The 53,505-nt window shown below is 53.1% G+C and carries 66 protein-coding genes and 3 tRNA genes (2 of these 69 running past the window's edge); 30 read left to right on the forward strand and 39 right to left on the reverse strand.

What is annotated here, in order from left to right:
- The 4 genes from SynROS8604_RS06100 to SynROS8604_RS06115 all read right to left on the reverse strand — a co-directional run.
- A protein-coding gene (locus tag SynROS8604_RS06100; protein ID WP_186545519.1) for a DUF3854 domain-containing protein crosses the window boundary here: on the reverse strand, positions 1–1,155 show its 5' portion. It extends 1,122 nt beyond the left edge of the window; the window shows 1,155 of its 2,277 coding nt (coding positions 1–1,155); its start codon is at positions 1,153–1,155; its stop codon lies beyond the left edge, outside the window.
- On the reverse strand, positions 1,155–1,448 hold the full coding sequence (locus SynROS8604_RS06105; RefSeq protein WP_255445243.1) for a hypothetical protein: 294 nt from the start codon (positions 1,446–1,448) through the stop codon (positions 1,155–1,157). The genes SynROS8604_RS06100 and SynROS8604_RS06105 overlap by 1 nt, the downstream gene beginning before the upstream one ends.
- Positions 1,449–1,452: 4 nt before the next feature.
- Positions 1,453–1,797, reverse strand: coding sequence for a hypothetical protein (locus tag SynROS8604_RS06110; protein WP_186546125.1), 345 nt, complete (start codon positions 1,795–1,797; stop codon positions 1,453–1,455).
- A gap of 313 nt (positions 1,798–2,110) precedes the next feature.
- Positions 2,111–2,184 (reverse strand) — tRNA-Pro (locus tag SynROS8604_RS06115).
- Positions 2,185–2,262: 78 nt separating this feature from the next.
- Here SynROS8604_RS06115 and SynROS8604_RS06120 point away from each other — a divergent pair.
- A complete protein-coding gene (locus SynROS8604_RS06120; RefSeq protein ID WP_186545520.1) occupies positions 2,263–2,646 on the forward strand; it encodes a PAS domain S-box protein in 384 nt (127 codons plus the stop codon).
- Positions 2,636–3,823 (forward strand): cell wall metabolism sensor histidine kinase WalK, encoded by a 1,188-nt coding sequence (locus SynROS8604_RS06125; protein WP_186545521.1) that lies wholly within the window; start codon positions 2,636–2,638, stop codon positions 3,821–3,823. Before SynROS8604_RS06120 ends, SynROS8604_RS06125 begins: the two co-directional genes overlap by 11 nt.
- On the opposite strand, the gene SynROS8604_RS06130 is transcribed toward SynROS8604_RS06125, so the two are convergent.
- Both SynROS8604_RS06130 and SynROS8604_RS06135 read right to left on the reverse strand, forming a co-directional pair.
- On the reverse strand, positions 3,820–4,209 hold the full coding sequence (locus SynROS8604_RS06130; RefSeq protein ID WP_255445244.1) for a response regulator transcription factor: 390 nt from the start codon (positions 4,207–4,209) through the stop codon (positions 3,820–3,822). The two genes, SynROS8604_RS06125 and SynROS8604_RS06130, sit on opposite strands and share 4 nt — an antisense overlap.
- A 36-nt stretch (positions 4,210–4,245) precedes the next feature.
- Positions 4,246–4,317 (reverse strand) — tRNA-Lys (locus tag SynROS8604_RS06135).
- Between the two features lie 79 nt (positions 4,318–4,396).
- On the opposite strand from SynROS8604_RS06135, the gene SynROS8604_RS06140 reads away from it, so the two are divergent.
- The 7 genes from SynROS8604_RS06140 (at position 4,397) to SynROS8604_RS06170 (ending at position 9,931) form a co-directional block, all read left to right on the forward strand.
- Complete coding sequence (locus tag SynROS8604_RS06140) at positions 4,397–4,960, forward strand: gamma carbonic anhydrase family protein (RefSeq protein ID WP_186545850.1); 564 nt, start codon at positions 4,397–4,399, stop codon at positions 4,958–4,960.
- 27 nt (positions 4,961–4,987) lie between these two features.
- The gene (locus SynROS8604_RS06145) at positions 4,988–5,110 is read left to right on the forward strand and encodes a photosystem II protein Y (protein WP_006852358.1); all 123 of its coding nucleotides are present in this window, start codon (positions 4,988–4,990) and stop codon (positions 5,108–5,110) included.
- A gap of 43 nt (positions 5,111–5,153) precedes the next feature.
- Positions 5,154–6,533, forward strand: a complete 1,380-nt coding sequence (gene trmFO / locus SynROS8604_RS06150) for an FADH(2)-oxidizing methylenetetrahydrofolate--tRNA-(uracil(54)-C(5))-methyltransferase TrmFO (RefSeq protein WP_186545522.1) — start codon at positions 5,154–5,156, stop codon at positions 6,531–6,533.
- Entirely contained in the window at positions 6,514–7,467 is a 954-nt protein-coding gene (locus SynROS8604_RS06155) for a cation transporter (protein WP_186545523.1), read from the forward strand. The genes trmFO and SynROS8604_RS06155 overlap by 20 nt, the downstream gene beginning before the upstream one ends.
- 31 nt (positions 7,468–7,498) lie before the next feature.
- On the forward strand, positions 7,499–9,034 hold the full coding sequence (gene crtH / locus SynROS8604_RS06160) for a carotenoid isomerase (RefSeq protein ID WP_186545524.1): 1,536 nt from the start codon (positions 7,499–7,501) through the stop codon (positions 9,032–9,034).
- Positions 9,035–9,113: 79 nt separating this feature from the next.
- Entirely contained in the window at positions 9,114–9,395 is a 282-nt protein-coding gene (locus SynROS8604_RS06165) for a hypothetical protein (protein ID WP_186545851.1), read from the forward strand.
- A complete protein-coding gene (locus SynROS8604_RS06170; protein ID WP_186545525.1) occupies positions 9,392–9,931 on the forward strand; it encodes a hypothetical protein in 540 nt (179 codons plus the stop codon). The genes SynROS8604_RS06165 and SynROS8604_RS06170 overlap by 4 nt, the downstream gene beginning before the upstream one ends.
- A gap of 452 nt (positions 9,932–10,383) precedes the next feature.
- Here SynROS8604_RS06170 and SynROS8604_RS06175 read toward each other — a convergent pair whose 3' ends face one another.
- On the reverse strand, positions 10,384–11,106 hold the full coding sequence (locus SynROS8604_RS06175; RefSeq protein WP_370586583.1) for a response regulator transcription factor: 723 nt from the start codon (positions 11,104–11,106) through the stop codon (positions 10,384–10,386).
- A gap of 118 nt (positions 11,107–11,224) precedes the next feature.
- Here SynROS8604_RS06175 and SynROS8604_RS06180 point away from each other — a divergent pair, with 118 nt between their 5' ends.
- Entirely contained in the window at positions 11,225–11,497 is a 273-nt protein-coding gene (locus SynROS8604_RS06180; protein WP_186545526.1) for a DUF6761 family protein, read from the forward strand.
- 23 nt (positions 11,498–11,520) lie between these two features.
- Here SynROS8604_RS06180 and grxD read toward each other — a convergent pair whose 3' ends face one another.
- The 4 genes from grxD to SynROS8604_RS06200 form a co-directional block, all read right to left on the reverse strand.
- Positions 11,521–11,844, reverse strand: coding sequence for a Grx4 family monothiol glutaredoxin (grxD, locus tag SynROS8604_RS06185; protein ID WP_186545527.1), 324 nt, complete (start codon positions 11,842–11,844; stop codon positions 11,521–11,523).
- Positions 11,845–11,893: 49 nt separating this feature from the next.
- Positions 11,894–12,127 carry a BolA family protein gene (locus SynROS8604_RS06190; protein ID WP_186545528.1) on the reverse strand — a complete coding sequence of 78 codons (234 nt, stop codon included), beginning with the start codon at positions 12,125–12,127 and terminating at the stop codon, positions 11,894–11,896.
- 68 nt (positions 12,128–12,195) lie between these two features.
- Positions 12,196–12,735: a hypothetical protein gene (locus SynROS8604_RS06195; protein WP_186545529.1), complete on the reverse strand. Its 540-nt coding sequence runs from the start codon at positions 12,733–12,735 to the stop codon at positions 12,196–12,198.
- Between the two features lie 26 nt (positions 12,736–12,761).
- Positions 12,762–13,415, reverse strand: coding sequence for a 1-acyl-sn-glycerol-3-phosphate acyltransferase (locus SynROS8604_RS06200; RefSeq protein ID WP_255445245.1), 654 nt, complete (start codon positions 13,413–13,415; stop codon positions 12,762–12,764).
- Between the two features lie 178 nt (positions 13,416–13,593).
- Between SynROS8604_RS06200 and SynROS8604_RS06205 the strand changes: the two genes are divergently transcribed.
- The 5 genes from SynROS8604_RS06205 to SynROS8604_RS06225 all read left to right on the forward strand — a co-directional run bounded on the left by SynROS8604_RS06205 (position 13,594) and on the right by SynROS8604_RS06225 (position 17,347).
- Positions 13,594–14,343, forward strand: a complete 750-nt coding sequence (locus SynROS8604_RS06205; protein WP_186545530.1) for a pyridoxine 5'-phosphate synthase — start codon at positions 13,594–13,596, stop codon at positions 14,341–14,343.
- Entirely contained in the window at positions 14,340–14,660 is a 321-nt protein-coding gene (locus tag SynROS8604_RS06210; protein WP_006852372.1) for an MgPME-cyclase complex family protein, read from the forward strand. The genes SynROS8604_RS06205 and SynROS8604_RS06210 overlap by 4 nt, the downstream gene beginning before the upstream one ends.
- Positions 14,661–15,291: 631 nt before the next feature.
- Complete coding sequence (locus tag SynROS8604_RS06215) at positions 15,292–15,498, forward strand: hypothetical protein (protein ID WP_186545531.1); 207 nt, start codon at positions 15,292–15,294, stop codon at positions 15,496–15,498.
- 976 nt (positions 15,499–16,474) lie between these two features.
- On the forward strand, positions 16,475–16,870 hold the full coding sequence (locus SynROS8604_RS06220; protein WP_186545532.1) for a phosphoribosyltransferase: 396 nt from the start codon (positions 16,475–16,477) through the stop codon (positions 16,868–16,870).
- Between the two features lie 9 nt (positions 16,871–16,879).
- Positions 16,880–17,347, forward strand: coding sequence for a nucleoside 2-deoxyribosyltransferase (locus SynROS8604_RS06225; protein ID WP_186545533.1), 468 nt, complete (start codon positions 16,880–16,882; stop codon positions 17,345–17,347).
- Here SynROS8604_RS06225 and SynROS8604_RS06230 read toward each other — a convergent pair.
- From SynROS8604_RS06230 to SynROS8604_RS06250, 5 genes are all read right to left on the reverse strand, one after another.
- Positions 17,326–17,961, reverse strand: a complete 636-nt coding sequence (locus tag SynROS8604_RS06230; RefSeq protein ID WP_186545534.1) for a DUF3598 family protein — start codon at positions 17,959–17,961, stop codon at positions 17,326–17,328. The two genes, SynROS8604_RS06225 and SynROS8604_RS06230, sit on opposite strands and share 22 nt — an antisense overlap.
- Positions 17,962–18,021: 60 nt before the next feature.
- The gene (locus tag SynROS8604_RS06235; RefSeq protein ID WP_186545535.1) at positions 18,022–18,603 is read right to left on the reverse strand and encodes a glutathione S-transferase family protein; all 582 of its coding nucleotides are present in this window, start codon (positions 18,601–18,603) and stop codon (positions 18,022–18,024) included.
- Between the two features lie 77 nt (positions 18,604–18,680).
- Positions 18,681–19,682, reverse strand: coding sequence for an SDR family NAD(P)-dependent oxidoreductase (locus SynROS8604_RS06240; protein ID WP_186545536.1), 1,002 nt, complete (start codon positions 19,680–19,682; stop codon positions 18,681–18,683).
- A gap of 238 nt (positions 19,683–19,920) precedes the next feature.
- Entirely contained in the window at positions 19,921–20,160 is a 240-nt protein-coding gene (locus tag SynROS8604_RS06245; RefSeq protein WP_186545537.1) for a hypothetical protein, read from the reverse strand.
- Positions 20,161–20,175: 15 nt separating this feature from the next.
- Entirely contained in the window at positions 20,176–20,331 is a 156-nt protein-coding gene (locus tag SynROS8604_RS06250; protein WP_186545538.1) for a hypothetical protein, read from the reverse strand.
- 12 nt (positions 20,332–20,343) lie between these two features.
- Between SynROS8604_RS06250 and SynROS8604_RS06255 the strand changes: the two genes are divergently transcribed.
- The gene (locus SynROS8604_RS06255) at positions 20,344–20,694 is read left to right on the forward strand and encodes a hypothetical protein (RefSeq protein ID WP_038013588.1); all 351 of its coding nucleotides are present in this window, start codon (positions 20,344–20,346) and stop codon (positions 20,692–20,694) included.
- On the opposite strand, the gene SynROS8604_RS06260 is transcribed toward SynROS8604_RS06255, so the two are convergent.
- Positions 20,691–20,927, reverse strand: a complete 237-nt coding sequence (locus tag SynROS8604_RS06260) for a hypothetical protein (protein ID WP_255445246.1) — start codon at positions 20,925–20,927, stop codon at positions 20,691–20,693. The genes SynROS8604_RS06255 and SynROS8604_RS06260 overlap by 4 nt on opposite strands.
- 105 nt (positions 20,928–21,032) lie before the next feature.
- On the opposite strand from SynROS8604_RS06260, the gene SynROS8604_RS06265 reads away from it, so the two are divergent.
- On the forward strand, positions 21,033–21,479 hold the full coding sequence (locus SynROS8604_RS06265; protein ID WP_006852385.1) for a Fur family transcriptional regulator: 447 nt from the start codon (positions 21,033–21,035) through the stop codon (positions 21,477–21,479).
- On the opposite strand, the gene SynROS8604_RS06270 is transcribed toward SynROS8604_RS06265, so the two are convergent.
- Positions 21,480–21,953, reverse strand: coding sequence for a hypothetical protein (locus SynROS8604_RS06270; protein WP_006852386.1), 474 nt, complete (start codon positions 21,951–21,953; stop codon positions 21,480–21,482). It abuts the gene before it with no gap.
- A 94-nt stretch (positions 21,954–22,047) separates the two neighbouring features.
- On the opposite strand from SynROS8604_RS06270, the gene SynROS8604_RS06275 reads away from it, so the two are divergent.
- Positions 22,048–22,272 carry a cell division protein SepF gene (locus SynROS8604_RS06275; RefSeq protein ID WP_253909757.1) on the forward strand — a complete coding sequence of 75 codons (225 nt, stop codon included), beginning with the start codon at positions 22,048–22,050 and terminating at the stop codon, positions 22,270–22,272.
- On the opposite strand, the gene arsS is transcribed toward SynROS8604_RS06275, so the two are convergent.
- From arsS to SynROS8604_RS06290, 3 genes are all read right to left on the reverse strand, one after another.
- Positions 22,265–23,242 (reverse strand): arsenosugar biosynthesis radical SAM (seleno)protein ArsS, encoded by a 978-nt coding sequence (arsS, locus tag SynROS8604_RS06280; protein ID WP_370586569.1) that lies wholly within the window; start codon positions 23,240–23,242, stop codon positions 22,265–22,267. The genes SynROS8604_RS06275 and arsS overlap by 8 nt on opposite strands.
- 61 nt (positions 23,243–23,303) lie before the next feature.
- Positions 23,304–24,515 carry a glucosylglycerol 3-phosphatase gene (gene stpA, locus SynROS8604_RS06285; protein ID WP_186545539.1) on the reverse strand — a complete coding sequence of 404 codons (1,212 nt, stop codon included), beginning with the start codon at positions 24,513–24,515 and terminating at the stop codon, positions 23,304–23,306.
- 56 nt (positions 24,516–24,571) lie between these two features.
- Complete coding sequence (locus tag SynROS8604_RS06290) at positions 24,572–25,159, reverse strand: glutathione S-transferase family protein (RefSeq protein WP_186545540.1); 588 nt, start codon at positions 25,157–25,159, stop codon at positions 24,572–24,574.
- Between the two features lie 513 nt (positions 25,160–25,672).
- Here SynROS8604_RS06290 and SynROS8604_RS06295 point away from each other — a divergent pair.
- Positions 25,673–27,202: a hypothetical protein gene (locus SynROS8604_RS06295; protein WP_006852391.1), complete on the forward strand. Its 1,530-nt coding sequence runs from the start codon at positions 25,673–25,675 to the stop codon at positions 27,200–27,202.
- On the opposite strand, the gene SynROS8604_RS06300 is transcribed toward SynROS8604_RS06295, so the two are convergent.
- Positions 27,199–29,850, reverse strand: coding sequence for an AAA family ATPase (locus SynROS8604_RS06300; RefSeq protein WP_186545541.1), 2,652 nt, complete (start codon positions 29,848–29,850; stop codon positions 27,199–27,201). The two genes, SynROS8604_RS06295 and SynROS8604_RS06300, sit on opposite strands and share 4 nt — an antisense overlap.
- Positions 29,841–31,163 carry a DNA repair exonuclease gene (locus tag SynROS8604_RS06305; protein WP_255445248.1) on the reverse strand — a complete coding sequence of 441 codons (1,323 nt, stop codon included), beginning with the start codon at positions 31,161–31,163 and terminating at the stop codon, positions 29,841–29,843. Before SynROS8604_RS06305 ends, SynROS8604_RS06300 begins: the two co-directional genes overlap by 10 nt.
- Between SynROS8604_RS06305 and SynROS8604_RS06310 the strand changes: the two genes are divergently transcribed.
- From SynROS8604_RS06310 to SynROS8604_RS06335, 6 genes are all read left to right on the forward strand, one after another.
- Positions 31,150–32,316: a phosphotransferase enzyme family protein gene (locus SynROS8604_RS06310; RefSeq protein ID WP_255445249.1), complete on the forward strand. Its 1,167-nt coding sequence runs from the start codon at positions 31,150–31,152 to the stop codon at positions 32,314–32,316. The genes SynROS8604_RS06305 and SynROS8604_RS06310 overlap by 14 nt on opposite strands.
- A 1-nt stretch (position 32,317) precedes the next feature.
- On the forward strand, positions 32,318–32,926 hold the full coding sequence (locus tag SynROS8604_RS06315) for a DOMON-like domain-containing protein (RefSeq protein WP_186545543.1): 609 nt from the start codon (positions 32,318–32,320) through the stop codon (positions 32,924–32,926).
- A 19-nt stretch (positions 32,927–32,945) separates the two neighbouring features.
- Positions 32,946–33,938 (forward strand): lytic transglycosylase domain-containing protein, encoded by a 993-nt coding sequence (locus tag SynROS8604_RS06320; protein ID WP_186545544.1) that lies wholly within the window; start codon positions 32,946–32,948, stop codon positions 33,936–33,938.
- A gap of 64 nt (positions 33,939–34,002) precedes the next feature.
- A complete protein-coding gene (locus SynROS8604_RS06325; protein ID WP_186545545.1) occupies positions 34,003–34,707 on the forward strand; it encodes a hypothetical protein in 705 nt (234 codons plus the stop codon).
- Positions 34,708–34,731: 24 nt separating this feature from the next.
- Entirely contained in the window at positions 34,732–36,054 is a 1,323-nt protein-coding gene (locus SynROS8604_RS06330; protein WP_186545546.1) for an O-acetylhomoserine aminocarboxypropyltransferase/cysteine synthase family protein, read from the forward strand.
- 171 nt (positions 36,055–36,225) lie between these two features.
- Positions 36,226–37,119 (forward strand): homoserine O-succinyltransferase, encoded by an 894-nt coding sequence (locus tag SynROS8604_RS06335; RefSeq protein ID WP_006852399.1) that lies wholly within the window; start codon positions 36,226–36,228, stop codon positions 37,117–37,119.
- Positions 37,120–37,158: 39 nt separating this feature from the next.
- Here SynROS8604_RS06335 and SynROS8604_RS06340 read toward each other — a convergent pair whose 3' ends face one another.
- Positions 37,159–37,473: a hypothetical protein gene (locus SynROS8604_RS06340; RefSeq protein ID WP_115071792.1), complete on the reverse strand. Its 315-nt coding sequence runs from the start codon at positions 37,471–37,473 to the stop codon at positions 37,159–37,161.
- 85 nt (positions 37,474–37,558) lie between these two features.
- On the opposite strand from SynROS8604_RS06340, the gene SynROS8604_RS06345 reads away from it, so the two are divergent.
- On the forward strand, positions 37,559–38,146 hold the full coding sequence (locus SynROS8604_RS06345) for an alpha-ketoglutarate-dependent dioxygenase AlkB (RefSeq protein WP_186545547.1): 588 nt from the start codon (positions 37,559–37,561) through the stop codon (positions 38,144–38,146).
- Here the strand turns inward: SynROS8604_RS06345 and SynROS8604_RS06350 are convergent.
- Positions 38,088–38,924, reverse strand: a complete 837-nt coding sequence (locus tag SynROS8604_RS06350; RefSeq protein ID WP_370586584.1) for an AEC family transporter — start codon at positions 38,922–38,924, stop codon at positions 38,088–38,090. The two genes, SynROS8604_RS06345 and SynROS8604_RS06350, sit on opposite strands and share 59 nt — an antisense overlap.
- A gap of 210 nt (positions 38,925–39,134) precedes the next feature.
- On the opposite strand from SynROS8604_RS06350, the gene SynROS8604_RS06355 reads away from it, so the two are divergent.
- A complete protein-coding gene (locus SynROS8604_RS06355; RefSeq protein WP_186545548.1) occupies positions 39,135–39,350 on the forward strand; it encodes a hypothetical protein in 216 nt (71 codons plus the stop codon).
- On the opposite strand, the gene SynROS8604_RS06360 is transcribed toward SynROS8604_RS06355, so the two are convergent.
- Genes SynROS8604_RS06360 through SynROS8604_RS06380 form a run of 5 tightly spaced genes read right to left on the reverse strand, consistent with a single transcriptional unit; the run spans position 39,335 to position 43,608 of the window.
- Complete coding sequence (locus SynROS8604_RS06360) at positions 39,335–40,078, reverse strand: amino acid ABC transporter ATP-binding protein (RefSeq protein WP_186545549.1); 744 nt, start codon at positions 40,076–40,078, stop codon at positions 39,335–39,337. The two genes, SynROS8604_RS06355 and SynROS8604_RS06360, sit on opposite strands and share 16 nt — an antisense overlap.
- Positions 40,079–40,102: 24 nt before the next feature.
- The gene (locus SynROS8604_RS06365; protein WP_186545550.1) at positions 40,103–41,131 is read right to left on the reverse strand and encodes an amino acid ABC transporter permease; all 1,029 of its coding nucleotides are present in this window, start codon (positions 41,129–41,131) and stop codon (positions 40,103–40,105) included.
- Positions 41,131–41,634, reverse strand: coding sequence for an HdeD family acid-resistance protein (locus tag SynROS8604_RS06370; protein WP_186545551.1), 504 nt, complete (start codon positions 41,632–41,634; stop codon positions 41,131–41,133). The genes SynROS8604_RS06365 and SynROS8604_RS06370 overlap by 1 nt, the downstream gene beginning before the upstream one ends.
- A 25-nt stretch (positions 41,635–41,659) precedes the next feature.
- Positions 41,660–42,559 carry an ABC transporter permease subunit gene (locus SynROS8604_RS06375; RefSeq protein ID WP_186545552.1) on the reverse strand — a complete coding sequence of 300 codons (900 nt, stop codon included), beginning with the start codon at positions 42,557–42,559 and terminating at the stop codon, positions 41,660–41,662.
- A complete protein-coding gene (locus tag SynROS8604_RS06380; RefSeq protein WP_186545553.1) occupies positions 42,556–43,608 on the reverse strand; it encodes an amino acid ABC transporter substrate-binding protein in 1,053 nt (350 codons plus the stop codon). Before SynROS8604_RS06380 ends, SynROS8604_RS06375 begins: the two co-directional genes overlap by 4 nt.
- 98 nt (positions 43,609–43,706) lie before the next feature.
- Here SynROS8604_RS06380 and SynROS8604_RS06385 point away from each other — a divergent pair, with 98 nt between their 5' ends.
- Positions 43,707–44,042 (forward strand): hypothetical protein, encoded by a 336-nt coding sequence (locus SynROS8604_RS06385; protein ID WP_255445250.1) that lies wholly within the window; start codon positions 43,707–43,709, stop codon positions 44,040–44,042.
- Between the two features lie 19 nt (positions 44,043–44,061).
- Here SynROS8604_RS06385 and SynROS8604_RS06390 read toward each other — a convergent pair whose 3' ends face one another.
- Entirely contained in the window at positions 44,062–45,633 is a 1,572-nt protein-coding gene (locus tag SynROS8604_RS06390) for a SulP family inorganic anion transporter (protein WP_186545554.1), read from the reverse strand.
- Positions 45,634–45,669: 36 nt separating this feature from the next.
- Positions 45,670–46,938 (reverse strand): FAD-binding protein, encoded by a 1,269-nt coding sequence (locus SynROS8604_RS06395; RefSeq protein WP_255445251.1) that lies wholly within the window; start codon positions 46,936–46,938, stop codon positions 45,670–45,672.
- A 94-nt stretch (positions 46,939–47,032) separates the two neighbouring features.
- Here SynROS8604_RS06395 and SynROS8604_RS06400 point away from each other — a divergent pair, with 94 nt between their 5' ends.
- A complete protein-coding gene (locus SynROS8604_RS06400) occupies positions 47,033–48,148 on the forward strand; it encodes a sirohydrochlorin chelatase (RefSeq protein WP_186545555.1) in 1,116 nt (371 codons plus the stop codon).
- Positions 48,149–48,542: 394 nt separating this feature from the next.
- A complete protein-coding gene (locus tag SynROS8604_RS06405; protein WP_186545556.1) occupies positions 48,543–48,806 on the forward strand; it encodes a DUF2811 domain-containing protein in 264 nt (87 codons plus the stop codon).
- Here the strand turns inward: SynROS8604_RS06405 and SynROS8604_RS06410 are convergent.
- From SynROS8604_RS06410 to SynROS8604_RS06435, 7 genes are all read right to left on the reverse strand, one after another.
- Positions 48,787–50,445 carry a GMC oxidoreductase gene (locus SynROS8604_RS06410; RefSeq protein ID WP_186545557.1) on the reverse strand — a complete coding sequence of 553 codons (1,659 nt, stop codon included), beginning with the start codon at positions 50,443–50,445 and terminating at the stop codon, positions 48,787–48,789. The genes SynROS8604_RS06405 and SynROS8604_RS06410 overlap by 20 nt on opposite strands.
- A 21-nt stretch (positions 50,446–50,466) precedes the next feature.
- The gene (locus tag SynROS8604_RS15760; protein ID WP_255445252.1) at positions 50,467–50,589 is read right to left on the reverse strand and encodes a hypothetical protein; all 123 of its coding nucleotides are present in this window, start codon (positions 50,587–50,589) and stop codon (positions 50,467–50,469) included.
- A 313-nt stretch (positions 50,590–50,902) separates the two neighbouring features.
- Positions 50,903–50,979 (reverse strand) — tRNA-Met (locus SynROS8604_RS06415).
- 53 nt (positions 50,980–51,032) lie between these two features.
- Entirely contained in the window at positions 51,033–52,004 is a 972-nt protein-coding gene (locus SynROS8604_RS06420; RefSeq protein WP_186545558.1) for an asparaginase, read from the reverse strand.
- Positions 52,005–52,037: 33 nt separating this feature from the next.
- Positions 52,038–52,532: a CGLD27 family protein gene (locus tag SynROS8604_RS06425; RefSeq protein WP_115071803.1), complete on the reverse strand. Its 495-nt coding sequence runs from the start codon at positions 52,530–52,532 to the stop codon at positions 52,038–52,040.
- 11 nt (positions 52,533–52,543) lie between these two features.
- Positions 52,544–52,912, reverse strand: a complete 369-nt coding sequence (gene rsfS, locus SynROS8604_RS06430; RefSeq protein WP_115071804.1) for a ribosome silencing factor — start codon at positions 52,910–52,912, stop codon at positions 52,544–52,546.
- On the reverse strand, positions 52,905–53,505 hold the 3' portion of the coding sequence (locus SynROS8604_RS06435) for a DUF3318 domain-containing protein (protein ID WP_186545559.1). The gene runs 35 nt beyond the window's last position; the window shows 601 of its 636 coding nt (coding positions 36–636); its start codon lies off the right edge, out of view; its stop codon occupies positions 52,905–52,907. Before SynROS8604_RS06435 ends, rsfS begins: the two co-directional genes overlap by 8 nt.

Below are 53,505 nucleotides of genomic sequence, written 5' to 3' on the forward strand. Positions count from 1 at the left end.
AATCGCTTTGACGCGACGGCTGAAAGTGCCACCTTCCTCCAACTGAAGGATTAACGGGACACCTTTGGCAATTGGGAAGCCAAGGAAGTCAGAACCTGTTGCTACAGCATGAGCAATGGAATAACAGAGCAGTGATTTGCCTGTACCCGGGTCAGCACTGATAACAATGGTTTCTTCCTTTGGCAGCAGGAATGGGATGACCCAACTGCTGTCGATGTCGTCATCGCCTTCGAGGTCTTCTGCACTCCCAAGGAATCCGTTTTCAGTGGTTCCAGCGCGGCAATCATCGATGTCAGCCAGAAGCTGACTGAATGGAATCCGCAGCTTGGTTGCAAGCACCCTGCAGGTGTCATCAACGGTCTGAACATCACTTACTTCAGCTAATGCCTTCACCAGACGTTTGCGCTCAGCTGGGGTGTAGCTGCGCTTCAATTCACCATCGTGTTGCAGCAAAGGCGCTGGCAATGGCCATCCTTCGACCTCTGCAGCATCTAAGTGCTCCTGAAGAGCTTCTGCTCCATGTCTTACCAGGAAATCATCGGCGCCATTCTTGGCACCGTTTGGCTCGCTAGGGAGCGTGCAGCGGTGTGGTTTTGCTCCACGCTTACGGGTCCAATTGCCAATATCTGTGGCGGCATCATCAACACTGATGTTGTCTTCAATGTCGGAGTCAAAAAGGATGATGACCTTGCGACCACGCATCGGAATCGTCTTTAGTTCAGGCAAAAGATGGGTGTCATTGTCTGGATCCCAATTGCCCTTTTCGTCACGGCAATCTTTGGTGTTCCAAGTGCCTGTCAGACCGACAAAGCAGAACCCTGTTGGGATGTGCTCGAAGCAACTATCAACCTTGACTGGACCCTCAATAAATACCAGCGGGGTGTTGATGTTGTCGAGGTAACCCTCTGGCATCAACGGGCTGAAATAAGGTCGCGAACCACTTCCTTTTGGCGCTTTGAATTTGGGCTTACCTGTAGGGAACAAACGTCTGACGATGTAATCATCGCCGTTGCTGTCTATGTATGGCTTGCCCTCAGGGTCGAGGTAGCGAATACCAAGATGGCAGCCATCACTGAAATAATTGTTTTCAGGCAGCTCTGTTTTGACTCCTCTTTTTCTCAGGTATTCGACGTGATCTTTTCGGAGCTTTGGCATCACCCTTGTCCCCCATCAACTAGTTGATCAAGGGTTGTCTCCTCGTAGATCTCGATGGCTTGTTGGAGATGCTTTAGTTCTGCGGCTCTACGTTCGTCTTCTTTGCGCACCGCTTCAACAGTCCGTCGACGCTGCATCTCCCGAATTGCAGGGATGCAATAGAGGACAGGTCCACCGATGGATCCTGTTGCATAAACCCAATGCGTTCCAGGATCGAGACTGCGCTCACGGCGCATATTTCTAAGGGTGCTGGGCTTTAAAGCCAAAATCTTTGCGGCTTCAGGCTCATGCACCCATTCAGGAATGTAGTTCCCTGCTCTTAATCGGTCCCCAGATTCGCTCGAAATAGGCGCAGATTTCTGGAGAGTCTTCTGGCTTAGATGCGTTGATGACATCTTGAGCCTCCTGCCTTAATTCGGCAGAGGGCCATCCTTCAGTTTCAAGAATTTCTATTTGAAGTGCTCGAAGAAACCCGTTGATCTTGTAATTCAACAGATCCCCTTTTTTGCTTTCGCCTTTCATGTCTTCAAGACGGCAACCGACAGCGGTTTGTCTTCTGACAAACCTACGAGCCGCTACTGGATCAACATCCTTGGGGATGTTCAAACGTGATGCGCGCCGACATGCAATCGGCTTGCTCATGTAGGACTCCAGGGAGCCTTCAATCGGGCGTGGCTCAATCAGCACTTCAAAAGATTTGGTCTGATGGATGACGCGAGTGACGAAAACGGCGGTCCAGGGGCACTGATGCGGCTATTTCTGTCGGGCTCAATGAGCTTGTTATCAGTATGGCGAGGGTGCCCGTAGGTAGGGCGTAACGCTCGGAAAGTCGTGTGCAAAACCAGTCCCTCACTCAATGCTTTGCACACATTTTGCACACACCACCCTGCAGGCAATAAAAAGCCGCCTTGGGTGGGCGGCTCAGATATCAGTGCTGGACTGACTTGTTTTGCAGTCGGGGTGACAGGATTCGAACCTGCGACATCCTGCTCCCAAAGCAGGCGCGCTACCAAACTGCGCTACACCCCGTAGCTTCTCCACTTTAAAGGAATGGGTCCTCCTGATTGCAGGGATGAGTGTCTAAGCTGACAAAAAGCTTTTCCGGGTATGTCACAGTCCTGGACGCCAGGTGCTGTCGATGCGTTGAGGCAGCAACACAATCTCCCTTTCGTCCGAACGGATGAGCAGGGGCAGGTGGTTGAGTTCAACGACCGCTTTCGTCTGATTTACGGCTGGGACGATGGCTTAGTTGGTCAAACCATTGGGATGATTCTGCCAGCGTCCTTTCGTGAGCTCCATCACGCTGGATTCTCTCGTTTTAAGCTCACAGAGATATCAAAGCTTGTTAATCACCCTCTTGAGTTGGCGACGATTTGTCGTGATGGAGCTGAAATTCGTAGTGAACATTTCATTGTTGCTGAGCGTAGTGATGATGGTGGATGGAGTTTTGCAGCAACGCTGAGGCCCCTGGAAGGACCCCATGCTTGCTGAAAACAGCTCTTCTGGGTCAGCAGATTCTGGATCTCTGATCCAGCAGATGAGTCAGTCGCTCGGACTGCTGAGAGTTGCCTTTGATTCCACGGGTGAAGCGATGTTGATCGTGGATGAATCCTCTGCAGTGCGCTGGGCTAATCAGCAAGCTGCAGATCTCTGGGGAGGAGGAATCACATTGCAGATGGTTGGACGGCCTCTTTCCGCTTTGCTGCAGTTCCACCATCTTGATCGAAGCCCCATTGGGGATCAAGAGCCAACTCACCCTTTACAAAAAGCCGTTTCAGCTGAAGGTCGTAATTCTTATCTAATACAAGCACTTTCTGAGCCTGGTCTCGATCAGTCGCAACTAATTACTCGCTTGGTGAGTTGGCGTCAGATTATTCAGATGAACCAGAGCTTTGTTTTGTTGATTTTTCGTGATCTTGAGCCCTTAGAGAAAGCTTTGGCAAGACAACGGCAATTTATCGATAAGCTTGCTCATGAGTTAAGAACTCCGCTTGCGATTATTACCGGAAATTTGCGTCGGATGAAGCGTAAAGAGCATCTGTCTGGGAAAAATCTCCAATCCTTATCCGATGCCACCGCAGAGACACATCGTATGGCAAGTCTTGTTGATAATCTTTTGTTGCTTTCGGAGTTAGATGCTGACTGCCGCCGTTGGACGTTGCAAATAGATGATTTGCGAATTTACGTTGATCAATGGGCTGCTAAGCTGAATCCTGAATCAAGAGAATGTCTACAGACGATTGTTGCTAATGAAAATGATGAATATCAGGTTCAGCTTGACCAAGATGCTTTTCATCTGATTCTCGATAACCTTCTCGATAACAGCCGTCGGTTTTGTCGTTCTCGGCTGTTGATCCAGATACGCTTAATCAAGAATCCATCACACGTTGAGCTGCAATTTATAGACAATGGACCTGGGATGCAAAATGATGACAATTACGATGCCGCCTTTGAGAGGTTCGTCCGTATTGAGGAGCATCGAAAGGCTGATATGACCGATGGAGGTGGACTTGGACTCCCATTGGTGAAAAGTTTGATGGAAGGAATGGGTGGGTCAGCAAGTTGTATGTCGTTTCAAGAATTCACAGGCTCGATCAGTCAGGGTCTCGTTGTGACATTGCGATTCCCATGCCCTAGGTCGTCTGTTGGAGTAAAGAGCTTTCTTTAAAGATAACGCGCGAGTAATTCAGGCAAAAGTTCGAATAAGTCTGGTTTAAGAATAAAGTCACTAGCACCTAGGGCCTTGGCTTCGCTGCGTTTATTGTCTTCATTGAAAGCAGTGACGACTAGAACCGGCACAGCATTGGAGCGGTCCCGTAACTGTTGCAGGCAGGTCATTCCATTCATGTTTGGCATCATCCAGTCGAGCAAAATCAAGTCAATTTGACGTTGATCCAATAGCTCCAACAAGGCTTCTCCGTCTGAACAAACCACAGGATCAACGCCCTCATCGATTAATTCGTCTCGAATTAATTCACGTAACCGCGGATCATCATCAACAATGGCGACGCATTTCATCGTTTCTCGATAAGAGGTGCCTGCGCCTGAAACCACTAAAAAGGAATGGAGAAAGGTGTAGCTTTGAACTAATGGGTCGCCTGAGATTCGAACTCAGGACCAATCGGTTAAAAGCCGAGTGCTCTACCGCTGAGCTAGCGACCCGCCGCATGGGCATGCCATTCAGGCACCTGTGGAGGTTATCACTTAACGATCCACCTGCAAGATGCTTGTCCCCCCGTTGATGACCGAGTTGGGAATGAACAACCCATGGCCCCAACCCAGCATCGCTTCGGATGCCTGGATTGCACCTGGAGCGGTGCTGATGGCCGATGTGACTGTGAGTTCAGGAGCAAGCATTTGGCCAACCGCCGTTGTCCGTGGAGACATGGCAGCCATTCATATCGGTGCTCGTAGCAATGTTCAGGAGGGAGCTGTTCTGCATGGCGATCCGAATTTTCCTGTTCAAATTGCCGAAAACGTGACGATTGGACATCGAGCCGTTGTTCATGGCGCCTTGCTGGAGGCTGGTTGTTTGATTGGTATCGGTGCCGTTGTCCTCAATGGCGTCACCGTTGGGCGTGGGGCTCTTGTTGCAGCCGGGTCTGTGGTCACGAAAGATGTTCCAGCCCAAACCTTTGTGGCGGGTGTGCCTGCCAAGGTGAAACGTGAGCTGAGTCAGGAGGAGATCGAAGATCAGTGGCACCACGCAGATCACTACGCCGAACTGGCTGCGCAGTGGTCTCAATTGCTGCAAAACCAAACGGACTGCCCACTGTTGATCCCGGCTTCTCCCGACTGTCCTTAAACTCCAAAAGCTTTTCTAAATGGACTCATGGACCTTCGGCTTGTGCTCGTGGCTTCTCCGATCCTTCTGGCACTTGCCTGGGCTGGGTTCAACATTGGTCGTGCTGCCGTTGGTCAGCTCCAGCTGATGATCAAACGAAGCCGCGCTTGATGGTGATCGATAGGGTTGAGTTGAGTTCTCGATCCCATCGTCCTTGAGCGAACAGTCTTCGGTTGTTGTGATTGGTGCTGGCCTTGCTGGTACGGAAGCTGCTTGGCAGGTCGCAAAAGCAGGCGTTCCCGTCACGCTCTGGGAGATGCGCCCTTACAAGCGCTCTCCTGCTCATCACAGCTCTGAGTTTGCAGAGCTTGTTTGCAGCAACAGCTTCGGCGCTCTTAGCAGTGATCGTGCAGCAGGGTTGTTGCAGGAAGAATTAAGACGTCTTGGATCCTTGGTTATCCAAACGGCAGACCATCATTCCGTCCCCGCCGGCGGTGCTCTTGCTGTTGATCGTGGTCGCTACAGCGCAGCACTCACCTCTGCTTTAGACGCCCATTCTTTGGTCACGATTCGTCGAGAAGAGCAGTTAGCGCTGCCGGATCCTGATCAGATCACCGTTCTGGCCACAGGTCCGCTTACGAGTGAGGCACTGGCTGATGATCTACGTGCTTTCACGGGCCGAGATGATTGCCATTTTTTCGATGCGGCGAGTCCGATCGTTGAAGGGGAAAGCATCGATATGACCAAGGCCTTTCGTGCCAGTCGTTACGACAAGGGCGATGCCGATTACATCAATTGTCCGATGGATCGAGACCAGTTTTTGGCGTTTCGAACGGCTCTTTTGGAGGCCGAACAAGCCGAACTCAAGGACTTTGATCAGAGCAGTGCCACTTTTTTTGAGGGCTGTTTGCCCATTGAAGAGTTGGCCCGTCGTGGCGAGGACACGATGCGGTACGGACCTCTCAAGCCAATCGGGTTATGGGATCCGCGCTGGGGGGATGTGAATGACCGGGATGTACGCCGTGCCAAACGGGCCTATGCCGTTGTGCAATTGCGACAGGAAGACAAGGACGGCCGACTCTGGAATCTGGTGGGCTTCCAGACCAATCTCAAGTGGGGGGAACAGAAACGTGTGCTGCGTCTCATTCCAGGCCTGGAGCAGGCCGATTTCGTGCGTTTTGGCGTGATGCATCGCAACACCTTTTTGGAGGCACCAGAACTGTTGGATCCGACCCTCCAGTTCCGACGCAGACTTCATCTGCTAGCCGCTGGCCAAATCACGGGAACTGAGGGGTATGCAGCTGCTGTTGCAGGAGGCTGGTTGGCTGGCACCAATGCAGCACGGCTGGTTCAGGGTCAAGAACCGATTCAGTTGCCGCACACCACGATGATCGGAGCACTCACCCATTTCATCAGTGAGGCACCATCGGGCAAATTCCAGCCCATGCCCCCAAATTTCGGCTTGATGCCTGAGCTTCAGGAGCGCATCAGAGATAAGCGCGCCCGTTATGGCGCTTACCGCGATAGAGCCTTGGCGGATCTTCAAAGCACCATCGAAGAGAGCCAGGTTGCCCATGCCGCTTGCCCCGCTTAAAGCGCGTCAAATTGAACGGCGCTCACTGCGCATCGGGGTTTATGCCAGCGCCTGTATGGCGGTCGCTGGTGTTTGCGTTCATGTGCTTTCAGGGTCGTATGCCCTTCTCCTCGATGGGCTTTATTCCGCGGTGATGGTGGGCTCAGGTCTTGTCGCTTCGAGGATTAGCCGCAATGTGGTTCGTCCCCCGGACAGGGCCTATCCCTATGGCTACGACGGTCAAGAAGCGTTGTACGTCCTCTTCCGCTCACTGGTCCTAATTGGTGTCCTCAGCTTTGCGGCCATGAGTGGTCTGAGCACCTTGATTGATTACGCCAGCGGCCGTGCCATTGCCGTGGTCACGCTCGGGCCCGTGGCGCTTTACTCCACCTCGATGGTGGCGATTTGCTGGGGTTTGGCATGGCGCCATCACCACGATTGGATTCGCTCCGGTCGTCAGTCTCAATTGCTGTTGATGGAAGCGAAGGCCGCGAAAATGGATGCCTTAATCAGCGGGCTGACGGGCATTGCATTGCTGGGCTCACCGCTGCTCAAGGGAACCCCCCTGGCCGCCATCAGCCCGATCACCGATTCGCTGTTGGTGTTGGTGGTCAGCTTGGTCATCCTGAAAGACCCTTTGCAGTCCTTTTTGAATGCGCTCGGACAGGCTGCTGGTGCATCGGCAGAAACGGAGGTTGTTCGCAGCACTCGACTCGCTTTGGAAGATTTGCTGGCCGGGTTGTCGTGTTGGCTGCTCGACCTCACCGTGATGCAGGTGGGGCGTACAGCCTTTGTGGTGGTGTATCTCAACCCAAATCAACCGATGGATGGTGCAGCCATCGATCTGATCCGAGAACGAATCGAGGAGCGCTGCCGGGAGCTTTTAGCCATGCCGGTGAGATCAGAGGTGATTTTGACCGCCACTCCTCCCTTCTCCACGACCGGCGCCTCCTAGGGTCTGGATCAAAGGATGAATCGTCGCTCCGATGCCTGACTGGGATGTAATCGTCATCGGATCCGGGATCGGTGGCCTGGTCACAGCATCACAACTGGCTGCGAAGGGGGCGAAGACGTTGGTCCTCGAGCGCTATCTGATTCCAGGCGGGTCTGGTGGGAGCTTTCGCAGAGAGGGATACACCTTTGATGTTGGTGCGTCGATGATTTTTGGATTTGGAGAGAAGGGGCACACCAACCTGCTCACGAGAGCGTTGGCGGACGTCGGCCAACACTGCGCGACGGTTCCTGACGCTGTGCAGCTGGAATACCATCTTCCAGATGGCCTCACGATGGCCGTAGACAGGGACTACGACGATTTCATCACGCGAATGAGTGCCCGCTTCCCCCATGAAGCCAAGGGGATTCGCGCTTTTTACGAGACCTGCTGGCAGGTGTTTCGTTGTTTAGATGCGATGCCATTGCTGTCTTTGGAGGATCCTGCCTATCTCGCCAAAGTTTTTTTTAAGGCCCCATTGGCTTGTCTTGGTCTGGCGCGGTGGCTTCCTTTCAATGTTGGAGATGTGGCGAAAAAGCACATCAAGGATGAGGATCTCTTGCGTCTGATCGATATGGAATGTTTCTGCTGGTCGGTGATGCCAGCAGATCGCACACCCATGATCAATGCCGGCATGGTGTTCTCCGATCGTCATGCTGGCGGCATTAATTATCCGAAAGGGGGTGTCGGTGTCATCGCCGAAAAACTCGTGGCTGGTTTGGAAGCCAATGGCGGCGAAATTCGCTACAAACATCGCGTCACCAACGTTCTGATTGTGCAGGGTGAGGCTGTTGGCGTTCGGCTTGCTGATGGTGAGGAGCTAAGAGCAAGACGGATCGTGAGCAACGCCACGCGCTGGGACACCTTCGCTGGAGAAGGATCAGCACAGTCAACGCTGGTTGGTCCGGAGCACACCCCAGCCGCTGAAACCACTTGGCGCAAGCGCTACCAGCCCTCTTCATCATTCCTTTCCCTCCATCTCGGCATCGACGCTTCAGTGGTTCCCCCTGGTTTTCACTGTCACCACCTCTTGCTTGAAGACTGGGCTGAGATGGAATCCGAGCAAGGTGTGGTGTTCGTTTCGATGCCATCGCTTCTGGATCCTTCGTTGGCTCCAGCTGGACGAGACATCCTGCACACCTTTACCCAGAGCGATATGCGCCATTGGAAAGGTTTGTCCCCAAGCGCTTATGCCGAGAAGAAACAGCAGGATGCCGATCGCTTGATCGATCGTCTGGAAGCTCTTATCCCCGGCTTGAAGAGCGCCATTGAATTCAAGGAAATTGGCACACCCCGGACGCATCGTCGCTTTCTTGGCCGCATGGGTGGGAGCTATGGGCCGGTTCCTGCGACCCGACTTCCTGGCTTGTTGCCGATGCCGTTTAACCGCACCGGCCTGAAAAACCTGTATTGCGTTGGTGATTCCTGCTTCCCTGGCCAGGGGCTCAATGCCGTGGCTTTTAGTGGCTATGCCTGCAGCCACCGAATCGGCGCGGATCTTGGCCTGAATCCTTGGTCCCTTCCCGCTTAAATCGGCAGCAGGATCACGCGTTCACCACGCTAACGATGGTTGTCAGTGCCTAAGGTTTGCTCCTTTGGCAACGCCCATCGTGGAGTCCACTCCTCCCAGCGCCGCTGAATTGGCCCGCTATCTCGAGAGTCGAGGGGACCTCAGTAAGCCCTGGATGCTGCAGATGTTGCGCATGGCCAAGCTCAAAGAAGCTCGCTGCAGCATGAGCCACGAGGACTACATGAGCAGTCTCAAAGAGGCCCACTCCGATCTGATGCGTTTGGGTGAGTTCTGGAAAGGTCGCGAGGCTGAAGTGTTTGGCGGGACCTATCGGCCCAATGACGTGATTGAGCCATTACCAGGATCTCCGGAGGATCGATGAACAACAACCATTGTTTTCAGCTCTCGCCGTTAATTCGCGGGACATTAATCACCGTCTATTTAGCCTTGGTGCTTCCTTTGCCGGCCTTGGCCCCGGAATCCCTGAGGTTATGGCTTCTTGCCGCTGTCCCACTGGGATTGCTCGCTGTTTTGGCGATGCTGAGTGAACAAGTCACCGTTACAAATTCTGGAATCACGGTTGGACACCCTGCCTGGTGCAGCTGGTTGCTGCGTCGTGGCTGGAGCCTCAACTGGAGCGAAATGAAAGCCCTCGTTCCTGTGGGTACCAGTCAAGGGGGGAAGGTGTTTTACATCACAACCCATGATCAAAGCCAACGGCTGCTTCCACAGCGCCTTGAACACTTTGATCGTTTTCTGGACTTAATCCAAGCTCGGAGCACCTTGCGAACCAAGGGGGTTGGCAGGTTGACGCCTCCTTGGACCTATCAACTGCTTGCAGTGTTGGCCGCTTTGATGCTTCTTGGTGAAGGATCTGTAGCGTTTGCTGTCCAGCAGGGCTTGATTCTTATCCCTTGATAACTCGAATCACTCAAAACATATGATGACGTGAAGGCTGGAAATTCGAACCAGGATAATCCTTGAATCGGTAAAGACTAAGTGGTTAATTAAGTAAATTTAGCTTTAACAATTTTATCGGCACTGATAGCAGATTGTAGAGATCATGGCCAAATTCAAGACGACAAGACTGCTCGCAATCACAAAGCTAGTCATGGATTTCGAGCAGGGCGAGACCTGACAGGACACTGATCAATTGCTGCTGGTTAAGGCGCGCAGAAAGCAGTTGACATCAACGCTGCTGGAATCAAAGACACTGCCGATGATGTTTTGGTCGCAAACCGTTTAGCGGCAGAGGTCAACGCTGTTCTTATTCGCCATCGTTTGTTCGATCCCGTTGGGACAAATGGAATGGGTCTTCCTTACCAAATGCCCCCCTTTCGTTTCAGCAAAAGCCATGCAATGACTGCTCTTTAGTCCCTGATGTTTTCAAGACTGAATCGGTAGCCCTGCTGGCGAACGGTGGTGATACCACCGCCGTCTCCCAACCCTGCTTGTTCCAGTTTGCGACGCAGGGTGAGCACCTGAGTGTCAACAGATCGCGGACCTCCACTAAAGGGAGGCCACGCCATTCGCAGCAATTCCTGACGACTCCGCACCATGCCGGGAGGCATCAACAAAGCGCAGAGCAAGGCGAATTCCCGTGGGCTGAGTTCCACAGGCTTCTCGCGCAGGGTGACCTGGCGAAGAAGGAGATGAACTTCTAACGGCCCCACACTGACGCGCTCTTGAAGACCGCTATGGCCCCGCTTAAGCAGCGTGCGGCAGCGTGCCGCTAATTCCTCAAGACCGAAGGGCTTGCGGAGCACATCGTCAGCACCGTCGTCGAGGAGACCAACGACCGGCTCAGCGCCGGTACGAGCGGTTAAGACGATGACGGGCGACCGCAATTGTTGGGCCAAGCGCAAAGCCGAACTTTGCTCGAGGAGCTCAGCACAAACCAATAAATCAGGAGATTGGTCCTGGCAAAGCTCCTGAGCTTCAGCAGGGGAGGAAACCGCTGCCGTCAGATGACCGTCTTGACGCAAACGCTGAACCAGAACAGTTCTCAGCGTGGGGTGAGGCTCAACAACCAGAACCCGGAACGGTTCTCGAGGCTGACCTGCAGTCGGCACGAATTGTGAAGTGGAGACCAAGTCAGGACTGTTGTCCAGAAGGTCCCGGGATGAGGAGGTCACACAGCACGGAAAACCGCGCTTACGCTAGTACCATTCCATTGATTGCTGGTCGCAGAGGCTGCAGCTCACACTAAAGATGACATCCCTTCAGCATCCGGAAGCCATTCGACACTTCCAGTCGCTGTGTGATGCCTGTCAGGAACTGACTACCAGGTACCACACCCCATCTGAGCTGAGACTGTATGCCGATGGGTATTTGCACGCACTGAGGCGCAGTAGCGCCTTGGAAACCCCCGAAATGGCTCGCCTCGAGTCGCTGGTTGAGCGATGGATCATGGATCCATCCAGCTTTATTGGCCCCGATGGGGACGTCAGTACGTTGTACAGCCATCCCCATCGCGATTGGTAAGGCTCCGATCCAATCGCACAGATTTAGCTGGCGAGCTCGATCTCCAATTTTTCCTTCAGCTCGCCAGAGTTATACATTTCGATCAGGATGTCCGATCCACCCATGAATTCCCCTTTCACATAGACCTGGGGAATCGTGGGCCATTCTGAGTAATCTTTGATGCCCTGACGGATTTCCATGTCCGACAACACATCGAAGGTTTCAAAATTCATGCCTAGGGCATTGAGGATCTGAACCACATTGTTTGAAAAGCCGCATTGAGGCATTAATTTCGTGCCCTTCATGAACACAAAAATTGGGCTGGACTGGATCAGCGCCTGAATGCGCTCTTTGGTTTGGGAATCCATAGATCAAAGTTTGAGTAAGAAGATAAAGACTTAACGAACGAGCGAATACTTAGCCAGGAGTTGAAGTGATAAGCGCCAATGCGTGAATCGCCTCACTGGCAAAATCTTCACGCAAGGCCCCGTAGACCAATTGGTGCTGTTTGATTCGGGTGAGACCCTCGAATTTTGCAGACACCACTTTCACTTGAAGATGATCTCCACCCCCTGTGAGGTCTTCCACTGAGACCTGAGCATCGGGAAGAGTTCGGCGAATTGCCGAACTCACCGCCTCTGACTGAACCATGCAACGCCGGATTGAACTGAGCTGATGCTGGCAGATCAACGTCGTGAATGACTTCTCTGGATCACTTCTTATTTCGCTGCTTTTGCTCCTGCGAAGGGGGTCTCTACAAATCCCAGCTCAAGCAAGCTTTGATAGGCCTTTTGACCTTCGTTGCTGGTAGGAGTCATCAGACGAACGACCTCAACCAGAACTGGTACAGCAACTTCGGGCTGATTTTGCCGCCTGAACAAAGCGGCTAAGCGCAGATTGGCCTGGGCCAGAAGGGATAGAGCTTCGCGTCCTTTGGAATCCATCTCCCTGGGGATGCGTGCATCCAGACCTCTGAACGCACCACTGAGATCTCTGTAGAAAGCCAGCAGTTGCTTTGCAGCAGTCCGAGCATTGTCATAATCGGTCTTAGCTTTGCCAAGATTTCCTGATGCGACCGCTGCATCGCCCCGGTTGAGAAGGGTGCGGACAGCAGCAACATTGAAGCCAGCACCGCTGGACGCCAGAACTTTGCTCACAGAGGAGTTGGTTCCATCTGAAGACTGAGCCAACACCTGCACGGGAGCTGCAGCCAAACCAGCCAAAAGGGCTAAGGCGGTGATGGTGAGACGGGAACGCATGAACTGAGCAGGACAGTGGGCGGACTTTAGTGGCTTCTTAGCGGTCGGCCCACTGCCTGTCGGGCCGCTTGTTCAGCCGTATGCATCCGATCTGCTAATTGTTGACTCATGTGAGCTGCAGCTTCTCGACCCGTTCCCTCGGCTAGGAGGGGGGCTTCAAAGCAGATTGCAGCACTACTAAAAGGGGAGGGACTGGCCTCGCTGTAGGCGATCCCTACGGGAACCACGCTGACGGGAATCCCATTCGTTTTGGAAAGTTGGGCAAGACGAACCAGCCCCTGGCGCAACCGAATCGGTTCGTCGGTGCGGTTGATTTTCCCCTCGGGAAACACCACCACCTGCTGGCTAGACGCCAAGAGATCGATTGCGTAGCGAAGCGTCGTCAGTGTGGGACGTCCTTGGTCCACGGGAAAGCAGCCCAGCCGATAAAGAAACCAGCCCTGAAGGCCAATCATTTCACTGCGCGTCACCATGAAGCGGCAATCACGGCCGGTGATGCGTCGACCTGTCGCCATGGGCAAGATCAGAGCATCCCAGCGAGCTCGATGGGTCGGAGCCAAAAGCACAGGACCCTCCTTAGGCAAATGATGGGCTCCGAGCACATGACGCTCTCGGAAATACCAAGGCAAAGCCAAGTCTTGCGTGAACAACATCGCAAGCGATGACCAAAACGGATTCATCGCTGAACCCAAAACTTCTCCTCTATTTTTCTGAGCTCTGCCCACGGCTACATACCGTTGTCCTACAGCATTGAAATGTAGGCGGATCATGTCTTCCCATCGCTCAAGCTTGGGCAGTTAGAGCGGCGTCTCGTTCGGAGACCACCCGCACATAAAATGAATCCTTTGAACGAGGGTTGTGGCCAGTCTCGGGGTCAACATTGATCACATTGCCAATGTCAGGCAAGCCAGGCGCACGGTCGAACCCGATCCTGTGCCGATGGCCTTAATGGCTGAATTGGGTGGTGCTGATGGGATCACGATTCACCTCAGGGAAGATCGCCGTCATATCCAAGATCGTGACTTAACGCTCTTACGGCAAACCGTTCGGACCCGCTTGAATTTGGAAATGGCGGCCACTTCAGAAATGGTGGAGATTGCGCTGCGTGAACAACCAGACATGGTCACGTTGGTTCCCGAACGGCGAGAAGAAGTCACAACAGAGGGTGGCCTAGACGTTCGAAGTCAGTGCAAAAGCTTGTCCTCCGTGATCGATACGCTCCAAAGCAATGACATTCCTGTCAGTTTGTTCGTAGATCCAGATCGAAACCAGCTGGAGGCTTGTCAGCAAACCGGTGCCCGTTGGGTTGAACTTCACACCGGACGCTATGCGCAGGCCAGCTGGAGGGAACAACCCATGACCATGGCGCGTCTGATCGAGGCAACGGAACAGGCTCGGTCGATGGGATTGAGGGTGAATGCAGGCCATGGATTGACGTATCAAAACGTGGAGCCCATTGCTGCAATTCCAGGAATGGAGGAGCTCAACATCGGTCACACCATCGTGGCTAGGGCTCTTTCTGTGGGCTTACAAGAAGCAGTAAGAGAGATGAAGTGTCTGGTTCAGAATCCCAGACGTGACCCCTTGTTCGGAAGCAGTTGCTCATGACCACCCATCATTTTGTTGCAGCCAGTGCTCGCTTTTTGACAGAAGAGGAACCTCTGGAAGAAGTGCTTAAAGAAAGACGCAGGCATTACGGCGAACAGGGCAAAACCATTGATTTTTGGCTGGTTCGCAATCCAAGTTTTCTCAATACTCCTGAATTATCTGAAATCAAAGCCAAGGTTCCCCAACCTTCCGCAGCAGTGGTTTCTACAGATGCAACCTTCATCACATTTATGAAGTTGAGGCTGGAATATGTGATCGAGGGACAATTCGAAGCACCAACTGATTCCATTCCAGATCCTCTTGCTGAAGCGAACTGACCAAATAGAATTTAACCCCACCTCTGACGGTGATGACTGGGGGCAATGAGTGGCGATCCTTATCAAGTTAAATAAAATGTGCGATCGTTAGACCTCTAATGATTGATATTGGCTAGGCAAGCTTCTTGCTAAAAATCGAGCTCGCGATTTTGTTTAATGATGGAAAGAGTCTGATTCGCGATTGTTGCGTTAGGGATTGCTTCGGTTTAGCCATATAAATGTGCACGATTGGGATCAGTTTCCTTCGCTGAGCTGGTGCAAAAGTGTTTTAATAAAATTAGAAAAGTTTAATTTTTGAGATCTCTGCTTCCGTCATGGTGATTCGACTTCCCTTGCTCGCCGCAATGTCTGCTTTCGTGTTGGCTCTCGGCTTGGCAGCAGCATCCAATGCTCAGCAGGAACTCTTGAGGAGGCAGGTCTGTTGTGAGGGCTGTTCAATGAAAGCCGAGGTTTGTAAGCCAAAGGCGTAAGCGGTGTTTTCGGCTCAAAGATTTTGCTCTTATCGTTGACATCCCTATTGGCTTGTTTGTAATCCTGCTGAGGGAACGATCGGTTTTGATCGTATGATTGGCTAATCAAAGCATCGAGGCGGGCGGTGCTTTGATCATGAAGAGTATTTAGTCAGTCGCTCATGGAGTTTAGTCGAGTCCAAATTATTCAAGCGTTGTGCAATGAATATCTTCATTTGTTTAAAGATGCCTATGATCCGAGGTTTGATCTCTCATTTAAAGAGTATCAATTGTTGATGGAGCAAAAAACTCTTGAAGAATTAATCAAAGAAACCTCCACAGATAAGGAGTTTTACACCCTGGATGACTTTATGAAGCGGTATGGTTAAGCCGTTCATGTTGTTGGTCTGGTTTTTTCTGGTGCGAAGTTGATCACGACGTCAATCAAGGCTTGGCCTGGATGCAGTGAGTGCTCGCTCCTTAACTGCCACAACAGATTCGGGTCCTGTTGATTCTCTTTGATCTTGATGACAGCACAGAGGCTGGCGCCCTGCTTGAAAGCAGTTATGAATTACTTGGTAGCAGCATTCACTGATGCAAATCAGTATCGCCTCAGCACAGCCTATTGGAACCGTGATTTGCGAAGGAGAGCATAAGCCTTTCAAAGCATCGGCGTGCCCTATTCGAGCGCTTGACTATGACGAATCACAGATGAGAGATGACGACGTCATCCGACATCAACAGCGTTCAGAAGTGGAATATGACTGCTAATGATTCATGGCTGATACAGTGTTGATTGGCTGTTATCTTTCACAGAGAATTTAATAAATGCAAATCAAATGCAAGTTGGATGCAAGTTAAATGCAAGTAGTGAGATCGTCTTCATCGCATCAAGGGTTGGTGAAGTTGTGAGTCGCCTTATGACGTCAGATTGGCATGATGTGCTGAAGAATGAGGCATCTCTCTAGTCGTTATCTCTCTGATCTCTTTTCATCCAAGGCCTTGATCGTGGACCACAGCATCTGGCGCAGATAGGATTCGTAGCAATTCAAGCTCTTCTTTGTAACACATTGGTTTGAGCTCATCTCAAGATAGATGTCCAAGCAATTCAATGATGCCTATTTTGCCCCAGCTCACGATGAAGGTAGAGCGTCAAGAACTTGTCAAAAAGATGGCAAAGCCTTTTATAGAAGAGCCCAATTATCTCCAAACCAAGCACTCGTTTACCTGTTTTGTTTCTCGGATGTCAGCGCCAACAGTTCTGCATTGTCTTGCTTTGATGGATGAGTAACTGCTTCTTTTGTTGGCTTTTGAATACTAGTTTACAAGGATCACCTATAGAATGGGGTTGCGATCTGAAATGAAATGCAGCAACTTTCTTGGATCCAATTTGATTTAGCTGTTGAGACAATCTCTGAACGCTATGGTTCTCGTTCTTTTGCAGGCGTTTACGGTGTTCCTCGAGGTGGTGTTTGTCTTGCAGTGGCTTTGAGTCACGCGTTCTCCCTTCCTTGGCTGCCAGAACCAAAGGACGGTTGCTTAGTTGTGGACGATGTGTATGAAACTGGGCAGACCTTGAGAGCCATCCGCGAACAGGTTGACGCGACTTTTGTTGTTTGGATGAGCAAGTGCGCTCCAGAATGGTGGGATGCTGCTACAACGATCTCAGCTGATGAATGGTTGGTTTTTCCTTGGGAAAATGTTGACCTTGCAGTAGAAGATGAAGGTCTCTATCGCGCCTCAAGATCCATGCATCCCTGAAACTTTTTCATGACATCGAAAACCATTTATCTTGCTTCTCCTTACGGGTTTTCCGCCCAGTGCAAGCGCCTTCTGATTCCTGAGTTTGTGGAGGCTCTAGCCCATCTTGGTCTTACGGTTTGGGAGCCTTTTGAGCGCAATGCCAATCTCGACACCAGCGGGCCTGGATGGGCCTATCGCGTGGCCCAGCAATGCATGCAGGATGTCCGTGACGCTGACGGGGTCTTTGCGATCGTGAATGGAACTCCACCAGATGAGGGGGTGATGGTGGAGGTTGGAGCTGCTTATGCACTCAACAAACCTGTTTTCCTGTTCCGTGACGACTTTCGCCGTTGCACCGATTCTGATCAGTACCCTCTCAACTTGATGCTCTTTGCCGGGTTACCTGAATCGGACTGGCAGGAGATGGTGTACGACTCAATGGATTCAATTAAAAATCGTGATCGCTCCCTGGCTCAATGGGCGCAACTGGGCTGATCAATCCAACTGCCCGATAAAGGGGAAAGGGCACCTTCTGCGTTGTACTGACGCAGAATTTGATGCGTGATTCCGTTTTGATCACACCAGCGGATACCACAGCCCGTGATGTCTCCTTGTTGGCGATCTCTTGGATCAATGAATAACTCCACTCCTGGCTCCGGTTGCCAAATCTGTAACGATCCAAAGGATGTTGATTGGCACTGCAGTGGTTGTGACGGGTTTTGTTGTTCTGTGTCTTCTTTGGCTTCTACGACATAAATGATCCGTTCGAGTCCGCTCACCCCATGGCGAACGATCATGCGTCGGCGTTGTTGTTGATTGACAACGCAGAGCTCCGCAACCCAGTTCCATGGTGTGATGAAATTGGGACCTGTTGACCAGTGTCCAGTCTGTGTGACTTGCATCGATGGAGGAATCGATCCGAAATTCATCGATTGCTGCCGGCCATTCTCTTTGTAGGTCAAACACGTCTGAATAAAGCCTTCGGCTTCTTTGACCTCAAGGGAAGTGGAGAAGCGCTCTTGTTCTCTTCCTGTGTGATCCATTCTGATAAAGCATCCCTGCCAATGGCCACTGTTGTGCAGGAGCAAGGTTTCACGAAGATCATGCATCGGTTGGTCAGATTGGTTTCAGTCGTTTGGCGAGCTTGGATGTGCTGCTTTAAGTATTGATTAGCCGATCCCCATAATCTTTTTATAGGAAGGACGTTCGCGCGTGGATTGAATTAATGCTTCGACTGAAGGATAGGCACTGAGATCCTCACTTGGGAAGAATAATTTGATATATGCCAAATAAGATGAGATTGCGCAATCAGCGGCACCCCATTTGTTGTTGACAAAATATCCTTTTGCAATTTCTGAATTTAGTTGCGTCAAAAGTCTTGGCAGGGTTTTTGCTTTTTGGTCTGGAACAAAAATCGCAAACGCTAATGTTGAGTTGGCAAAATGTGTCCATTGGCTAATTAATGATCGATCGTATGGCCTTTTTACCTCGTTGCCATGATGCTCAGCTAAATGCAATAAAATGGCTCCTGATTCAAATAAGACAAGAGGTTGTCCGTTGGCATCGACAACGGAATCATCCTTCATAGCTGGAAGTTTCCCGAAGGGATTAATCGATAGAAAATCTTCTTTTAGATGTTGTCCTTCAGCCAGCGAGAGTTCTACAAGCTCATAGGCAATGCCCATTTCTTCCATGTACCAACGGGGCATGGAGGCGCGGGTTTGGGGCCCGCCATAAAGGATGATTGTCATCTCTAATAAATCTTCGCTTGTCTTGAGATGCTAATAGATGCTTGCTCTTGATGTGATCCCAAAAAGAGGTCTTGGATCTAATGGGTCTCGCCGAGTTTCTGATTGATCAAGTGTTCGCTGAGTGTCCATAGTTCCTCTCCAAGCTTCTCATTGTTTCCCTCATTGCTTATCTCCGTTTCTTTGAAAACATGTTTTCCAGGTCTTATTAGTTGATTGCTGATGTATTGAAAACCGTTCTTTTCATAGATAGATCTATCGGCTAGTCCTGCAAGGAGTGATCCTGCTTTTTGCACGGTTTCTGTTAGCCGAAGTAAGTCTCTTGCAACGAACGTAAAGACAGCCAGGCCGATTGGATTTTGCTGACGACTTGTTCGAAAAAAGCCACCGCTTCCTTGAGGAATGACGAGCCCAGGGCTCCATGCAAGCACTGGGATCTCTTGCCCACTTTGTTTGAGTTTGATCGTAATATGTTTTGCCATGAGGATATTGCAGAGCTTACTATCTTTATAGGCTTTGTCGGCATCAAAATTATTTTGGCCGTTGAGCATTGCCATGCTTTTCTGATCTTTTAATCCAGCAAGTGTTCCTAGTGTGGCTGGTAGGCCAACGCGCCCTCCTCCACTGATTGGGTTGTGCACTTCAGAGCTGGTGATCACGAGCCGAGGTTTCTTGCTTTTGATAAGCAATGGCAGCAGGCGCATGGCGATCAGTTGATGGGCCAGATGATTAACGCAGAACGTTTCTTCGATTCCTTGTTCAGTCAATCGTGGCTCTTTGATTCCTACATTTTGTAATCCAGCATTCAGAATGAGGGTGTCGATCGGTTCATTTTTTTGAAGGATTGTGCTGCAACCAGTTTCAATGCTTTTGAGATCTGTGAGGTTCATGGCTATTCCTTCTGCTTTTATGTGCTCCTCGCTCTCTGCCGACAGGGTTCTGACCGTTTTTTGACAGCGCTCTGCTGTGCGGCAGAGCAGTGTGAGGCGATGCCCTCTCTGCGTTAATTGTTTGCTTGCTTCGAGTCCGATGCCAGAACTTCCTCCTGTGATCAGAATTCGTTGCGCAGTCTGGTCTTGCATTCAGGGCTGGAATGGTGATTGATAAGAGAAGAGTGAGGGCTTTTGTTCTATAGACTTCCTTGCCCTTGCTGTGATGCTTTATTGATCACTACGTGTTGCTTTCTGAAATGGTTAATTGTGTCTAACAATGTTTTAAGCAAGCTATCGATGCTGCTAGCGACTGTGAAATAAGTGCAATATAAAGAAACGCTTGGTTGGTTTTTTGAGTGGGTTGCGTGATGGTCTCTTCTTAAGGATCTCACTGTTGTGGAATGCGCTCCCACCAGGATGGCTTGAGAAATGTGTCTTCATCGTTTGCTTCTACCAGGTCGCCGTTATTGAATTGATCAAAGTCATGGGGGTGAATGTCAAATCCCCTCTCTGTGGCAACACTGCATTGATCATCGACATCTGCGCACTGACTTGATGCACAGAGAGCTTTCAACGTTGCATCGGCTTTGATGGCGTTGGCAAGGTCGATCACGGCCTGAGCGGACATGGGCTTTGTGTGTCTTCACTCCTTATAAGCGCTGATTCTTCCTTTTGGGGCTAGTTGTTGCTTGCCGGAGCCTTCTGCGGAAGAGGTTGCGGATGAGGTGCTGATGGTTCCAAGCGTTTCGTTGTGTTGATGACGTTCGGCTTGCATCGTTGCTAAGCCGAAGTCAGTCATGGTTTGGAAGCGATGAAAGGACTGCGCTTTGCACTCTGCGTCCTGCCATTTCTGAGTGGTGGTGCCGTCTTCGCTGACTCCATGTCTTCCACGACTGTTCAGTTGCAAGTGGGTCAGTCGATCCGTGCGGCAGATGCTTCGTTGTTGGCATCAGGCTGGTTGCCACAACCCGATCAATCCATTGAGGGGCCTAGGCGAGATCCCTCCGGATCAGCCCTTCCTGCTCTTTCCGCCTGTTCTGGGACAGGTGTTGGCTTTTGTCGTTACGACTATGCCAAGGACCGACAGCGACTTTCGGTGGTAACGGTCCCCGCAGCGTCCTCCGATTTGTCTGGGTTGGTTCAGCGTTGGTGGATTGATTAGCCAATCATGTTGGTGAGCCTGAGCGTTCCCCGCAGATCAAAGACGCAGAAGACAACACCGATCACGATCAAATCCCAGGCCCGATGACGGATCGCCCAGGGCGCAAGGAAGACTTCAGCAATGCCGTGCAGGGCCGTGCCAAGCGCCACGTACTCGAGCACGAGTAATCCATGTGCCAGAAGGAACAGCCCGCTGGCTACAAAGCGCATCAACACTCGCCAGGAGGTAGACACAGCAATTGGAAAACAGAGTTAAACCTTACCGGTCTTTTTCCCAGCCATGTTTTCCTCTCGCATTAATCGGTACTGTTGAGAAGAGTTGTTCCGGTGCAGACGCCAATGGCCTCGTTGCCAGTTCCGGTTGAAGGACCTCTAGAGCGTGGTTTGCATCAGGACGGCAGGCGCTTAACTCCCCAGCGTCGACTAATTCTCGATCTGTTTGAACAAATCGGTGGCGGTACTCACCTCAGTGCCGAGGATGTCCACCGTTTGCTGGTGGATTCAAAGGCCCGGGTCTCATTGGCGACGATTTACCGCACCTTGAGACTGTTGGTTGAGATGGGCTTTCTGCAAGAGCTTGAACTGAGTGATGGCGGTCGTCGTTTCGAGCTCTCCAGCGGCGATCATGGCGATCATCATCATTTGATTTGCGTTCGTTGCGGCCGCACCGAAGAATTTGAAAGCATCCCGGTTCTTGAGGCTGGCCGTGATGCAGCCAAGCGATTCAACTTTGAACTGATCGAATCGAGTTTGAACGTGCGAGCCGTTTGCCCTAATTGCCTTTAATCATTGATCGTTGCTTGGATGCTCTGAACAGGGCATCCAGAAGTCACCCATCGCGTGCACCCCTTGGCATCCTTGTGCAGCGGCCTGGGCTTCGGCTTCGGCCCGGGTGGGGTAGGCCATGAACCTCGGGTCATCGCCCTCTTGATGTTGGTTTGGCTGTCCATGCTGGTGAGCGCTGTGATCAGTCGAGTTTTTGCCTAAGGGCACGAGCCCCATGCTCATCGGTCCTGCGGTCCAAACGCCCATGGTGTTCACTCCGATCGCCAACAGACCCATTCCCACCACCGAGAGGTTGATCACACCCATCGCGACAACTCCGATCGAGACGACCCCCATCGGAACAACCCCGATACAAATCACCCCCATGGGCACAACTCCGATGGAGACCGTCCCCAGCGGAGCAATTCCGATTGCGAATTTCTTTGGCGTCGTGCCGCAGTGTCCTCCTTTGGTCTTTGGGTCTGGATCAATCATTGATTAATTATTACTGCTCTTGTGGCGAGCAGAAGCTTCCGTCAATCTGGTGAGTATGGACCTTTCTGGCGTTTCAGGCTTTCACGAAATTATCGTGCTCCAACCCCGAGGATTCGAAGAGGGGTTGGACGCGGTCATGGCTGTACGCGAGCAACGCACTGTTCTGCTCAACCTTTCAGAGATGGAGCCGAAACTGGCGCAGCGCACCGCTGACTTCGTTTCTGGTGGCGTCTATGCCCTGCAGGGGCAGGAGCGTCGTGTGGGAGAGCGGGTGTTGTTATTTGCACCAGCTTCTGTTGATATTGATCAGCTCAGCTAAGGGCTCCACCACAGCTGGAGCCTCCTCCAGCTGTGCATCCGAAACAGTGAGCTCCAACAGCTATCGGTTGGTTGTTGACGCTTCCAAATTGATTCAGAAGTTCATTAAGGGTCCTTGGTCCAGAACGCACGGGGATGCCTAATTGTTGATTGAAATCGCAGTCGAACAAATGTCCAGTCCAGTCGACACTGATCAAATGTCTGCACATCACTGCGCTGAGGTTGTTGTCGCGATGGGCTTGATGCAGCAAGGCGTAATAATCCTCAAGCTCACCATGGGCCTTTAACGTTTGGGCAAATCTTTGAATTGGCATGTTTGTGATGGTTAATAATCTGCTGAAATGAATGCCATGATTTCCCAAGAGTTTTTCGCGATATATGCGTTCTAATTCTCCTTGTGCTGGTGGTAATTGTGCCCCTGAAGGATTGAAGACTAAATCCAGTTCAAGGTTGCTATTAGGCATTCCATAACCCAGTGCATTCAGGCTTTGTAGGCCAGCAATACTGCGCTGAAAAACACCAGCCCCTCGTTGGGTGTCTACTCTCCCCTCTTCAAAACATGGGAGAGAAGCAACCACTTTGACTCCTGCATCGGCCAAAAATGCAGCTAAATCTTCTTGGCCAGGTTCTTGCAGGATCGTGAGATTGCAGCGATCAATCACTTGAACACCAAGGTCCCGAGCTTCTTGGACCAGTGATCGGAATTGGGGATGCAGTTCTGGAGCACCTCCCGTTAGGTCGAGGCAGTTGAGTTTGAGCGTTTGGAGAACCTTGGGAATGAGCTTGATGTGCTCCTCTTCCATCATTTCCGTTCGCCACGGTCCCGCATTGACATGACAATGGCTGCAGCTCTGATTGCAGCGGTAGCCCAGATTCACTTGAATTGTCTCCAGCTCTCCACGGTTGAGTGCAGGGAACGGCTTCGCCCTTCGCTTGGGATCTTGCTCAGTGAGAGGGGAGATGGATGTCAAGGTGAGGGGATGAGGGGACCGAGGTGTTGGTTGTGGAGAAGGCTGCAGCGCTGCTGATGAGTTATTCAGCATCAGTGCATGAATGAGGCAATGTTTTAAACCAATCGACGTACTCATTGGGACCTCCCTTGACGAGGCAGTCAAAACGGAGTGGGTCGTCAGGATCGCTGATCCCTGACAGCTGGCTGTTGCTCAAATTCGGGCGATCGACTTCTCCATGACTGCTGTCCACAAGAACAACACGGGCTGGCCGGTCATAACTTGCACCGAGTTGTTGAAGAAGGGTTAAAAAGCCTCTGTCGCTTCCTCCTCGCAACCAACCATTACCCAGTGGACAGGGCGTGGATGTCACGGTGTCACCGACGCCAACCAGCATCGGAATGGCATCGCGTTTGATGTGCTGATGACAAAGATCCAGCAGGGCTTGATGATCGTGGGGCGCGTTGCGCACATTGAACCTCTCACCAAGTGGTGCAGTCCCGGTTTTTTGTGCGATGTGCCGATTGATGAGCACGAGCAATCCCACTTCTTTGATGGCTCCCTTCAGCATGAATTGGATGTCAGTGGTTCCAACATCGCCAGGTACTGCCGGTTTGATTCGTTCCTCACCAGAGGCATCAAGTCCCAGGTTTGGAGCGACGTGTAGAAAAAATGACTTGGGTAGTCCAGCCTCTGCAGCGGCTGACATCAGGGCATCCATCAAATCGGACAACATCAATTGCAGCTGTTTTTGGCGATCCACGTCTCCTTGGATCCTGCTGAACAGACTGTTCAGATTGATGGTTGGTGAGACTTGCGTATCAAGAATGGCGAGCTTGAGTTCTTCCTCGAGTGCTTGGCCCTGTAAATCAGGCAGGACTTGACTCAGTTTGAAGCGCAATAGATCTTCCATCCTTTGAGGCACGGATTCCAGGAAGCTCATTTCCTCATCGCTGACCCCGGGGTGGCAAACCATGCCAAATCGGTCTTGAAATTGAACGCCTCCCGCGGCCAGCCCTGGCAGGTAGAGCCCCTCCTGTTGGGCCTTCTGGTTGTCGCCTAGGGCTTTTTCAACGAGTCGGTTTACACCTCGCCTCCCCTCATGTTCACCGTTCGTCAGCACGCTGAACTTGTTTTGCATCGCTGCCGCCGCTTGCACGTAATCAGCGCGAAGGCTGCGGGTGAGCGGATCTTTGACAAGGGGCATGCAAACTCCGTCGAGGTCTTGCACGATCAGCAAGTCTGTCTCCGCACTCATTTCGTCACGGAGTGCATCAAGGCTTAGTGGTGCCATTGTTTGAGCGATGTCCTTAGGAGTTTTGAAGCGGTTCGAGAGCGCGATGGGGTGTTTTAGCGCAGATTTCCCATGGCTTTGCGATAAGCGGGACGACGCTCAACATGTTTGATTGTTGTTCGAATTGATGGATAGGGAGTTAGATCGACCTGGGGAAACATTAGAGGTAAATAAGCTAGATAAGCCTGAATAGCGCAATCCGCTGCTCCCCAGATGTTCCCTACAAGGGGTTGACCTGTTTCTAATTGGCAATCCAACTCTTTCATGAGACGCGGAAATTCTTTCTCTCGATGCCTTGGAACAAGCATGGCAATTGATAGGGTTGAGTTGGCAAACTGTAACCACTGGCTTGTAAGAGCTTTGTGTTCAATTGTTTGGATGTCTTCGCTATATTGCTCTGCCAAGTGCAAAAGGATTGCTCCGCTTTCAAAGAGGGTGAGGGGTTCTCTATTTGGCATTGAAATACTTGAATCGATCAGTGTTGGAAGTTTTCCGAATGGGTTGATTGCGAGGAATTCTGTGTTGTAGTTCTCGCCCTTCTGATGATCCAGTTCGATTAATTGATAGGAGATGTCTTTTTCCTCCATGTACCAACGTGGCAGACTTGCCCTCGTTTTTGGGCCTCCGTAAAGCGTCAACACCATGGAATCTTCCTCAGATTTCTAAAGCTTTTGGTGATGCTTCACCCAGGGGTTTCCAGTGTTATCATAATGGCTGATTGATTGTAAATACCAATATCAAAGGGGATCCAGCGCTCCTGTCGCTTTGATCAAAAGTCGTGAGATGGCTGTGGTTTGTTGTTGCGGAATCAGACTCTTATCTTTGTTGCTTGGCTGAAGACCAGCGTGATGCATCTGTATTAAATCGAACACTATTTAATCTTTGTGCTGGTTATGGCGAAGGGCTGCCTTGTTTGTTTGACCTCATTCTTTAGGCAGTTTTAATCTTTGCTTGGTTTCTGGGCCTTTGGTATTGAACAGCAAGAGCGCGAGATGGCTGTAGCTGCCTTGCTAGCGGGGGTTTTGAGGCGTGATTGTTTGAGCGCAGCTCCCTTTGTTCATGCCGCGAAGCATGCCCGCAGCCTGGTGCTTCCTCATCGGGAACATCGAGCTCAGCTATGCCTTCTTTAGTGTTGGGGTGTGCAAAGCGATGGGTTGATGGAGACGGTGCTGGATAGCAACTCATTTTTTTCGCCGTCTCTTGATCGGGACGCCATCCACCGCCGCATTCTGGAGCTGGAGAAAGGCAAGGTTGGCCTCTACAGCGTGGGGCTCTATCCCGCCTCCCTGGCCTACAACTGCGCCATGCAGAAAAACAGTGAGGGGCATCTATTGCTGGCCCCTCGCCCAGGTCGTGACTTGCTTGGCGCGTTTCCCGACGATGTGATTCAAGGCATGGACGAAGTCCATGTGGCAACGATTGAGGCGATGGCCACCCACGAGCTTGCTGGCAAGCGTGTGACCAACTCCTTAGCCGACCTTCTGATGCGCTGTGAGTTGGTGATCCTGAGTGCGAACAGCAACCACGTCGAGGAAGATCTGAGAGAGGCTTGTCGGCTGCGCTCGGAGCTCAACAGGGAACAAGTGGTGATTGCTTGTCTTGCTGGCTCGTTTGGTCATGATCAAATCGCCAATGAGTCTTATGTGCTCTGCGAAAAAGAGCCCAACTTGGCTTTTTTCTCTGGCTTTCATCGGCATGGAGCCTTACGAAATCCCCTGGATAGTTTTACGGCCAATTTCTGTCATCCCAATGCCCTAACGGCTCTTTTGGGCGCACGTTTGCTTGATTGTCTTTCGCCGAATATTCAGGTTTCTCCGGGGGTTCACAACGTGGAGGGCCAGTACATCAAGGCAGCTAAAAACATGGCATCTGTGTTTGCAGGCTTTGGTTACTCGTTTCACAAACAGAATCCAGGCGTTTTGCCGACGTTGCTCACGCTTCTTTTGGATCAATGTTTGGATCAGGCCGCCACGGTGTCAATGGCACGCCGCGATCGTCAACGGCTTTACAACCGCCAGCCATTTTCACTGACTGAACTCGGTTATGGCGTGCCGAGAATTGAAGCGGCCCTGGTGCGTGAAGGGGACATGGAGAAGGTTCGTGACCATACCTTTGCGCAACTCACGGCGATGGTTGCTGATGTTCGCGGCAGCATGATGATGCCCGTTTCAGGGAAGCCAACGAGGAATTTTCAGGTTGGGCAGGTGCTTTCTGATCACATGCGCCTTGAGCAGCGTTGTCCGGAAAGCATGGAGGAGTTGGAAGGTTGGTGTGAAGCTGCCGGCTTACGCAAGGGCGGCCTAGAGGGGTTGAAGGCTTTGCGTTATTGGCCACAAATTGCGCGCAAATATTCCATTCCTGTTCACGATGCATCCATGATCAATTTGCTCTATATGGCTATTTATGGGCGACAAGCGACCAAGGATGTTGCTTTTTCAGTCATGACTGATAGCCGGCAATTATCTACCTATTGTCAAGAATCTGTTCGACCATCCCATAGCCGCCGTTATGCCGAGGCTTTGCAGAATCTGGACCTGCCTGAGGCCATGGATCTGATCGTTAATGCGGTGATTGCAGATAATGCAAGGCGCCTGATTCGAGGCGATTCAGGGTTCGAGGATATGGAAGTTGATGATGATCCTCCGGCCTATCTTCGAGCGATGAATGTGATTGAAAATGCGCTTTAATCAATCATGATGACGTTGTCCGCCACGGATTTGTAGGGATCAGGATCACAGCTCAGAACAATCACCTGGAGGCCCCTTGAAACGGCTTCTTGCAACATCTTCAAAACGCCCTGCAAGCGCTGAGCATCCGTGTTAGTGAAGCCGTCGTCGAAGAGCAGGGGAAGACAGCCCCCATGCCGCTCTTTGAGGGTGTCGGCAATCGCGATGCGTAGGGCTGCATTCAATTGTTCTTTCATCCCGCCGCTTAATTGCTGAAAGGCAAAGAGCGTTCCCTCCCGTTGTAGGCCTAGTTGTTGCAAGCCATCTTGTGGGTCATACCCAAGCGAACAGCCGTCTTTTGGGTTGCCCAGCAGGGGTTGAAGGACCTGATTGATGTTCTGTTTAAGCGGATTGGAATAGCGCTGAGAGAGATCACTGCGCGCTTGTTGAAAGAGTTGAAGTAGATGGCTACGGGCGCGGACCAAGAGGGCTTCCTGCTGTTCAGCTTGCATGGCTAAGTCGAGCTTTGCTGAGGCTTCTGCCACTGCGGAGTGGAGATCACTCTGTCCAAGAGAGTCGCATCGTTCCAGGAGTGCACCACGCTGGCTCCCCAGCTCATGACGTTGCTCTGTGAGCTGATGCTCTAGGCGATCAAGCGTTTCTAATTCCGCTTTTGGATCGCAGATCTCTTGCCCTGGGATGGGTCGTTGAAGGTCCTGAATATGAGCTTTCAATGCCTGTTGTTGATTGATCAATGTTTGGATCAATTCTGCGAGTTGTTCCTGCGATCCCACCTCTTGTTCAAGTGTTTGATGTTGCTTTAAACGTTGCTCCTGCTCTGCTTTGAGTCGTTCTTGCTGGAGACGCTTCTGCTGCCATTGTTTCTGTTCGGCATTGTGCTGAACTTCCAGTTGCCGCATTTGTTGTTGATGAGTGTTGCTTTCGTCTTTCAACTCTCGGTAGTGAATCCGGCACGTTTCTAGGTCTTTTTCATCATCTGAACTGGGTTTCAGACCGTTGGCTGGAAGACCTTGATTGAGGGCATCCAACTGGAGACGTAACTCCTCGAGATTGGGGACTTTGTGTCCTGGAGGAGGAGCCAGTTGTGTTAATTGGGCTTTTAAGAGTGCTTGCTGTTGGAGAAGGTGGTTGCGTTGTTCGTTGCGTTGTTGAGCCTCCTCAACGGAGCTTGCGTTCCAACGCTTTAAGCCAGCTTGCAAGGCACTTTGTAGGGTCTTTTGTGTGTTTTCGAGTGAGGCGAGTCCTGTTCCTTCGCCTGGGCTGATCTTTAGACGGACGTGCTCTCCAACGCCAATGCGGAAGACCCCTGCTTGTTCGCATGATTCACCTTCCTTCAGATCTGATCCCTCAATGGAAATGGTCTGATCTGCCGATTCCACCAAAACTTTGGAGGCCATGCTCTCGATGCGAATCGCGATGGCCCGAAGCTCCTCTTGGGTTTTGTGCAGTTGCTGCAGGTCTTGGGCGGTCCCGGCATCGATCTTGTTGAGCGCCGCGTTGAGTTGCTGTTGCTGTTCGGTTAAGCGTTGGCGTTCCTGATCCTGCTGATGGACACTCTCAAGGCGCCGTTGCAGGTCATCGCGGTCCTTTCGTTGTCTCAGCAAGAGCCCCTGTTCTTCCAGGGTTTGTTTTTTTTGTTCGAGTTCTGCGGTCCGCTTCTGTGCCGCTTTGATTTGGTTGCTGGCCGCGTTGCAGGTCGTCTCTAAATCTTTGAGTTCACGCTCCAAGCTGGCCAGGCTGCGCTCACAGGCAGTGCTGTCAGCCGCAAGCTGGCGCAAGCTGGCGCAGCTTTTTTCGAGTTGCTGCTGCTGCAGGGTGAGTGGCTTCAATTGTTGAAGCGCTTCCTGCCACTGAAGCAATCGCTGGCGCTGTCGTCGGAGTTCAGGCAATTGCTCGCGTTCCAGGGCGCGCAGCTTGGTTTCAACCCGATCGAGCTCATCACAGGACAGCTCAAACCCCTGCAGTTGTTCCAGGCTTGAAGCGTGATGCTCCTTGGCGGCTTTAAGAGCTTCTTGCCGCTTCCACAGTTCGCTTTGCTGACGAACGCCTCGGCTGCTCAAGCTTTCGGAGACCAGGCGTTCGAGTTGGGTGTGAACGCGTTGATCCAAGGGTGATTGCAGTGATTGCTCGGCTTGTTGTTCCAAGCATTCGATCAAGCTGTTGAGGTCGTAGTGCTCATGGCCGAGGCTCAGCAAGTCGCGACCCGATTCACCCTGCTTGACCCAAAGATGGGCCCAGCGGCTGGGCAATGTTTTGTTCACCTGCCTGCTGTTGAGGATCTCGTCAACGCCGAGCAAGTGGGCTAGCTGATCCTCAGCGGCTGATCCAATCAGAGCCGCCTGCCCTTTGGCTGCCAATTGGGTGGTGCCACTGGGTCCGCTGAAGCGTTTGAGCAGGGTCCAGTGTTGTTGGCTGGCTTCAAATTCCAGCTTGATTTGGGGGTGGCCGGCATGGAGCTGGGAACGCAGATCCTGCGCTGCCGTCCCACTGGCGGCCGCACGCACAAACAGGGTTCGATGCAGTGCCTCTACCAGGGAACTTTTGCCGCTTTCATTGGCTCCGCCAATGACCGTTAACCCTGGAGCAAAATCAAGAACCAGTTCTTGATGGCGGCGAACGCTGGTGAACTCACTGCGAATCAGCCGCATGAAGCCTCCTGATCCTCTGCTTCTTCCAGCACAATCCTCTGCAATTCGAGCAGCGCTTGTTCGAGCATGGCCCGATCTGCTGCGTTGTGCTCAGCGCCGGGGGCGGTAGCGCTGTTGTCATCCAATTCAGCTGCAAGCTCTGTTGTGATGCCCCTGATCAAGGGCGCATCGTCGCGTTGCAGAAATCTTTGAAATTCTCCTGGTTCCGGCCTGCGCTTGGGCATCCCGCGAATTCTGAGGTGGAGAAGTTGTTGATCTAAATCTTGCAAATCCTGTTGCAACTGTTGGTGCTCTTGAAAAGAAAGTTGGCCGCTGAGCTCAATCCTCACAAGATCTTTCCCAACCTTGCGCCCTACAGAGGACGCGATTGTTTTTTTGAGGCCTTGAAGATCAGCCCCACTGTTCAGCGTGGCGTCGATCCTGTGCCATGACATGGCCCCTGTTGCCATCGGAGTGACCTCTGGGGTCCGTTGTCGGTGCACGTCCACCAGAAGGGCTTGCGAGCGTTGGTCGTGAGAACTTGTGGGGAAACGATCGGGTTCAGGGGTGCCGGAATACCAAGCGCGTGGGTTCATTTGGGTCAGGGCATGCCAATCCCCTAGAGCGATGTAGTCCACCTCCTCTTCAGGCCATCGATCGAGATGCAATTGGTTGACCTGTCCCTCTGCACCAAAGCCCTGAACGGAACCATGGGCGAGTACGACCCTGGGCTGATCGTGGGGCAACGCACTCCAGTTCAGGGATTCCAGCCAATCTGCGGGGCTGCGACTGTCTCTTTGGCGCAGCAACGGGCAAGGCAGTATCACCATGCCTGCCATGACCTGAGGCTCTTTTTGCAGGAGAAGCTGCAAGTTCGGGCAACGCTCCCGCATTTGACGTTGCACATCTCGGCGCTGCCAGATGCCACCAGCACCTCCATGGTCATGGTTTCCAGGAATGACCAGCACAGGACAGCTGATCGAAGCGATGGCTTCCATCACCTCCATCACAATGCCTGGCGCCACCGTGCTCGAGTCGAATAGATCACCGGCTACCAGGACGGCATCAAGGTTGTGTTCGCTTGCTGTTGAAGCGATACGGGATACGGCATTGATCCGTTCTTGCTGAAGTCGGGCTCGTTTTTGAGGATCCTCAATCCAGTGATACGGCTTGCCGATTTGCCAGTCAGCCGTGTGAAGAAAACGTGGCACCGTTGCTGAGTGGGTGTTCTGACCCCATGCTGCCGCTTCCCGGCTCTTTTTCCGCACACTCAGCGCTGGCGGATCAGCAGATACACGGCATTGTTTCGTCTTGAGTCTCATGCGATTCGTCATGGCCGATGCCACCACCAGGCTTTACCCATCGCTTGACGCGATTGCAGGACTGTTTCATCCGCCCGAGCAAATCACCTCGATTGACACGCTTGGCTCTGGAAACGTGAACGACACCTTTTTGGTGTCCCTGGCAGCGGATGCGGATTGTCGGGCCTTTGTCATGCAGCGTCTGAACACAAGCGTGTTCGAAAAGCCCGAGCTGGTCATGCGCAATTTGCTTGCCTTGGGCACGCATGTGCAACAACGTTTGGCGACCGATCCCCCTGAATTGGCTGGACGGCGTTGGGAGATTCCAAAGGTTCTCCCCACACGCCATCGCAAAGGCCATTGGGTTGAGCACAACGGTGAGTTTTGGCGCTCGATTTCCTACATCGGAGCGGCCACCACGAGTGATGTGATCCGCGATGCTGGCCATGCCCGAGAGGTGGGGTATGGATTGGGAATGTTCCATCACCTGATCAGTGATTTACCCACTGGCGACTTGGCAGACACCCTTGAAGGCTTCCATATCACTCCCAGCTATCTCAACCATTTCGACACTGTTTGCCGAGATCAAACCCAGTGGATTGAGAAGCAGTTATCTCTCGATCCGCGCCTGAAAAGTGCGCTTGATTTCGTGGAACGTCGTCGCGACTGCGTGGATGTGTTGGAGGCGGCTTGTGCACGCGGTGAGCTGCAACGACGCCCGATTCATGGAGATCCCAAGATCAACAATGTGATGCTCGATGAGCGCAGTGGTCGCGCGGTGGGATTAATCGATCTGGATACGGTCAAGCCCGGATTGGTGCACTACGACATCGGCGATTGTTTGCGTTCTTGCTGTAACCCTCTTGGCGAAGAGACCTTGCAGGTTGAGATGGTGAGGTTCGATCTCAACCTCTGTCGGGCGATTCTTGAGGGCTACCTCACGATGGGCCGTTCTTTTCTTTCCGACCAGGATTTTCGCTATCTACCAGACTGCATTCGTTTGATTCCGTTTGAGCTTGGGTTGCGCTTTTTAACCGACTATCTGGATGGCGATCGTTACTTCCGAACAGATCGGCCTTCTCACAATTTGGATCGAGCCTTGGTGCAATTCGCGCTGACCCAATCGATCGAAGTCCAGGGGGATGACCTTCAGCTCATGATTCGCGAACTTTCAGGAGCGTGCTGAAATGTCGCGCCATCCCGTGATGGTTCGGCAGGTTTGCCCGCTCCTTCCGCAAGAACCCCAAGAATCACCCAATCTTTTGCTCAGTGCTGAGTTTGTTTGGCGTGAAGGAGGCGTTCTTGAACTCAGCTACAACCTTCGTCCTTCCCAGCGTGATAGCGATTTGCTCGCGCTTGCGTTGCCTTGCTTAGAGCCAACATCAGGTCCAGCGACAGGTTCAGTTACAGGTTCATTGCAGGGGGATCGCCGCGATGAGCTTTGGAAGCACAGTTGCTTTGAGGCGTTCATCGGGTTGCCCGACTCTCAGCAGTATTGGGAATTAAACGTATCGCCGTTGGGTCACTGGAATCTGTACAGCTTTGAGCGCTATCGACAGAGTGGCTCTGGCTTGGTTGAGGCCTTGCCACCAGCCGTCACCGTCCGACAAACGCGACGGGACTTTCGTTGTGATGTGGTCTTGGATTTACGTCCTTGGTGGCCGATTGAGGGCATGCCTGAACTGGGCTTGACGATGGTCCTCGAGGAAACCAATGGCCGTCTCAGCTATTGGGCGCTCTCCCATCCAGGGGAGGCTGCAGACTTTCATGACCGTCGCAGCTTTTTGACCTGTTGATGGATCGTCGAAGCTTTTGATGATGACTTCAGTCCGCCGCCTCCTGATCTCTCTTTCCCTCGTGGCGATTCCCCTGGCCTGGGGCTGTGGCTCCCCTGCCCTCCAGGACCCCAAAAATCAAGAGCAGGGAGTCTCGGAACAGGTTGAACCAACGGAGCTCGCTCTTCCAGCTCTCCCTACAAGCCCAGATCTTCCCCGCGCTCCTTCAGGAGCGCACTATCCGCTGTTTCCGGCGAACCCTGATCAGCTCGCTCAATTGTTGTCAGAGATTGAGCTGGCCATACGCAATCCCGACGTCTCCTCAGAGGCCATACCCCCTCTGGCTCATCAGCAACAGGTGCTCTATCGGGTGTTGTCGCATCGCCCTGCTCTCGCCAATCAGGTGAGATCCAAGCTCGATGAGCGCTGGCGCTGGGTGTTTGATCAGCACATCGCAGCTCGGCGCTCGTTTCTCGCCATGCATCGTGGCCCTGCTTCCTCCACGCTTCCGGCCTGGCGGATTCAGACTCCGGCTCCTCCAGATCAATTGCTCAAGGCTTACCGCAGTGCTTCAGCGTCCACAGGGATCGACTGGGAGATTCTGGCTGCTGTGAATTTGGTCGAAACGGGGATGGGTCGCATTGATGGCATTTCCGTCGCCAATGCTCAAGGTCCCATGCAATTTCTACCGACAACCTGGACGGAACCTGGAATTGGCAGGGGTGGTGACATTCGCGATCCATGGGATGCCATCCATGCGGCGGCACGCTATTTGGTGCGCCGTGGTGGTCTTCAGGACATCCGAAAAGGGCTCTGGGGATACAACAACAGTGATCATTACGGCAGGGCTGTGGTCCATTACGCCGACCTGTTGAAACGGGATCCTCTCGCCTATCGCGGTTTGTATCACTGGCAAATTCACTACGCCTCGTCGGTGGGTGATCTCTGGCTTCATGAGGGGTACAACCAGCAACAGCCCACAAACGTCTTGGAGTATTTGCGTCAAAACCCGCACAGTCGTCCTGCAGGTTGAGGCTTAGAAACTGGCTTGATCGCCTTTGACCTCTACGATTCCGATCAGATGAAGGCTGAGCTCTTTGGCGAAGGAACTGACGCATCGAGCCGATGAGCTCAAGACCCTTGGCTGGTCCACGGACGAAGTGGCCCGATACGCCGAGCTATGGGACTATCGCCAGCGTTGGGGAGCGATGAACCTCGAACGTGAGGATCGTTTGTTCCTGCGTAAGGCTGAAGCCGCACTCCCAGCGATTGTTTCGGGCAAGGCTGCAGCGAAAAAGGCGATCAACGAAAAGTCCTATTACCGCTGGCTCTGTTTCCATCTAGAGGCGATGGATACGGCTGAAGCCGGGTATGCCTTACCCGAAGGATCCCGTGGTGCTTGGCCGATCTTGCTGGAGGAGGAGAGACGTTTGCTCGATTACTACCTGCCAGTTCTTGGGCTTCCCGACACGATTAAGGCCAAAGCATTTGATGCGGTCCGGGAAGAACTCGCGGCCCAGGCTGGTCCTCTCGCCGCTGCAGATGGTCAGACCAAGAATTACGACTTCATGGCTGCCTTAAAGGAACTCAAGGCGCAAGAGAACAGCAAGTGGCGTCATTTGCGCGAGCAGGAGGGTGACCAGCCCTATCCAGTGCTCAGTGCTGAAGCAGCAAGCTCCTTCCGATCAGAAGTGCGCAGTCGCTTTGGCCCTCTGATGCGTGACACGCTTCCATCCCTTGCTGAGACTGAAAAACCGGCACCTGACGACAATTGGAACCCTGCAATGGAAGTTGCGAGCTAGAACGAAGTTATCCGTATTTCGGCCTTGACATCACAACGTTTCGAGACCCTTCAGTTGCATGCTGGTCAGGTCCCTGACCCCACGACAAACTCTCGGGCGGTCCCGATCTACCAGACCAGCTCCTACGTGTTCAACAACGCTGAGCACGGCGCCAACTTGTTTGGGTTGAAGGAATTCGGGAACATCTACACCCGGTTGATGAATCCCACGACGGATGTCTTTGAAAAGCGCGTTGCTGCTTTGGAAGGTGGGGTGGCGGCTGTCGCCACCGCCTCGGGGCAGTCAGCTCAGTTTTTGGCGATCACAAACTGCATGCAGGCAGGAGACAACTTTGTTTCCACGTCCTTTCTGTACGGCGGCACCTACAACCAATTCAAGGTGCAATTTCCGCGCCTAGGAATCCAGGTCAAGTTTGCTGATGGCGACGATGTCGCCAGCTTTGCGGCGCAGATTGATGACAACACCAAGGCGATCTATGTGGAAGCGATGGGCAACCCCCGCTTCAACATTCCCGACTTCGCTGGCCTCTCTGCACTCGCGAAGGAACGGGGCATTCCTCTGATTGTCGACAACACCCTCGGAGCGGCGGGAGCCTTGATTCGACCGATTGAGCATGGCGCTGATGTGGTGGTGGAGAGTGCGACGAAATGGATTGGTGGTCACGGCACCAGCCTTGGTGGAGTGATTGTGGATGCCGGCACCTTCAACTGGGGCAATGGCAAGTTCCCGTTGATGAGTCAGCCGAGCGCCGCGTATCACGGCCTTGTGCACTGGGATGCCTTTGGTTTCGGGAGTGACATCTGCAAAATGCTGGGGTTACCCGATGAACGCAACATCGCCTTTGCGCTCAGAGCAAGGGTGGAATGTCTCCGCGATTGGGGACCGGCCATCAGTCCCTTCAACAGCTTTTTGTTGCTGCAAGGCCTTGAAACCCTGAGCTTGCGCGTGGAGAGACATGCGCAAAATGCGATGGCTCTTGCGTCCTGGTTGCAGGAGCATTCCAGTGTTGCTCATGTGAGCTATCCCGGATTGTCCAACGACCCTTATCACGCAAGTGCCAAGCGCTATCTCACCAACCGTGGGATGGGCTGCATGCTGATGTTCTCCTTAAAGGGTGGCTACGACGATGCGGTGCGTTTCATCGACAGTCTCAAGTTGGCCAGCCATCTCGCCAATGTGGGCGACTCCAAGACGCTGGTGATTCACCCAGCCTCCACGACCCATCAGCAGCTCAGTGCTGATGAACAAGCTTCAGCTGGTGTGACTCCCACCATGGTGCGCGTGTCTGTCGGTTTGGAACATATCGATGACATCAAGGCTGATTTTGAGCAGGCGCTGGCGAGCTGAGTAGGGAGAGGTGGTCGGTCACTTGGAGCCCAAGGCCCAGGTGATCGATTCTCCGTGCAGTCATGGAGATGGGCTGTGGCTACCTTGAAAAGACCACACCATGCATAGAAAGGCCGCTCGTCATTGAATACATGATGGATCAAACTCAGTCAGTGGAAGGGATCTGAGCTGATGGCACTCATACTTCCTAGGAACTATCACAAGATCACCGCTGTTGAACGGAACCGGATCTCTTGGATTGAACCTGAACAAGCCGAGCGTCAGGACATCCGGCCCCTGCGCATTGGCATTCTCAACATCATGCCCCTAGGGAAGCAGTACGAATTCAACCTTTTGCATCCTCTGGGCCTTTCGGTTCTTCAGATTGAACCGATTTGGATTCGTCTTCAATCGCATGCCTACCGAAGTTGGGACCAGGCCCATCTCAACCAGCATTATGTGAGTTGGGAGGAGGCTCAGTCCCAGCGCCCATTGGATGGATTAATCATTACCGGTGCTCCAGTGGAACACCTGGCATTTGAGGACGTCACCTATTGGCCAGAATTGGTTGAGCTGATTAAGGAAGCTCGTCACTCTTGTGCCAGCACTCTGGGCCTCTGTTGGGCTGGGTTTGCTCTGGCCTATCTCGCTGGAGTGAACAAGGTGACGTTCGATCGGAAATTGTTTGGGGTGTTTCCGATGCGCAGTCTTGTGCCTGGTCATCCGCTCATGGGAACGCAGGATGATCAATTTCTCTGTCCCCAAAGCCGTCATGCGGGTTTGCCGGATGCGGCGATGGAATCGGCGCAACGCCAGGGGCGACTGAGGCTTTTAGCCCATGGAGAGAAGGTGGGGTACACCATTTTTGAGACGCCAGATCAGCGTCAGCTCATGCATCTTGGCCATCCCGAATACAACGTCGGGAGGCTGCAAGGGGAAATGGAGCGCGATCGCGCCCGTGGTGATGTTCCACCGCCTGAAAACTTTGACGCGGATCACCCGAGAACGCTCTGGCGTTCCCATCGCAATTTGCTCTTCCAGCAGTGGTTGTGGTTCTGCTACCACCGTGTGAGTCTGCAGTCCTAACCAGAACGGCGCCCCCTCTAGCAGGAGAGGGCGTGCCCGCTAGGAGGACAGGGCTCCCTTTTTTGCGGCTGTTTTGATTGGAGCTGGGGTTTCGGTCGGCCGCTGAGCAGCATCGCGATTGAGCTCCCGCTCCAAGGCGGCAATCCGTCTTTCTCTGAGGCAGTGCCGACAGCCCCCTGTGGTTTGCAGATGTTTCTCAGGCGTGATGTTGATCAGTTGCACCGGATGGTCGTTGCAACGAATTTTGACCGGACTCTTGTAGCTGCGGTATTTGATCTCTGAATAATCAAAGTGTTCACCGAAGCGCTCATGCGCCCGTTTGAGAAACTCCGATTCCGTGATACGAGCTGCCATGGAAAGAATGTATGGGTAGTTCGCTCGAAGTTTTCGTCTCTGTTATGGCTCGTTACTGGTTTGTTGTTGGCAAGACCCTCGATCGATGAGCTGGAACCATCGTGTTGGCTGGCTTGAACCGCAGGCTTCGGCTTACTGGTTTGGACTGTGTCAGGAACAGATCGTCTGGGAGCAGCCCCAAGTTCGGGTTTACGGCAAGGTCCATCCTGTGCCGCGATTGGCGGCTTTCCTTGCGGACGCTTCAGTGTCGTATCGCTATAGCGGTGTGACGCATCGAGGCCAGGGATGGCCCGACTGGTTTACGCCTTTGCTTGAGAAGGTGAATGAGAGTTGTTCGGCTCCATTCAATGGATGCCTGTTCAATCTCTATCGGGATGGAGACGACCGCATGGGTTGGCATGCTGATGATGAACCGGAGATTGATGCCAACTATCCAATCGCCTCCCTTTCGTTTGGTGCCACCAGGGCTTTTCAGTTTCGTCATCGCCAGAGCCAGTGCCGAGAGGAACTAGCGCTTGCGGACGGGGATCTGCTGGTGATGGAGCCTGAGTGTCAACGCTTGTGGATGCATGGCCTTCCGGTTCGCAGGAGGGTCCGCACGGCACGGTTGAACCTCACGTTCCGAGTCTTTCTGCCATCGTCTTCAGCAGCCAAGCCCAAATCGGAATTGTGATCCCTGCGATCAGGGTGCTGCGCCAAATGAGCTGTGCTGCTGCCGTGCTGTCTGCCTGTTCGGTTTCTGCGATCAGAAGCACGGAAATGGCCGTTGGGGCTGCAGCCTGCAAGACAAGGGCCTGACGCGCGATAGAGCTGATGGGAAGGATCAAGCTGAGTCCAAACAGAAAGGCAGGAAAGAGCAAAAGCTTGCAGACCAGCGCAGCATTCAACAGGTTGGCGGGAGGGCGCTGTGTTTGCTCAGGGTCTCTCTGCTCAGGATGCGTTGCTGCTGACCTCTCCTCTGCAAGGCCTGCGAGTCGCATGCCCACAACGATCAAGGCCAGCACGATGACCACCCTTGAAGGCATCCAGAGTGCGGTCGTAATCGTTGCTTGCCATGGCGTTGCCATCACAACCAAGGCTCCCAGGAGTCCTCGTGATGCTGGACTCGAACTGAGGTGGTTGACTAACTCACGCCAACGGTAAAGATGAGCTTCCGGCCTGGCTCCTGCGAGCCAGATGGGTCCGAGCCCCCAACAAAGCAGGGTTGCGCCCAAGTCGTAGCCGATGCTGATCGATAGGGCCTCCGGGGGGAGTAAGGCCAGGGCGACCGGAATCCCGAAATAAGCCGTGTTGCCGACGCAACTTCCCAGTTGAAGCGTGGGTGATAGTCGCTGATTGCCGCCTTCACGCCAACTGTTCAGCATCAGCAGCATGACCATGATGGCGGCCGCGGCGATGGCGGCCGTGCTCACCAGGGAGCTATTCAATCCACCCTTCAAGAGCAAGCCCATCAGGCTGATGGGAACGCCGTAGCGCACGAGTGGCGTCGCTAGCGGTTTGATCCACCCCGGTTTGAAGCGTCCAAGCAGATATCCACTCAGAAGGCCTGGAATGAGTTCAACCAGGAGGCGATCAATCGCGGTGTCTGCCAGATCTCGGTAAAGACTAGGAACATTCGCGATGATGTGCCAAAGTCTCAGCTGTCCTACGACCGGTGCTCAGTGGCTGTTTCGGCTCCTTTCTGTTCCATCCCCCAGAGAGTTGTTCGGCTCAGTGAGGCCTTGCAAGCTCAACGTGAGCGCTTGCAAGAGCGTTTGGCTGAGCAAATCAACAGCCTCCCCGTTGACAATGAAAGCTGGCTGCAGACCGAAAGGGAGCTTGTGGCAGCTGAGCGGGCTCTGCACCAGTTGGATGGCCGTTGTCAGTTGGTCATTTGATTGAGAAAGCGCCTGCTGCGCTCTTCTTTGGCATGACTAAAAAATGTCTTGGCGTCGGAAAGTTCAACCACTTTTCCCGCGTCCATAAACAGCACCCGGTCAGCGACCTCACGGGCAAATCCCAGCTCATGGGTGACGACCACCATGGTCATTCCTGCTGAGGCCAGCGTGCGCATGGCATCGAGAACTTCTTTGACGCGTTCTGGATCGAGAGCACTGGTGGGTTCGTCAAAGAGCATCACCTCTGGATCCATCGCCAAAGCTCTGGCGATGGCGACCCGTTGTTGCTGCCCGCCACTGAGCTGGGCGGGGCGTTTCATGGCCTGATCAGCAATCCCCATTTGGCTCAACAGCGCCATGGCCCTAAGTTCCGCCTCTTTTTTATACGTCTTTTTGACACGGATTGGCGCCAAGGTGATGTTATCGAGGATGGAGAGATGGGGAAACAAATTGAACTGTTGAAACACCATTCCAACCCGGCGCCGGATTCGTTTGATCTGTCGTTCGTCATGGTTGGAATCCAGCTGAATGCCTACGATTTCCAGCTGACCTTCATCAATGCTTTCCAACCCATTGAACGTGCGGATCAAGGTGCTTTTTCCTGAACCAGAGGGCCCCATGACCACAAGAACTTCACCAAGGTTGACGCTGAGATTGACCTCATCAAGGGCTCGATGATCGTCGGAATAGGACTTGCTGACGGACTGCGCTTGGATGGCAATGGACATGGTGTTTTGGAAGTACGAGCGGTCTTAGGAGCCAGTCGATAAGAGGCCTTGACGTTCAATTCGCTTTGCCAAAAGGGCCATCCCTGAACAGAGCAGCCAATAGACACCGGCGAGCCAGACATAAACCTCAAGATGACGGCCGATGTATTCAGGGTTTGCAAGCAAGCTTCTGCTAATTCCTAGTAGCTCGATCAATCCAAGAATGGCCATTAAGCTGGTGTTTTGCAGCAACCCGATCGCTTGGTTGGTTAAGGCCGGAACAGCAATTTTCAGTGCCTGGGGAAGAATGATCAGTCTCATCGTGAGGGACGTATTGAGACCGAGGGCCGCGGCCGCTTCCCCTTGGGTGGGCGGGATGGACTGCAGTCCTCCGCGCACATCCTCAGCGACATAGGCCGCGGCAAACAGTGCAAACGCCATCACCGCTCTCAAGACTCGGTTGATTTCGATTTCAACCGGGAGGAAGAGCGGTAGAAGCAATTGCCCAAAGAACAACACCGCAATGAGAGGGACGGCACGCATGAGGTCGATGTAGAGGCGGCAGAGCATCGCCACCAAACCCAAATGGGATGTTCTGCCGATCGCAAGCGCGACACCCATGGGCAGGGCTAACGCCCCACTCGCTGTTGTCAGCAGCAATGTGAGTGTGAGCCCGCCCCAGGCGCGAGATGGCACGGCTTGAAGGTTGGCGGTTCCGGCCAGCAGGACAACTCCGGTGGGCACCATCAGGATCCATGCCCATGGCAAGAGAGGCTGGAGGCGTTTCAGAGCTGGAGGTAAGCGATCACTGCCCAGCGTGGTGATCGTCAAGATCAGAATGAGGACCATCCATAGCAAAGGCCGCCAGCGTTGATCAGCGGGATAGCTGCCAAAGGCATACAGCGGAATGTTGTGAGTCACAACCCGCCAATCAGCCCCAGTGATCAGCCAGGATCCGGTTGACCAGAGAGCCCAAGCAATCAACCCGAGGATGAAAAGGCTGAATGCGGCCTCAATCGGTTTTTGGCGCCAACGTTGATAACGCCGCTGCCGAGGCTTGAATCGGCTCGCCATTAGCTGGCGGCTGATGGAGCATCTGTGGGCTTGAGCAAGTTCAAGGCTGACAGGAAAAGAGAGACTCCAAAGATGGTCCCCAAAGCCCACAGGCTGTCAGAAGGCCATTCGATCACCAGCAGCAATCCGAGGACGGCCGTCACGATTCCATCCACCACCACAAGCCCGCGTGCGGGTGCATTCGTACTGGCACCTGTTGCCAATTCCATCACCCCTTCCACAAGCAAGAGGACACCTGCAAACAGCGTGAGACTGATTTCACTGTCGATTGGGTCGATCAGAATGAAGACAGCACCGCCGATATAAAGCAGGCCTGACAAACCTTTAAAGAGTTTCCCTTGATTGTTTGGAATATCTCCAATCCGAAGTAGTTGATTCAGCCCAGCCACGAACACAATTCCCCCTAATCCAATGGTGAGAAGGGTTGCTGATGCAAAGGGCAGCAAAATGGCTGCGATGGACGCCACAATTAAAAGGGCTGCGGCGATACGGCGAGTATTCATAAAAGCGGACTGCTGCAGGTTCAGTTTAATGATGGTGCTGGCCCTTTAAAACAGCTCGGTTCAGCAGCTGCATGCCCCCATTGATCAGCAAGTTCAGGAGCAGAAAACTCAGTAAAAGCAGCAAAAATCCCTCGATTGCGCGTCCTGTTTGGGTGATGGTTGTGTCACTCACCGCATAGAGATCGGCGTAGCCAACGGCAATCGCCAAGGTACTGTTTTTAGCCAGATTCAAATATTGACTGCTCAGGGCAGGAAGGATTGCAGGAAGGGCCTGGGGAAGGACGATGCGGCGTAAGCCCAGGCCCTCCGTCATACCAAGACTGCGGAAGGCCTCCCACTGACCTCGTGGCACGGAATCGAGACCACCGCGAACCACCTCCGCAATCGACGCTCCCGTAAACACGCTGAGTCCGAGCAGGACGGCTGCAAACTCCACACTGAGCGTGACTCCGAGCAAGCTGATCCCCTGATTCGACAGGTGAATGACTGCTCCAAGGGGGGCCCATGGCTCGGAAGGAAGTCCCAGGAAGGCAACGAAGTACCAGAACAGAAGCTGCAAGAGAAGAGGGATCTGACGAATCAATCCCACATAGAGAGCTGCTAACTGTCTCAACAAGGGATTGAGACTGCGGCGAGCAGCACCGGTGGTGACCCCAAGCAGGGTGGCCAACACAATCCCTGCAACGATCACGCGCAAGCTGTTCAACCATCCCATCAACAGGGCCCAGGCTGTGCTTTCTGAAGGTTGATAAGGAAGCGGGTGCTCACTGAGCGCGAACCCTGCGGGTCGCCACAACCAATCAAAACTGAGCCCTAGGCCCGTTCTTATCAAATTGACGGCGAGGTTGTTAATCAGAATCCCCATCACCGTGAGGAGCCCAAGCACGATGATGACCTGCCACCACCAGCGTTTCGAACGATTCATTGGAACGGGGGTGAGGTCAGCACACCTCCATTGCTGTGCAAATGATTGAGGCCTCTAGGGATCGGCACGGCGCTTTTAGGGCCGAGATGTCGATCATAGATTTCACCGTAATTTCCTACTGCTTGGATCACTTTGACAATGAAATCGTTGTTTAAACCTAGCTTTTGACCTAAATCACCTTCTATGCCAAGAAAGCGCCTCAGTTGAGTGAGTTCAGGTCGGCGTTTGGCTTCTTCAACTTTGTCTCCAATATTTTGTTGGTTAATGCCTAATTCTTCCGCGGCGATCAATGCATAGATCACCCAGCGCATGGCGTCGGTGAGTCGCTGATCACCACCTGCTGCCAGTGGAGCGAGGGGCTCTTTGCTCAAGACTTCAGGGAGAATGACGTGTTGCTCGGGGTTGTTAAAGCCGGATCGGGCCGCAGCGAGCTGAGAGCGATCGGAGGTCATGGCGCTGCAGCGACCTTGGAGGTAGCCGGCGATCACTTGATTGAGATCCTGATACTTGACCGGTTTGTAGTCGATCCCTCTGGCCTGAAAGGCATCGTTGAGGTTTTGCTCGGTTGTCGTGCCTGAGCCCACGCAGATGGTTTTGCCCTTGAGGTTGCTGAGCTTGGTGATTCCACTGTTGCGCTTGACCAAGAGCCCCTGCCCGTCGTGGAACACAACGGGAGCGAAGCTGACGCCGTTTCCTCCCGCAGCATCTCTGCTGAGGTTGAACGTGGTGTTGCGCGATAGCAGATCAATTTCTCCAGTTCGGAGCGCAGTGAATCGTTCGGGAGCGGTCAGAGACCTGTACTGCACCTGATCTGGGCTTCCAGTAAAGGCCGCAGCAAAGGCTCGGCAGATGTCTACATCCAGTCCTGCAAAGGATCCATCCCTTTGTAGAAAACTAAAACCGGGAATTTTGCCGCTGACTCCACAGCGAAGTTCTGTTCTCCGTTTGATCAGATCAAGTCTTGAAGCACCGCCTTCTCCGAGAGTGGCGCATCCATTCAAAACAAATAGGAGAGAAACCAGCGGCAGTGCAAGAAGACGGACTCTCATCTGATTGTCTCTGGTAGGGATCAAGTGTGTCAGAGCTCGTTCATCAAGGGGAACGATCTTGTCAATCCAAAGAACTGGTTTAGTTTTCACACGTGTTCGTGAACAGCTCGATGATGCGAACCTTTGTGGGATCGGCCCTGTTTTCGGCACTGATTTTATTTGGCATGGTTCCTCCAGTGATGGCCTGGAAGGAAACTGATCAACAGGCTTATTACAATAAGATGTCCCTCTTAAAAGTAATGCTTGAGGGGGCTCGAATCAGGGCTGTTGAAACGAATGATTTGCAAACCCTTTGTCTGATCATGAGCATCGGTAACGATGTGACCGTTCGCTATGTCGAATTGAATCCGAATGATGTTGAGATCAGGAATCGTCTCGAAGGCATGCGCAATGACTTGACGGCTTGTTTGGCACTCCTCTACAACAAGAAATAGTGCTCAAGCTGATTCACGCTCAACCATGACTGCCCTCAGGTTGACTTCCAATCTTTTCAAACAGATTCAAACTCTCTTTGTTTAACCCCTCCACATTCACGACCGATCCGCCAAGTCTGAGCTTGCGAATGAGTTGGTTGAGTGCTCCAACGCCGCTTTGATCCCAAATATGTGCCTGGCTCATGTCAATGGTGATTCTGGCTGGATGATCGTGTACGTCAAATCCTTGTAGGAAATAAATCTTGCTTACAAAGAACAATTGTCCACTGACTACATAGCGACTTTCGTCTTCAGTGATTTTGATCGCTTCAACGCGAATCACTTTTGCGACTTTGCGGCTGAATAAAATGCCTGCAAGGGCCACGCCTGCCAATACACCTAGAGCAAGGTTGTGGGGCGTGGTGAGCATGGTGACCGCGAACGTCATCAGCATCACGGCCGTGTCACTTTTGGGGATATTGCGAATATTGCGCAGCCCAGCCACGTCGGCTGTGCTCACGGCGATTCCAATCATGACTGCGACCAGCGCGGCCATGGGGATCTGCTTCAGCCAAGTGCTGGCAAGCAAAATCATCGCTAAGAGGCTGATCCCCGACGACAGGGTGGAGAGACGTGTACGTCCACCGTTGTCGATGTTCATGACGGACTGGCCGACCAAAGCGCAGCCAGCCATTCCGCCGAACAAGGAGGACACGATGTTTGCAATTCCCTGGCCTTTTGCTTCCGTATTTTTATTTGAATTAGAGTCAGTTCTCTCGTCAAGAATGTCTTGGGTTAGGAATGTTTCCATGAGGCCAACCAGCGAAATTGAAAGTGCTGTTGGCAAGACAATCCCAAACGTTTCAAGACTGAAAGGAACCCGTTGATTGCTTACATCGCCAAAGGGAAGGTTAAAAATAGGAAGGCCATTCGGAAGCTCTCCAAGGTTCATGACCTTGGGAATGTCCAGATTCAGCCCCATGCTGATGGCTGTAATTACAATGATCGCTACTAGTTGGGAAGGCAGCACGCGTGTGATGCGGGGTAGGCCATAAATAATGACAAGACCAAGCAAAACGAGGGCCCAGACAACGGGAATTTGACTTCCACTGAGGGCCTGCATGGCATGGTCATGGCCGGCTTCTCCAAAGTGAAGGTTGATTCCCAATTGAGGAAGTTGAGCCTGAAAGATCAATAAAGCAAGAGCATTCACAAATCCGCTTAAGACACCCAGAGGCACGAATCGCATCTGATAAGCCAGGCGTAAATATCCCCAGAGAATTTGGAAGACTCCGGTGAGAATTCCTGCCGCCATCAAATAGGCCAGGCCCAGGCCTTCCCCCCGCGCATTTCCTGTCGCGACCAATCCGGTCATCAACAGGGCTGTCGATCCCGTGGCGGAGGTAATCATCGCCGTTCGTCCACCGACGAAGGCAATTGTTATGGAGAGGCAAAAGGCTCCAAACAATCCAACTCTGGGATCCACGCCTGCGATCCCAGAGAAGGCGATCGCTTCTGGAATCATGGCGAAGGCCACGACCAGGCCTGAGAGAACATCCCGTCTCGGATTGCTGAACCAGTTCTGAAGTCCCATTGCGGGAGAGGAAGCCATGGGCGTCAGTGCCACTTTCTATTCAGGGACCGTATCTCAGAGAGGTGGCAGCAACCCGTGGGGATCGTGATGTGTTTTCAATTGATTGAGGCCTGGAAGCCAGTCTTGAAACGCGTCATGGAGTTCCGCCTTGTGGCACGACAGGTGGGGATGGATCTGAGCGAGGTGAGCACCTGGGCAGTAGTCAGAGACAAGGTTGTTGGTCTGCCATAACCACTCCAGTGCTCGGTCTCGCCCCTTGGTATCACCTGCGGACCAAGCGGCTGTACACCATGGTTTCCAGATCGCATCGCGATGAAGGAAGGAGGTGCGTGAAACGGGAACCTGAGAACTCTTCCCACCAAGTTGTTGGGCACTGATTTGGCATCCGGGGTGAGGACGCCTGCGCATGAGTTGCTCCAGTTCTGCCATGAGTGCCGGCCAGCGTTGGCCCCAGGCTGGCCCGAGCTTGCTGACGATTTCGGTGTGGATGCGCCCTTGGAGGTCCGTGGATCTCGCCAACGATCCAAAGGGGGGCTGGGCGTGTTGGCCGGGCACCATCGTCATGCTGGATTCGGGGCAGTGGCCAAGCCGTGTTTTCAGCGACTCCACCGCTTTTATCGCGGCAGCGTCGTTCGCAAAGCAAACAATGAACAGCTCAATTCTTTCGTTCCAGGTCCACTGCAAGCTGGCGCTGTGGTTCCACTGTTCTGCCACCTCCATCGCAATGGAAAGCTGCTGAGCGCTGCCAATGCTCCGCCAAATGACGAGCGGTGTGAGCTCCTGCGTACGCAACCGGATCGCCGTGACAATGGCTAGGAATGGAGCGGCACCGAGCAGGCCTCTCCATTGCTGCTGCTCTTCATGGGGACTCACCGGGGCTGACAGCTCGAAGCAGTCGCCGTTTCCCCAAACGCCTCGCAGCCCCACGATGTGATCCATGGCTAGGCCCTGGGATCGGCTTAGGGGACTGATGCCACCCGTTAAAACAAAGCCGCATCCTGGAACGGTGGAGAGGCCAACGGGGATCGAGCGCCCCCTGGTTTGCAGACCTTCTAAAACCTCGGCCATAGACAGTCCTGCCCCAATCTCCACCTCATCGCCTGCTTCGCTGATCACCATCTGGCGATGGCGCGCTCTTAAGTCCAGAGTCCAGAGTCCATCGGCAGCACAGCGACTGCTTGTGCCCCCTGAACAAACCATCAACGGGCTTGGCTGGATCCCTTGGCGAATCAGATTGGAAAGCGTGATTGCATCAGACGAGATCCACCCTGCTGGGTGTGAATCGTTGGCCAATGGATTCCAAAGCGCAGCATGCTTGGTCACGTTTTGGCTCCCATGCGAACCGGTGGTCGAGGCAAGACCAACAAGCGCGATTCAACAATGCCGAGGATAGTGTCGTGGGAGTGGAACGAACCGAGTGAGTTCAGATCCGAGTGCGCCGCAACCATCGCCTTACGGCGTTTTAATATGTGGTCATGGCAGTAGGAATCGCTTAGCGGTTGAGGAATTTGAACGTCTCGCGCTCGGTCTTCGCCGGCGCCTGAGCCCGATTCCTGTTGAACATGGGTTTTTGGAATTTGCCAATCCAATCCTTGGGGATGGTTTGGATCGCTTAAGAGAGCAAGGGGTGGAGCGGGTTTTGGCCATTCCGGCCATGTTGTTTGCAGCAGGCCACGCCAAAAACGACATCCCGTCTGTGCTGAACACCTACAGCGCTGAAACGGGTTTGGAGATCGATTACGGCAGAGAACTGGGTGTTGATCGATTGATGATTGCAGCCGCAGGCGCTCGGATCCAAGAAGCCTTGGACGCTAATCCAAGCGTTCCTTTGTCCGAAACCATGTTGGTGGTTGTTGGACGCGGGTCATCGGATCCCGATGCCAATTCCAATGTCGCCAAGGTTGCGCGGATGCTTGTGGAAGGTTTTGGCTTCGGCTGGGGAGAAACCGTCTATTCAGGCGTGACGTTCCCGCTGGTGGAGCCAGGTCTGCGACATGTGGTGCGCCTTGGGTTTAAGCGCATCATCGTCTTCCCCTATTTCCTGTTTTCTGGTGTTCTTGTGACCAGGATTCGCCAGCACAGTGAACGCGTCGCCAACGATCATCCCGAGGTGGAATTTCTGCATGCCTCCTACCTCGGAGACCATTCAAGGGTCCAAGACACGTTTGTGGAGCGGGTGGATGAGGTGCTCGGTGGTGAAACAGCGATGAATTGCTCGCTCTGTAAATACAGAGCACAGGTGCTCGGCTTTGAGACAGAGGTGGGCCTAGCCCAGGCCAGCCACCATCACCATGTGGAGGGCCTGACCGATGGCTGCGATCTATGCGAGCGCGAGTGCACCGGTGCCTGTCAGCCCGATGGTGTGCCTATTCCGCTGGGGGGTGGGCATCCGTCTCCCACGCATGGAGACCACATACATGCTCACGACCACGACCATGGACATCACCCCTATCCGCATGCGGAACATCCCTTAGGCCCGAGCACCCTTCGTGCTCGCCGTGTGGATTCAAAGACAGATGCCCCTGAATCATGAAGAACGCACTTTGTCACTCGCTTTCTCAAGGAATCTGTCCCGCGTAAGTCCAAAGAGACTTGCCCATATAAGCGAGGCTGATCAATCAAAGATCAAGCTGATTACTCCTTCTTTTTCCACAGAATCGGCCTCGTTTTCCACGGTCTTTGTGCGGGATCCAGGCTCATTGCTGAGAGTCTGTGGTTTTCCAAACTTGGCTTCAATTGAACTTGACAGCTTCTGCAGTGTCAGTACTCGGTTCAAAATTATCACGGCTTGGTCTTCGAGATCCACTGGGGCGCAATGAATCTCGCCTGGGTTTTTCTCTCATCCCCTCAATGTCTTCGTCTTTGACGCTTGCCCCCTTCATGTGTATTCCTTAGGAACGAGCCCTACCAAGGATTGCCCCCATTTCATGGATCGATATCACCTTGAACATTGCGAAACCACCGTCGCTGAATCAATCAACGACCTAGGAATTTCATCGGTGAGCATGGAAGCTGAAATCCCCGAGGTTCTTTATCGCGGAATGAAGGATTTCATTGGACTAAATCCTCGCTGGGATCAATATCGTCTGCTTAGTTCAGCAATTGCTCAATTTTTAGTACAAAATGGTTGTACAGATCGAGCTGTTACAGAGCGCTACCTCGATGATCTGTTTACGCGCTCTGAGGTCTGAGCACCTGCAAACAAGCTCTCCTCGTAAGGGCCATCATCGTCAACGTTGGACTTTGCCACGCTGAAGAGGGCCAACAGGAGCCGTCAACGACCAATACGTTTGGACAGCGCCAGAGGCGATTCCAGGCATCCACAACGCTGTTGTTCTCATCGCTGCCCATCGGAGCTCCACCCAGCTCATGCACGTAGTATCCAGGCGGAGGAGCGCCTGCCTTCATGGCCTCCATGTTGCTGACAACAGGTTCGATAAGCGGCATCTTGACAAGATTGGTAAGCGGTTGAATCTCTCCTCCCCCAAGAGCAATGGCCTCAGCCATCATTTTGTGCATGTGAGCCACCATCGCTGTTTCGTTTGCTCCCCATCGGCAGCTGATATGCGGGATGGGAACGCCCCAGCGATCGACTGATTCCGACAAGGTGACCCGGTTTTGAGCAGACGGGAGCACTTCCCCGTGACCAATCAGAAAACCCAAGCGACATTCGGGATTCCTTTTTAACCACCAAGGCGGATCAAAGCGATTGATTGCGCCCCAAAGTCCATACCCTCTTGAAAATGGGAGAAGCCCGTCGCGTTGTGGTGGAAGACTCCCAAAGGGAAGGAAAAAACTTCCAGCCCCCGACAATTGGCTGGTGGGGTCTTGGTCTTGGAGAGGTTGACGCCCACTCCTGCTTGGAACGGCAAAGAAGCGGCAGGTTGAGACGTGATCCATCAAGTGACGCCCCAGGCTGGCTGAGGGATCCTGAAAGCCTCCTTCTGGTGCTGAGCCCTCTGAGAGCAATAGAAATCGCAGCGAGGCAATGGTGGAAGCGCAGAGAACCACCAAAGCTGCCTCCAAAGCCATGCGCTCACCGTTGCGTTGATCGATCACAACGACTCCGCGGGCACGACTTTGATCGCCGTTCATCAGTAGGCGTTCTGCCAGGTGCCCTGACAGCACTTCCACGCGTCCAGTGGAGAGGGCTGCGCTGAGACTGCTTCCCGGACTGCTTGATGGGGGCCATGGACACTCTGCGGACGGTTGATGTGCTGAAAACCCACGGGAGTGAATCATCTTGATGTCAGTCGAGTCTTGGAGGTCCCTCGCCAGCTGTTCTTCCTCTGGGGTGAAGCTCAGGGGAGCGGTGGTGCAACCATCTGGGAGCTGCGCTAGTCCATCTCTGTTGCCATGAACAGCAAATTGCCGTTCCAAAGCGGAATAATGCGGATCAAGGTCTTGATGGGAAATCGGCCAGGAGGACCCGTGGCCATCACGCTCTGCAGCTTTAAATTCCAGGTCTGAGAGTCGAAGGGTGATTCCACCCCAGGTCAAACTTCTGCCTCCAACCTGGCGTCCTTGAGTCCAGAGAAAAGGTTGATCGTTTGGTGTGGAATACGGATAGCGCTGCTCATCGGCATAGAGCAGTGGATTGTGTTTCCAGTAGCCGGGGTGCTGGGCCTGAAGCCGATGCTTTCCGCTGAGAAGGCCGCGAACCCGTCTCATGCTGTTGCTGGGTTCGCTCCCCAAGGCCTCTTGAGCGCTGAGGTCGGGTCCTGTTTCCACCACCAGGACACGGACCCCTGCTTCAGCGAGCGTTTGGGCGGCTACGCCTCCGGTTGCACCTGAACCGATCACGATGGCTTCGAAGGGTTTCAGCGGCACAGCTCAAGCGATGACCTGTTCTTAGTGTCCCTCTTCGCCAGCGGATTCGATCAGCTGAGTGACCTGGCAGAGACTGAGTGCCTTGATCAGTCGTTGGGATGGGGATGTCTTGATCCAATCATTGAAGTTCCACTCAGACTTCATTCCTGATATTAATTGCTTTTTGAAGTAAGAATCGATCTATTAAGCCTTGCTTTGGACAGTCTTGATGTTTCGTTGATCGGCTTAATGCGGTATGAGTTTTTAGGATAAAGTTTTTGACATATTTGTTTTATTAGAAGTGAGGTTTTGTGTTGCGCGCGCCCATTCGAGGGTGACTCTCTACTTGTCAATCAATGGTTTAAGTGTGAGAACACGTTGCTGGGTCTGAAGTCCAAGAATGAATGATTCTTCGAACATGGATGGGATTGACGTGTCAAGCATTAAAAAACCCCTCATAAAGAGGGGCCTTTGGAATTGGTGGCGGGGGGGAGATTTGAACTCCCGACCTTCGGGTTATGAGCCCGACGAGCTACCAGACTGCTCTACCCCGCGTTGACCCCAAAACTATACAACTTGGGGTTCGCAGCCCTAGCGATTGTGAGCGTTCACGCGCGGAGTTCTCCTTTCACTTCGAGCCGCAGGCCTGGGCCGATGATCAACATCTTGTCCTCTAGTTCGTCCAGGCTCCCCTGAGTGATCCAATCAAGTTGTCGCAGGAGATGCAGCGCGACCGCCTGTTTGGCACGACGAGAGCCATCTTCCACCTTGATCGCAACTCCCAGGCCATCTCCCGTTCTGCTCAAGCACTGAACGCCTTCGGCGCCCCCCTTGCTAATCACCTGCTGATGTGAGCGGGACATGAGCTCTGTGTCGAAGCGACCCTCTCCGGCCACAAGCTTGGGGTGGGCGAGCATCGCTCTGCTGATTTGCTCTAGCTCTGCATGGGTTGAAGCGCCGAGATGGGCATAGAGCAAGGCGATCTGGGACAGCTGTAGGAGCAGGGTGGGCGCACCACAGTCATCGCGCTCAGCCACGAGTTCCTGCGGCGGGAGTCCAAGGATTTCCCCCACGCGCCGATTGATTTCTTGCTGCAGTGGATGATCACCTTGGAGATAGCTCTCGAGGGGCCACCCCATTTTTCGTGATGTGGCAAGGAATGCCGCATGTTTTCCAGAGCAATTATGCTCCAGTGGACTGTGACCCCAAGTTGGAATTGGACAGTGGAGAGCGTCCGGCTCTAGTTGGGCGTTCCAAAGCAGTCGGAACGCTTCCCTGGCATGTTCAGCAGTCCCGGCATGGGAGGAACAACTGATCGCCAAGCCGCGATCGCCAAAGTCATAGCTTCCGGAGGCGCCACTGCTGAGGGCAGGCAAGGCCTGGAAGGGCTTGAGTGCTGATCTCACGAAGGTTTCGTGATCAGCCCGTCCGGCCTTCATCAGGATTCTGCCTTTTGCATCACAGACGACGGCATGGACGCGATGGATGGATTCCACCGAGGAACCTCGTTTCAGCACGACCTCAAAAGCAGGACAGCTGGAGTTTCTGGACGATCTGCCGTAGCCAGAAGAAAGGGTCATAGAGGAGATCTCAGCAAGAAAATGTCAGCGAAATTAGAGCGCCGTACAGAGGCTGGCTCCACCAAGAATCAGCCCTGTGGTTGTGGCCATGGCTCTGCCTAGCCGTCCAAGGATGGGGCGAACTTCATGTTGGGCAAGCAGCAGATCACGTTCGCGCCATGACAAGGGTTTTTCCCAAACTTGTCCGTCATACCAACCGGATTCTTCGTATTCCACGCGTTCAGAAAGAAGACGCTTGTGGACATAGCTCCAACCCAGCCATTGGCGCACCAATAACAACATCGGTAAAACCAGCCCCGAAACAGCACCTGCCAGCACGAGGCGAACCGGATCGTGTCTCAAGCTCCAACTACCGCTCGCGATCAACACGGTGAGAGGAACGATCAGAAGCCAACTCAAAACCAAAGCTTTGTCTAGATCGATTTGTCGATGACGCGGCCAGGCAAAAAACCATGATTGGCTGAGCTGGGAAAACTCTTCCTGGGGACGTTGGTCCGGGGGAACAGGGCAGGAGATTGTCGCGGCCATATGAACAGGTGTCAGAGGCCTACGGATGTCTCGGACGCTAGATGGGGACGGCGTTCACCGTGACTCCAGAACGCTTCTAGGTCGTAATAACTGCGTTCCTGCGATTGCAGGATGTGAACAATCAACTCGCCGTAATCCAGCAGGGCCCAGCGACCTTCATTCAGCCCTTCCTTGCGTAGGGGGAGTCGTTGCGCTTCCTCTTCCAGGCGGTCTTCAACCGATCGAGCCATGGCCTTGACCTGAACGTCACTCTGACCGCCTGCAATCACTAACCAATCGGCCAGGCTTGAGACCTCTTCGACCCGAATCAGCTGGATATCCACACCCTTGCGGTCATCGCAAGCCTCGGCTGCAAGCTCAGCGAGTTGTTCACTATCCATAAACGTTCTCGCTGGTAACGGATTGATTGGAGCCTTGTTGCTGAGCCATTTCAGCTCTTGCTTTGCCTGCACTTTTGCGGAGGGCTTCCAGCCGATCTTCGTAAAAACTCCGCTTTTTCTTTTTGCGTGTCTGCTCCACTAACTCTTTGAGGGCCCCACCCAAGCTTTTGTATGAGTTCGGAACGCTGTAGCCAAAGCGGCAAGCCAGATCAATCGCCCGCTCATCTGCCGCGATCGCATCACGAAGACGCTTCTCGGCATTGTTTTTGAGATACAGGCGATAGCCGGCAAACCCGGACAAGCCAAGGGCCATGAACAACAGCAGGCCGTCCTGGACCCAAAGCTCACCAATCGCGCCGCCCAGGCCAATAGCCAGAGCAGCCATTTCCCATCCATCTCTGGGGATGGTGTCGTTTTGGATGCGACCGACTTCGTGCCAAAACAGCAGGTTTCTGTGATCGAGAGCGAAGCTGTCCCATTGGTCGAGATCCACCTGAATCTCGACCTCATCTCTGCCGATCTCTTCAAGCGTGATCAGAGCAGGTTCCACAGCAGCAGCAGCTTCCACGAACACCCAGCTCTGCATCTCTGGT

The organism is Synechococcus sp. ROS8604 (assembly GCF_014279655.1).
Lineage (GTDB): Bacteria > Cyanobacteriota > Cyanobacteriia > PCC-6307 > Cyanobiaceae > Synechococcus_C.

Excerpts from the sequence above, each read along its gene's own strand:
- SynROS8604_RS06110 (WP_186546125.1), bottom strand. The coding sequence starts at position 1,797 with ATGAGCAAGCCGATTGCATGTCGGCGCGCATCACGTTTGAACATCCCC.
- SynROS8604_RS06120 (WP_186545520.1), top strand. The coding sequence starts at position 2,263 with ATGTCACAGTCCTGGACGCCAGGTGCTGTCGATGCGTTGAGGCAGCAA.
- SynROS8604_RS06125 (WP_186545521.1), top strand. The coding sequence starts at position 2,636 with ATGCTTGCTGAAAACAGCTCTTCTGGGTCAGCAGATTCTGGATCTCTG.
- SynROS8604_RS06140 (WP_186545850.1), top strand. The coding sequence starts at position 4,397 with ATGACCGAGTTGGGAATGAACAACCCATGGCCCCAACCCAGCATCGCT.
- SynROS8604_RS06145 (WP_006852358.1), top strand. The coding sequence starts at position 4,988 with ATGGACCTTCGGCTTGTGCTCGTGGCTTCTCCGATCCTTCTGGCACTT.
- SynROS8604_RS06155 (WP_186545523.1), top strand. The coding sequence starts at position 6,514 with ATGCCGCTTGCCCCGCTTAAAGCGCGTCAAATTGAACGGCGCTCACTG.
- crtH (WP_186545524.1), top strand. The coding sequence starts at position 7,499 with ATGCCTGACTGGGATGTAATCGTCATCGGATCCGGGATCGGTGGCCTG.
- SynROS8604_RS06170 (WP_186545525.1), top strand. The coding sequence starts at position 9,392 with ATGAACAACAACCATTGTTTTCAGCTCTCGCCGTTAATTCGCGGGACA.
- SynROS8604_RS06180 (WP_186545526.1), top strand. The coding sequence starts at position 11,225 with ATGACATCCCTTCAGCATCCGGAAGCCATTCGACACTTCCAGTCGCTG.
- grxD (WP_186545527.1), bottom strand. The coding sequence starts at position 11,844 with ATGGATTCCCAAACCAAAGAGCGCATTCAGGCGCTGATCCAGTCCAGC.
- SynROS8604_RS06190 (WP_186545528.1), bottom strand. The coding sequence starts at position 12,127 with ATGGTTCAGTCAGAGGCGGTGAGTTCGGCAATTCGCCGAACTCTTCCC.
- SynROS8604_RS06195 (WP_186545529.1), bottom strand. The coding sequence starts at position 12,735 with ATGCGTTCCCGTCTCACCATCACCGCCTTAGCCCTTTTGGCTGGTTTG.
- SynROS8604_RS06200 (WP_255445245.1), bottom strand. The coding sequence starts at position 13,415 with ATGAATCCGTTTTGGTCATCGCTTGCGATGTTGTTCACGCAAGACTTG.
- SynROS8604_RS06210 (WP_006852372.1), top strand. The coding sequence starts at position 14,340 with ATGACCACCCATCATTTTGTTGCAGCCAGTGCTCGCTTTTTGACAGAA.
- SynROS8604_RS06215 (WP_186545531.1), top strand. The coding sequence starts at position 15,292 with ATGGAGTTTAGTCGAGTCCAAATTATTCAAGCGTTGTGCAATGAATAT.
- SynROS8604_RS06220 (WP_186545532.1), top strand. The coding sequence starts at position 16,475 with ATGCAGCAACTTTCTTGGATCCAATTTGATTTAGCTGTTGAGACAATC.
- SynROS8604_RS06225 (WP_186545533.1), top strand. The coding sequence starts at position 16,880 with ATGACATCGAAAACCATTTATCTTGCTTCTCCTTACGGGTTTTCCGCC.
- SynROS8604_RS06230 (WP_186545534.1), bottom strand. The coding sequence starts at position 17,961 with ATGCATGATCTTCGTGAAACCTTGCTCCTGCACAACAGTGGCCATTGG.
- SynROS8604_RS06235 (WP_186545535.1), bottom strand. The coding sequence starts at position 18,603 with ATGACAATCATCCTTTATGGCGGGCCCCAAACCCGCGCCTCCATGCCC.
- SynROS8604_RS06240 (WP_186545536.1), bottom strand. The coding sequence starts at position 19,682 with ATGCAAGACCAGACTGCGCAACGAATTCTGATCACAGGAGGAAGTTCT.
- SynROS8604_RS06245 (WP_186545537.1), bottom strand. The coding sequence starts at position 20,160 with ATGTCCGCTCAGGCCGTGATCGACCTTGCCAACGCCATCAAAGCCGAT.
- SynROS8604_RS06250 (WP_186545538.1), bottom strand. The coding sequence starts at position 20,331 with ATGACTGACTTCGGCTTAGCAACGATGCAAGCCGAACGTCATCAACAC.
- SynROS8604_RS06255 (WP_038013588.1), top strand. The coding sequence starts at position 20,344 with ATGAAAGGACTGCGCTTTGCACTCTGCGTCCTGCCATTTCTGAGTGGT.
- SynROS8604_RS06265 (WP_006852385.1), top strand. The coding sequence starts at position 21,033 with ATGGCCTCGTTGCCAGTTCCGGTTGAAGGACCTCTAGAGCGTGGTTTG.
- SynROS8604_RS06270 (WP_006852386.1), bottom strand. The coding sequence starts at position 21,953 with ATGATTGATCCAGACCCAAAGACCAAAGGAGGACACTGCGGCACGACG.
- stpA (WP_186545539.1), bottom strand. The coding sequence starts at position 24,515 with ATGGCACCACTAAGCCTTGATGCACTCCGTGACGAAATGAGTGCGGAG.
- SynROS8604_RS06290 (WP_186545540.1), bottom strand. The coding sequence starts at position 25,159 with ATGGTGTTGACGCTTTACGGAGGCCCAAAAACGAGGGCAAGTCTGCCA.
- SynROS8604_RS06295 (WP_006852391.1), top strand. The coding sequence starts at position 25,673 with ATGGAGACGGTGCTGGATAGCAACTCATTTTTTTCGCCGTCTCTTGAT.
- SynROS8604_RS06300 (WP_186545541.1), bottom strand. The coding sequence starts at position 29,850 with ATGCGGCTGATTCGCAGTGAGTTCACCAGCGTTCGCCGCCATCAAGAA.
- SynROS8604_RS06310 (WP_255445249.1), top strand. The coding sequence starts at position 31,150 with ATGCGATTCGTCATGGCCGATGCCACCACCAGGCTTTACCCATCGCTT.
- SynROS8604_RS06305 (WP_255445248.1), bottom strand. The coding sequence starts at position 31,163 with ATGACGAATCGCATGAGACTCAAGACGAAACAATGCCGTGTATCTGCT.
- SynROS8604_RS06315 (WP_186545543.1), top strand. The coding sequence starts at position 32,318 with ATGTCGCGCCATCCCGTGATGGTTCGGCAGGTTTGCCCGCTCCTTCCG.
- SynROS8604_RS06320 (WP_186545544.1), top strand. The coding sequence starts at position 32,946 with ATGATGACTTCAGTCCGCCGCCTCCTGATCTCTCTTTCCCTCGTGGCG.
- SynROS8604_RS06335 (WP_006852399.1), top strand. The coding sequence starts at position 36,226 with ATGGCACTCATACTTCCTAGGAACTATCACAAGATCACCGCTGTTGAA.
- SynROS8604_RS06340 (WP_115071792.1), bottom strand. The coding sequence starts at position 37,473 with ATGGCAGCTCGTATCACGGAATCGGAGTTTCTCAAACGGGCGCATGAG.
- SynROS8604_RS06345 (WP_186545547.1), top strand. The coding sequence starts at position 37,559 with ATGAGCTGGAACCATCGTGTTGGCTGGCTTGAACCGCAGGCTTCGGCT.
- SynROS8604_RS06350 (WP_370586584.1), bottom strand. The coding sequence starts at position 38,924 with ATGGGCTTGCTCTTGAAGGGTGGATTGAATAGCTCCCTGGTGAGCACG.
- SynROS8604_RS06360 (WP_186545549.1), bottom strand. The coding sequence starts at position 40,078 with ATGTCCATTGCCATCCAAGCGCAGTCCGTCAGCAAGTCCTATTCCGAC.
- SynROS8604_RS06365 (WP_186545550.1), bottom strand. The coding sequence starts at position 41,131 with ATGGCGAGCCGATTCAAGCCTCGGCAGCGGCGTTATCAACGTTGGCGC.
- SynROS8604_RS06370 (WP_186545551.1), bottom strand. The coding sequence starts at position 41,634 with ATGAATACTCGCCGTATCGCCGCAGCCCTTTTAATTGTGGCGTCCATC.
- SynROS8604_RS06375 (WP_186545552.1), bottom strand. The coding sequence starts at position 42,559 with ATGAATCGTTCGAAACGCTGGTGGTGGCAGGTCATCATCGTGCTTGGG.
- SynROS8604_RS06380 (WP_186545553.1), bottom strand. The coding sequence starts at position 43,608 with ATGAGAGTCCGTCTTCTTGCACTGCCGCTGGTTTCTCTCCTATTTGTT.
- SynROS8604_RS06390 (WP_186545554.1), bottom strand. The coding sequence starts at position 45,633 with ATGGCTTCCTCTCCCGCAATGGGACTTCAGAACTGGTTCAGCAATCCG.
- SynROS8604_RS06405 (WP_186545556.1), top strand. The coding sequence starts at position 48,543 with ATGGATCGATATCACCTTGAACATTGCGAAACCACCGTCGCTGAATCA.
- SynROS8604_RS15760 (WP_255445252.1), bottom strand. The coding sequence starts at position 50,589 with ATGAAGTCTGAGTGGAACTTCAATGATTGGATCAAGACATCCCCATCC.
- SynROS8604_RS06420 (WP_186545558.1), bottom strand. The coding sequence starts at position 52,004 with ATGACCCTTTCTTCTGGCTACGGCAGATCGTCCAGAAACTCCAGCTGT.
- SynROS8604_RS06425 (WP_115071803.1), bottom strand. The coding sequence starts at position 52,532 with ATGGCCGCGACAATCTCCTGCCCTGTTCCCCCGGACCAACGTCCCCAG.
- rsfS (WP_115071804.1), bottom strand. The coding sequence starts at position 52,912 with ATGGATAGTGAACAACTCGCTGAGCTTGCAGCCGAGGCTTGCGATGAC.